This window comes from Dokdonia sinensis (assembly GCF_003688895.1).
In the GTDB taxonomy this organism is placed as follows: domain Bacteria; phylum Bacteroidota; class Bacteroidia; order Flavobacteriales; family Flavobacteriaceae; genus Dokdonia; species Dokdonia sinensis.
Genome location: NZ_REFV01000001.1, coordinates 57672 through 115342, shown reverse-complemented (window position 1 = coordinate 115342; position 57671 = coordinate 57672). Strand labels below are relative to the sequence as shown.

Here is a 57671-nt window from a genome sequence, read left to right as displayed (position 1 = left end):
TTTGCTGGTCAGTTAATAAACATGTACACCACAAGTTTAGGAGGTTGGGCTACCATATTTATTGGTATTGCAGCGTTTACAACGATGTTTAGCACAACCCTAACAACGCTGGATGGGTCTCCTATGGCACTTACTAGAGCAAGTCAAATATTAAAAATAGGATCTGGTAAATTTACGTATTTGTTTTGGCTCGTCTCTTTAGTCGTAGGCACTTGTGTGATTTTATTTTTCTTTATGAGTGATATGGGATTTCTAGTTGCGGTTGCTACTATTGTGTCTTTTATTACAGCGCCATTTTACGCGATCTGTAATTATCTAGCTTTCGCAAAAGCTGATATCCCTGAAGAAGCAAAGCTCTCGAATGCAATGAAGATACTTAGCTTATTGAGTATCGTATTGCTCATAGGCTTTAGCGTTTGGTATCTAATTACATTATTTTAATGTCAATTTACAAGCTCCTTTTTTCGTGTCGTAACTAGAACAACTATCTTTGCGGCTTATGCAATTTGACTTACTTACAACAGATGCTGCTTCTCAAGCGAGGGCAGGAAAATTAATTACAGACCACGGTGTAATTGAAACACCTATTTTTATGCCTGTGGGCACGGTGGCTTCTGTAAAAGGTGTGCATCAGAGAGAGTTGAGGGAGGATATCAATCCCGACATTATTTTGGGAAATACCTATCATCTATACTTAAGACCAGGAACAGATATTTTACAGAAAGCTGGCGGGCTGCATAAATTTATGAATTGGGATCGCCCTATTCTCACAGATAGTGGAGGTTTTCAAGTGTATTCCTTATCTGGTCGTCGCAAGATTAGAGAAGAGGGTGTAAAATTTAAATCTCACGTAGATGGGTCTATGCATCTTTTTACGCCAGAAAATGTAATGGAAATCCAGCGACAGATTGGAGCAGATATCATAATGGCCTTTGATGAGTGTACGCCATATCCTTGTGATTATAAGTATGCAAAAAGGTCTATGCATATGACACACCGCTGGCTAGATCGTTGTATCGCTCATTTTGAAAAGACTCCAGCTTTATATGGTTATGATCAAGCATTATTCCCAATTATTCAAGGAAGTACCTATAAAGATTTAAGAAAACAGTCTGCCGAATATATTGCTGAGTCTAATGCTTTTGGAAACGCTATAGGAGGTCTTTCTGTAGGAGAGCCAGCAGAGGAAATGTATGCGATGACTGAAGTTGTTACCGCAGTACTTCCACAAGAGAAACCAAGATATCTTATGGGAGTAGGAACACCTATCAATATATTAGAGAATATCGCGTTAGGTATTGATATGTTTGACTGCGTGATGCCTACACGTAACGCCCGTAATGGGATGCTCTTTACAGCTCACGGCTCTATTAATATTAAGAATAAAAAATGGGAAGATGATTTTTCTCCTATTGATGAGATGGGAATCACGTGGGTAGATACAGAATATAGTAAAGCTTATTTAAGACACTTATTTAAATGTAGTGAGCTTTTAGGGATGCAAATTGCTACAATACATAATCTAGGCTTTTATATGTGGCTAGTACGTGAAGCGCGCAAGCAAATACTTGCGGGAACATTCACAGCTTGGAAAAATATAATGGTAAAACAAATGGACAACCGCCTCTAGTGAAAATTCTCGATTGGTACATATTAAAACGTTACCTCATCACCTTTACGATGATGCTTGTCTTGTTTATCCCTATTATGATTACGGTGAACCTTGCCGAAAAGATTGACAAGATTCTTGAGAATGACGTTCCATTTTTTGAGGTAGCCCGATATTATGGCAATTTTACCATAGTCTTTGCAAATATGCTATTTCCATTTTTCCTTTTTCTTTCGGTCATTTGGTTTACGTCTAAGCTGGCAAATAATACAGAGGTCATCGCCTTTTTAAGTAGTGGTGTGTCTTTTACGCGTTTCTTACGTCCTTATATCATAGGAGCGACAATTGTTTGTGCAGGTGCATTTATTTTGGGAACGTATCTTGCTCCTGGGGCAAACCGGGGTTTTAATGAGTTTAGTTACGAGTATCTCAAGAAGGGTAAAAAGGATAGAGAGACACAAGAAGTCTTCAGGAAAATAAATGATAATGATATTATTTACGTGAGTAGTTTTAGTACCCGTAATAAGACTGGACGTAATTTTACACTAGAACACGTTGAGAATAATGAGCTTATTTATAAAATCTCAGCTAGTAGAATTAAATTCAATCCAGAAGACACTACATATACTCTTAATGGATACGAGAAGCGAGTTATCACGCCAAATGAAGATATACTGATAAGCCAGCGCAAGCTGGATACAACTTTTGCATTTGATATTGAAGACTTAGTACCACTTGCTTACATTGCTGAGACACTAACTACACCAGAATTAAAGGAGTTTATTGCAAAGGAGTCTGCGCGCGGTTCATCTAATATAAACACTTACGAAGTGACTCTCCAAAAGCGGTTTGGACTACCCGTTGCTGCATACATACTTACGATCATAGCAGTTGCTGTTTCCTCTATGAAGCGACGAGGTGGGATGGGTGTAAACCTAGCATTTGGTATATTGATAGCCTGCTCCTTTTTGTTTTTTGATCGTATATTTAGTACAATGGCAGAACAATCTGATTTTAGTCCATTAGTAGCTGTTTGGGCTCCTAATGTATTTTTTGCCATTCTAGCCGCTTATCTGTTGTATCGTGCGAGACGCTAAGCTACAGAGCTACCTTCATTTTCATCTCATTGTTTTTATTTGGGGTTTTACTGCTGTTCTCGGTGCACTTATAAGCATAGATGCAGTTCCTTTGGTATGGTTTAGAATGGGGCTCGCAAGTATTTTTATACTCATATATATAAAATGGAAGGGAATTGAGATTACGCTTTCGCGAAAGGCGTTCTACGGTTTTTCCATAGCAGGAATTGTCATTGCTGTGCACTGGCTCACATTTTTCGGAGCAATAAAAGTTTCTAATGTATCCATAACATTAGCAATGATGAGTACAGGTGCATTTTTTACAGCTTTGCTAGAGCCTATATTTTACAACCGGAAGATAATTTGGTATGAGTTACTTTTTGGACTGATTGTCATCGGGGCGTTGTATATGATTTTCGAAGTAGAACCAGAGTATCGCTTAGGAATTGGACTTGCATTGTTTTCAGCATTTCTGTCAGCAGTATTTACATTGATAAACGGGAAATTTGTTCACAAACATAATCCAACCAAAATATCCTTTTATGAATTGCTTATAGGAACCCTATTTATAACTGGGTATCTCCTTGTAGCGAGTATTACAGGTAGTGCTTTCGCAAAAGCGGACACCACATTCTTGTCAGCGACATTTTTTGATTTATCAAGTAAAGACTGGATGTTTTTAGGTTTACTCGCATCAGTTTGTACAGCGTATGCATTTATTGCATCTGTAAAAGTAATGCGTCACCTTAGTCCTTACACAATTATGCTTACCATAAACCTTGAGCCTGTATATGGCATCGTGCTGGCATTTGTCATTTTGGGCGATAGTGAAAAAATGAGCCCAGAATTTTATTATGGAGCTTTGGTGATTCTAAGTGTTGTGATTGCTAATGGAATTTTAAAGAATAGGCGCAAAGCAAAGCAAAAAAATGCGCTTCAATCCTAATATAAAACCATTATATTTGTAGGCTGAATCCTAACTAACCCTCTTGAAAAGGAAACAAACCGATGGAATATTTAGACTTTGAATTACCCATTAAGGAACTGGAAGAACAACTTGAGAAGTGCGCACTTATAGGCACAGAGAGCGATGTAGACGTAACGCAAACTTGTAAGCAAATCGAGAAAAAACTTGCAGCTACTAAAAAAGATATTTATAAAAACTTAACGGCTTGGCAACGTGTGCAATTATCACGTCACCCTAACCGTCCATATACTCTGGATTACATTAATGCTATTTGTGGAGACACTTTTCTAGAACTTCACGGCGACCGAAATGTAAAAGACGATAAGGCCATGATAGGTGGGCTTGGAAAAATAGATGACCAGTCATTTATGTTCATAGGCCAGCAAAAGGGGTATAATACAAAAACTCGCCAGTACCGTAACTTTGGTATGGCAAATCCAGAAGGATACCGCAAGGCATTGCGTCTAATGAAAAGTGCAGAGAAATTTGGAGTTCCTGTGGTGACTATAATAGATACTCCAGGTGCCTACCCAGGACTAGAAGCAGAGGAGCGTGGTCAGGGAGAAGCCATTGCTCGCAATATTCTTGAGATGACACGCCTTAAAGTACCTATTATAGTTGTGATTATAGGAGAAGGAGCAAGTGGCGGAGCTCTAGGAATAGGTGTGGGAGATAAAGTATTAATGCTAGAAAATACTTGGTATTCTGTAATTTCTCCAGAGTCTTGTTCTTCTATATTATGGAGAAGTTGGGAGTTTAAGGAGCAAGCGGCAGATGCATTAAAGCTTACGGCTAACGATATGAAAAAACAAAAGCTCATAGATGAGATTGTAAAAGAACCATTAGGAGGTGCTCACGCAAACCGCGAAGAGACGTTCCTTACGGTAAAAAAATCAATTCAAAAGGCTTACCAAGAATTTAAAAACTTATCCCCAAAAGATTTAGTAGAAAAAAGGATGGACAAATATTCCCAGATGGGAGTCTTCAAAGGTTAACAAGTGTAAAATCACTTGATACCAAAATCCGAAGTATTTCACTTCGGATTTTTTTACGACTATTAACAATATTCAAGACTTATCCGCTGTTTATTAACAGTGGGTTGTTAAGTATTACGCTTTCGCGAAAGCGTAATAAAAACCAACAATTATATACTTTAGCTCCTCAATGGAACAGACTAAACCAACACCAGCATACAACATCGCCAAAGGGCAAATCATCTCCTTAGAGAAGGGTAAAATACCACCACAAGCACTTGATTTAGAGGTTGTTGTGCTTGGGGCTTTGATGATTGATAAGAAGGGTGTGGATGAGGTAATTGATATTTTGAGCAGTGAGGTTTTCTACAAAGAATCTCATAAACATATCTTTGAGGCCATTAGAATTCTCTTTGAAGAAGGTCAGCCGGTCGACTTATTAACCGTTTCTGAGCAGCTCAAAAAGATGGCAAAGCTAGAGCAAGCGGGAGGTGACTACTATTTGATTCAATTAACACAAAAGGTAGCCTCATCTGCACACATTGAGTACCACGCACGTATCATTTTACAAAAACACATACAGCGCTCGCTCATTAAAATCTCAAATGAAATTATAGAAGAGGCCTATGATGATACGACAGATGTTTTTGACCTGCTCGATAATGCAGAATCAAAGTTGTATGAAGTAACTCAAGGAAACGTAAAACGTTCTTCTGAGAGTGCACAGAGTCTTGTGATACAGGCAAAAAAGAAGATAGAGGAAATTTCAAATAAAGAGGGGCTCTCTGGAATACCAACAGGATTTCACAAAGTAGATGCACTCACCTCTGGATGGCAACCGTCAGATTTAATTATTGTTGCTGCCCGTCCAGGTATGGGTAAAACCGCGATGACACTCACTATGGCACGTAATATGGCGGTAGACCAGAATATTCCCGTTGCGTTTTTCTCTCTGGAGATGTCCTCTGTACAGTTAATTACCCGTTTGATTTCGTCAGAAACGGGCCTTTCGTCTGAAAAGTTACGTACCGGTCAGCTAGAAAAGCACGAGTGGGAACAACTTAATGTGAAAGTGAAGAGCCTGGAGAAAGCACCGCTTTTTATAGACGATACACCGTCGCTATCTATTTTTGACTTACGTGCAAAAGCGCGCAGACTTGCCTCTCAGTTTGGGATCAAGATTATAATGATAGATTACCTGCAACTAATGACTGCTGGAAGCGCTCAAAAAGGTGGCGGAAATCGTGAACAAGAAATCTCGATGATTTCCAGAAACCTTAAAGCGCTGGCAAAAGAACTTGCTGTTCCTGTAATTGCACTTTCACAGCTATCCCGTGCCGTTGAAACCCGTGGAGGAAGCAAACGACCTTTACTTTCGGACCTTCGTGAGTCTGGAGCGATAGAGCAGGATGCAGATATTGTATCGTTCATTTACCGTCCAGAATATTACAAAATAGAGGAGTGGGATGATGAGGAACGCAGCCCAACCGAAGGACAAGGGGAATTTATCGTAGCAAAGCACCGTAATGGTGGTCTCGACAATATCCGACTAAAGTTCGTAGGACACTTAGGTAAATTTGATAACCTCGATGATTTCCATACACCATACGAGTTTCAGAGTTCTCTCAACGCGGCCGCAAACGATGATACCTTTGCACCAGACAGCTTACCTAAAAATCCATTCCCAAGTGCAGATGATGCCTTTGGAGGGCCACAATCGCCATTGCCTCCAGATGATGAGGATGAGGTGCCGTTCTAAATAAGTTTCTTTATAATTAATTAGATATTTTCAACCGCTCTTGCATTTTCAATTTCGATCTCATCTTCCAGGGTGGCACTACTTTTGTCATAACAAATCCGTAATTTACACGTTATAAAAACGCCCGCTTTGGGTTTGGATTTGACTATGAAGAAAATACTATTATTTACGATGTTTGTTTTGGCGTGCGCTTTCGCGAAAGCGTCCTACATCCTCATTCCTATGGATGTCGAGAGTCAAAAGGAACACCTCAAGGCTTATGGAATCACCTACTGGTCACTCGACCAAAACCTTAAAGTAAAGTGGCTTCTTAATTATAGAGGGGGCTCTTTTTTACTTCCAGATACAGAAGACATACGTAGAGAATGCACCATACGCGGTGTTTCCTATGAAGTCTTGTCTGACAATGCCACCGAGCAAATCCTTACCGAAATAAGTAGTCCTTCCCAAAATATGGAGGCAGTTATTTTAGAAAAGGCTCCCAAGATTGCGGTTTACACACCAGACAGTAAAGTGCCCTGGGATGATGCCGTAACTATGGTTCTTACATACGCAGAGATTCCATACACCACCATTTATGATGAAGCAGTACTAGACGACCAGTTGATTTTATACGATTGGCTACACCTGCATCACGAGGATTTTACAGGACAGTATGGTAAATTTTATGCAAACTATCGAGCGGCGCCGTGGTATATTGAAGAAAAGAAAAATGCCGAGGCGCTCGCTAGTAAATTAGGATACAGTAAAGTGTCCGAAGAAAAACGAGATGTATCCTTAAAAATAAGAGACTATGTCGTGGGAGGTGGTTTTATGTTTGCAATGTGTAGTGCCACAGACAGTTTTGATATTGCCCTTGCAGCCGAAGGTGTAGACATTTGTGAGCCTATGTTTGATGGTGATGCTTCAGATCCAGATTATCAGTCGCGTATTGATTTTGGAAAAACATTTGCTTTTAAGGATTTTGTTCTGGAGCGCTCACCTATGGTGTATGAGTTTTCGTCCATTGATATGACGCGCAAGCGCCGCATTCCTTTTGAGACGGATTATTTTACACTAAAGGATTACAGTGCAAAATGGGATCCTATCCCAACGATGCTGTGTCAAAACCACACAGCCCTAGTAAAAGGTTTTATGGGACAAACAACATCCTATGATGCTGAGAGTATCAAATCAAATGTGCTTATAATGGGTGAGAATAAAACAAATGGTGAAGCACGCTACATTCACGGGATTAAAGGAAAAGGTTTCTTTACCTTTTACGGAGGTCACGACCCAGAAGATTATCAACATAGGGTAGGAGACCCAAAAACGGAGTTGGAGTTGCATCCTAATTCGCCAGGATATAGGCTAATCCTAAACAATGTTTTGTTTCCTGCGGCTAGAAAGAAAAAGCAGAAAACGTGATTCGGAGCTTCTCATATATCTTAGGAATTTTATGCTCCTTTTTATGTGTTTCGGCGGGCGCACCTCCAGAACGATTAGCTTGGGACGAAGATCGTATATTGACTTGGAATGATTTTAAGGGAGCGCCTCAAACGGTAGATGGTTTTGCTGCGAGCAGCAGTACTGGAATATCGCAGGCTTATGAAATAGATAGTGAAGGGTATCTGAATAAACCTGGAACAAAAGTTACCGCACATTTCTATCCAGAATTTTCGTGGTACCAGACTAAGGATACTTCAGACCACTTACTTAACCACGAGCGCGCTCATTTTGATATTACAGAGATATACGCCCGCAAACTCAGAGAGCGTATCTTAGAATTTAAGTTTACATCAAACTCTAAAGCTGAAATACAAGCCCTGTACAATCAGGTAGAAAAAGAGCGGCAGGCGATGCAACAGCAGTTTGACCTAGAAACCAATCACTCGCGAAATCATAGTCAGGAGCTCGCTTGGCACAAGGAAATCTACAAGATGCTGGAAGAGTACTGGGTATATACGGAGTAAAAGATTTAATCCAAAAAAAAGTCCCAAATTGCGCAAGGCAATTTGGGACTTTTAATTTTCGTCTAACGTCTAACGTCTAACGTCTAACGTCTAACGTCTAACGTCTAACGTCTAGTGTCTAGTTGTAAAATGGAATCTGTACACGTGCATTTCCCCACGCGCCTACGAGATGAGCACCTTTATCTACTGGCATAAATTCCATACCAAAATATTCTATAGATTCATCGGCTGTTTCTACGGGCACAGTAATACGGGCCACATCGTTCTTTTCATTGTAAAAATATGATCCCCAAACGTTGAGATCTTTGTTAAGAATGATTGTCCATTCCTTGCCCTGCGGAATCGCATACATAGTGTATGTTCCAGCTTGTACAGGTGTTGTTCCAAGCTTCATATCCTTATAAAGAGTAACCTCTACCGCTTCGTTAGCGCCCATTCTCCATACTTTTCCTTCTGGAGCGAGGGTTGCTAGTTCACGTCCTTTTAATTGCGGACGGCTATACGTTACTTTTATGAGCTTGTTGGAATCCTTGTAGTCTTTAGGAAAAGACGCCTGATCCATTGGGCTCTTGTCTACTTTAAAATCTTGTGCGTTCATTGAAGGTGCTGCAAAAAATGCTGCGGCTACTACCGCTAGTGTCAATAATTTTTTCATAATGAGTTTTTAATTTAATCGATTAAAATTAGTGTTATTATGGCGGAATACTGTTAATTAAAATGTAACATTCCACAATGATAGGACGCAACTCTTAATCTAAACTTACAGAGTGGTGGTTTTTTACGCTTTCACGAAAGCGTAACCCTTCATATTTTCTTTATAATTCAAATTTAAGTTTACAAATGAAAGGATATTGAAATAATAGTTGCTCAAATGAAACTATAAATACATCTTTGACCTATAAAACTATTAAAAACTAGAAATTATGTGTGGAATTGTATGTGCTTTTGACCTAAAACAGGAAGCCTCAACCTTACGCCCCCAGCTATTAGAAATGTCTAAAAAAATTCGCCACAGAGGGCCGGATTGGAATGGGGTGTACGATAATGAAAAAGCCATTCTTACCCACGAGCGCCTTGCGATTGTCGATCCAGCTTCTGGTAAACAACCGTTACTGAGTAAAGACGGAAGTCTCGTACTCGCTGCCAATGGCGAAATATACAATCACCTAGAGCTGCGCAAGACACTTAAAGGTGATTATGAATTTCAGACAGAATCTGACTGTGAGATTATACTTGCTTTATACAAGGAAAAGGGTCACAACTTTTGTGATGATTTGAACGGTATTTTTGGATTTGCACTTTATGATGCGGAGAAGGATGAATATTTCGTAGCCCGTGATCATATGGGAATCATTCCCTTATACATAGGGTGGGATCAGCACGGAACATTTTATGTTGCTTCGGAGTTAAAAGCTCTGGAAGGTGTGTGTTCTAAAATCGAACTTTTTCCTCCAGGTCACTATATGTCAAGTGTGGATGGCGAATTTAAACGCTGGTATACCCGCGACTGGATGGAGTATGACAATGTGAAGGATAATGAGACAAGTATAGATGAGTTGCACGATGCACTTGCTGCTTCTGTAAAACGTCAGTTAATGAGTGATGTGCCTTACGGTGTGTTGCTTTCTGGCGGACTGGATTCCTCAATTACCAGTGCACTCGCCAAATTATATGCAGATAAGCGCGTAGAATCTGGAGATACTCAGGCAGCGTGGTGGCCACAGTTGCACTCATTTAGCATAGGTCTAGAAGGATCGCCAGACCTTGCAGCCGCACAAATTGTTGCAAAGGAAATAGGAACGGTACACCACGAAATTAAGTTTACAATACAAGAAGGACTGGACGCAATACGCGATGTGATTTATCACTTAGAGACGTACGATATTACCACGATTAGAGCTAGCACGCCAATGTATCTTATGGCGCGTGTCATCAAATCGATGGGTGTAAAAATGGTGCTCTCTGGAGAAGGGGCAGATGAAATCTTTGGTGGATATCTGTATTTCCACAAGGCACCAAATGCTAAAGAATTTCACGAGGAAACCGTGCGTAAATTGGACAAATTACATATGTACGATTGCTTACGCGCAAATAAATCGCTAGCTGCTTGGGGAATTGAGGGGCGTGTCCCATTTTTAGACAAAGAATTTATGGATGTGGCAATGCGTCTCAACCCACAAGATAAAATGATTACAAAAGAACGTCGTGGGATGGAAAAGTGGGTACTGCGTAAAGCCTTTGAAAAATACTTGCCAGAAAGCGTTGCCTGGAGACAAAAAGAGCAATTTTCAGACGGTGTAGGATACAGCTGGATAGATACACTCAAGGAAGTGGTGGATGCCGCGGTAAGCAATACCCAAATGGAGAATGCACATCATAAATTCCCGATTCACACCCCGCAGAACAAGGAGGAGTTTTATTACAGAAGTATTTTTGAAGAGCATTTCCCAAGTGACGCGGCTGCGCTTTGTGTACCGTCTGTACCTTCGGTAGCGTGCAGTACTCCTATTGCGCTGGAATGGGATGAGGCCTTTAAAAATATGAACGACCCATCCGGAAGAGCCGTTGCGTTTGTGCACGATGATGCATATTAATATATAATCCCCCAGTTTTTATACTGAGCCTGACACGTTTTTAAGATGTGTCAGGCTTCTTGTTTTGGTGTGGTTTTTGACTTAATAGTACGAGGTTTAATTATGGGAGTTACGCTTTCGCGAAAGCGTAAAAAACAACATCCAAAACACTATTTATTTTAGCATTAAAAACGTAGGCACATAGCCCTATACTTTTTCCACAGTTTGTTAATAACTTCAAGGGTTTACGAGGGATTACATCGGCATTCTGGAAGGGCATTGACTATATTTGTTTTTAGACAAAAAAACAGCCATTAACTAAGATTTTTTATATGAGCGAAGAGGCGAATAAGAAACAATATTCTGCAGACAGTATCCAGGCCCTTGAGGGAATGGAACACGTGCGTATGCGTCCATCGATGTATATCGGTGATGTGGGAACACGTGGACTGCACCATTTGGTTTATGAGGTGGTGGATAACTCCATCGACGAGGCGATGGGTGGATATTGTGACACCATAGAAGTAACTATAAATGAAGACAACTCGGTCACGACGCGAGATAATGGTCGTGGTATTCCCGTAGGAATTCATAAAAAAGAAGGCGTTTCTGCACTTCAGGTTGTAATGACCAAGATTGGAGCGGGAGGAAAATTTGATAAAGATTCCTATAAGGTTTCTGGTGGATTACACGGGGTAGGGGTATCGTGTGTAAATGCACTGTCAAACCACCTTACCGCAACGGTTTATAAAGAAGGTAAAATTTACCGACAAGAGTACGAGAGAGGTAAAGCGATGTACCCAGTTAAGGTCATAGGCGATACTGAATTCACGGGTACAGAAGTTACTTTCTTACCGGACGATACTATTTTCCAGCAAACAACAGAGTACAATTACGATACGCTAGCATCTCGTATGCGTGAACTCGCTTATCTTAATAAAGGAATCACGGTAACGCTTACAGACAAGCGTCAGACGGATGAAAAAGGCGAGTTTGTTTCTGAAACTTTCCATAGTGATGAAGGGCTGGCAGAGTTTGTACGTTTTCTGGATGGTAACCGTAACCCAATTATAGGTAGCGTTATCTCTATGGAAGGAGAGAAAAACGGAGTGCCTGTTGAGGTTGCAATGATCTATAATGATAGTTACTCTGAGAATCTACATTCTTATGTGAACAATATCAATACGCACGAGGGAGGAACACATCTTGCAGGTTTCCGCCGTGGTTTGACGGGTTCCCTTAAGAAGTTTGCAGATGCATCGGGAATGCTGGACAAACTCAAGTTTGACATTGCTGGAGATGACTTTAGAGAAGGGCTTACTGCAATTATTTCTGTAAAAGTACAAGAGCCTCAATTTGAAGGGCAGACGAAGACAAAACTGGGTAACCGTGAAGTGACCAGTGCTGTTTCTCAGGCTGTGGCAGAGATGATTGAGATTTACATGGAAGAAAACCCGAACGATGCTAAAACCATTGTTCAGAAGGTGATTCTTGCGGCTCAAGCACGTCACGCAGCAAAGAAAGCCAGGGAGATGGTGCAACGTAAGACGGTAATGAGTATAGGTGGGCTACCTGGAAAATTATCCGACTGTTCTGAAACTGACCCATCTTTATGTGAAGTATTCCTTGTCGAGGGAGATTCGGCAGGGGGAACGGCAAAACAAGGTCGTAATCGTGAGTTTCAAGCAATTTTACCATTACGTGGTAAAATCCTGAACGTAGAAAAAGCAATGGTGCATAAGGTTTTTGAGAATGAAGAAATCAAGAATATCTTTACTGCACTAGGAGTAACGATAGGAACCGAAGAGGACAGTAAAGCACTGAATCTTTCAAAACTACGCTATCACAAAGTAGTCATCATGTGTGATGCCGATGTGGATGGTAGTCACATTTCTACGCTTATCCTGACTTTCTTCTTTAGGTATATGCGTGAGCTTGTTGAGAACGGAAATGTTTACATCGCGACACCGCCATTATATCTCGTTAAAAAAGGACAGAAAAAACAATATGCTTGGAACGATAAAGAACGCGACGCCATTGCAGATAGTTATGCTGGTGGCGTGTCTGTACAACGTTACAAGGGTCTTGGAGAGATGAATGCAGAGCAATTGTGGGATACCACGATGAATCCAGAATTCAGAACATTACGTCAGGTAACCATAGATAATGGTACAGAGGCGGACCGTATTTTCTCAATGCTTATGGGCGATGAGGTACCACCTCGTCGTGAGTTTATCGAGAAGAACGCGATTTATGCAAATATTGATATCTAATTTGAGGATATCTTCTTAATTCTAAAGAAACCACTTTGAGTAATCTAGGTGGTTTTTTTTATGCCTTTCGGCGAAAGGGTTAACAGGAATTTACCACTTCATTTTAACATAAATAGGTTGAGATATCGTATTTTCGCGACAGCGTAAAAGCTATTAAAATCAAACCATAACATTTAAAAATAAATCCAATGAAAGTAACTGTAGTAGGTGCTGGAGCTGTAGGTGCCAGTTGTGCAGAGTATATTGCCATCAAGAATTTTGCGAGTGAAGTAGTATTGTTAGACATAAAAGAAGGCTTTGCCGAAGGTAAGGCGATGGATCTTATGCAAACGGCTTCCTTAAACGGTTTTGACACTAAGATTACAGGAACTACTGGAGATTATTCTAAAACTGCAGGTAGCGATATAGCGGTAATTACCTCTGGAATTCCTAGAAAACCGGGAATGACTCGTGAGGAGCTTATCGGAATCAATGCAGGTATTGTAAAAGAAGTATCATCAAATATTGTAAAGCATTCTCCAGACGTGATTCTTATTGTGGTTTCTAACCCGATGGACACGATGACTTATCTGGCTAGCAAAGTAACTGGACTTCCTAAGCACCGTATCATCGGTATGGGAGGAGCGCTAGACAGTGCACGTTTCAAGTACCGTCTTGCCGAAGCTCTAGAAGCACCTATCTCTGATGTAGATGGAATGGTAATAGGTGGTCACTCTGATAAAGGAATGGTGCCGTTAACTAGGCTTGCGACTCGTAACAGTGTCCCTGCTTCTGAATTTATTTCTGAGGAGCGTCTTATGCAAGTAATGGAAGACACTAAGGTGGGTGGAGCGACACTTACGAAGCTTTTAGGAACTTCGGCTTGGTACGCGCCAGGTGCTGCGGTTTCTGGACTTGTTCAGGCTATCGCTTGTGATCAAAAGAAGATTTTCCCTTGTTCAGTAGTTCTAGACGGAGAATACGGACTTTCTGATCTTTGTATCGGAGTTCCTGTTGTTCTGGGAAGAAACGGAATCGAAAAAATAGTAGAGATTAACCTAGATGCTGTTGAAAAAGCAAAACTTGCCGAGAGTGCAGAAGGTGTAAAAGCTACAAATGCGCTTCTTGATGCGTAATTAATTCTCATAGAAATTTTAAAGGCCACCTTAATCGGTGGCCTTTTCGTTTTATAAAGGTTTCTCGAATTGCTTTTTTTGTAGTGGGTTCTGAGTACGCTTTCGCGAAAGCGTTAAAATTATAAAAATCAGTGAATTAGCCAGTTATGATTTGTTGAATAAGTATAAAAATAATATTGGCTACTATAGTTTGAAATCCTATATTTGCACGTTTTGAACACTAGGCACTTGAAAAATTTGTGGTTTTACAGTGGTTTACTCTTTGTCCTCACCATTCTTGGAATAGGTGGAGAACAAGCCGTTGCACCTAATCAGGTTGTTGTCATTCAATTTGCTGATACTGAGATTTCGGCAGAAGAAACTCAAGAAACGATAGGTAGGATTAAAAGTCAGCTTGAGGGCATTGCAGTTTCAAACATACAGTTGGAAGATCAAGGTAATGGTAGTCTTAAGCTTACCTATTACAGTGATATTCCGGTACCCCAAATACATAAGCTACTTTTACAGGAGCAAGCACTTTCTTGCACACTGACTGCAGATGAAGATCATAATTTCCCGATCGACGAAGAGGAACGCGTTTATCAAATAGGCGTTCAGAAAATACAAGACGTTGAAGGCTTTGCGGGAACAAAAAGTGGTGTTCTTGAATTGAAATCTGAAATAGCCCGTTTCTCTAATCCTAAAATATACGGATCTGTACAGACGCTGTTTGTAACTAAGATTATAGATATTACAAATGAGAACCACATCATTTATCCAGATGTGGCAAGCTGTATTTTAACTACTTCATACAATATTCCAGAAGTAAGGGCTGGTCCACGGGCTTAAAAATAATCTAATTGCAAGTCTCATAAGTAATTTGAGTTGCTCTTTTCTGGAGCAGAAAACCTGCAGTTAGACCACAATCAATAACCAAAACAATTTATTTAATAGTAATTCAGTAATCAGAGTAGGGTTAGGGGAATCAATGTTTCCTTAACAATGTATCTGGTAACTTCTAAAAATCAAAAAATGCAGAATAAAGGACTCATTAGAGTATTTGCAATAGTTTTTGGATTGGTATGTATTTACCAACTTTCATTTACTTATTTCACAAATCAAGCAGAAACAAAGGCAGACGCTTGGGCAGAAACAAAGGCACAAGGAAACTCAGAACTTAAAGAAGTTTTTGAGCGTAATTATCTAGACAGTATCGGTGAAGACCCCATAATGTTAGGAATTACTTACAACGAAGCAAAGAAAAAGGAACTTAATAAAGGTCTTGACCTTAAGGGAGGAATAAACGTAATTCTCCAAATTTCAATACGCGATATCTTAACAGGCCTCGCAAACGATTCTAAAGACCCGGCATTCATTGCTGCACTAGATAGCGCAGATGAACGTCAGAAAGATGGTCAGAACACATACTTAGAAGACTTTGTTGCTGCTTTTGAAGCAAACGGAGGTTCAGATGCTGGTCTCGCGAGTCCTACTATTTTCTCTAATCTAGTGATGGGAGATAAGGTTACAAACACGATGACCAATGATGAGGTGCAAGTAAAGTTAAAGACTGAAATTGACGAGTCTATTGCTTCTGCTTTTGAAACACTTCGTAATCGTATAGATAAATTTGGTGTAACGCAACCTAATATCCAGAGTTTAGGTGAGAATGGACGAATTCTTGTAGAGCTTCCAGGAGCTAAGGATATGGAGCGTATTACGGCATTACTTGAGCGTAAGGCACAACTTGAGTTTTACGACGCAGTAGGTGCAGGCCAGGTTATTCCTTATTTAGTAGATGTAAATGAAATTCTCAAAAAGACCGAAGTAACATCAGAAGAGGAAGAAGCTTTAACTCAAACGGATTCTACTGACAATGCAGTAGATGACCTTCTTGAAGGAGCAGATGAGGAAGAAGAGGTTTCTAACCCACTTTTTGAAATTTTTAGCCCTAATATTTATTACACACAGCAGCCTAGTCTTGCAAATCTCGGTAGTGCGCTTACCAGAGATATCCCTATAATCACAGAATATCTTAACAGAGCAGATATACGTCGTGCACGTCCTAATGCTCTACGTTATGCAAAATTTGTATGGGGTAAGCCAGTAGTAAATAAAGAAACAGGAGATGAGGTGGCTTCACTTTATGCTTTACAATCTAACCGTAGCGGAACTCCAGTAATGAGTGGAGATGTGGTAAGTGGTGCTCGTCAGGATTTCTCTCAAAGTGGAGAAGTGGTAGTAAACGTACAATTTGAAGGTCAAGGCGTAAACCAATGGGCTAAAATAACAAAGCTATCTAGCCAGAACCAAACAGGTATCGCTATTGTATTAGACGACGTAGTATACTCTGCTCCGGTTGCTAGTGAAGAAATAGGTGGCGGTAACACACAGATTTCTGGAAGCTTTAGCGTTTTAGAAGCACAAGATCTTGCAACAGTTCTTAAAGCTGGTAAACTTCCAGCATCTGCAACTATTATTCAAGCAGAGGAAATAGGACCGTCATTAGGGCAGGAAGCTATCGATAGCGGTATCCTTTCTTTCTTGATCGCTCTTGCATTTGTATTATTATGGATGGTTTTCTATTATGGAAAAGCTGGTCTATTTGCAGATATCGCACTTGCAGTAAACATTTTATTCATCTTTGGAGTACTTGCAGGACTTGGTGCTGTATTAACCCTTCCTGGTATTGCGGGTATCGTACTTACCATTGGTATGTCGGTAGATGCAAACGTACTTATCTTTGAACGTATTAAAGAAGAGTTACGTAAAGGGAAGTCTCAGAAAGATGCGATTAAAGATGGTTTTAATAATGCACTATCTTCTATTCTTGATGCAAACATTACTACATTCTTAACAGCATTGATTCTTTTCCTTTTCGGAACAGGACCAGTACAAGGATTTGCAACCACTCTTATGATCGGTATTGCAACCTCATTATTCTGTGCAATTTTTATTACACGTCTATTTATAGATGGATACGGTAAAAATGGAAAGTCATTAGAGTTTGCTACGGGAATGACCAAGAATCTGTTTGTAAACAACAATATCGACTTTTTAGGAAAGCGCAAGATTGCTTATGCAATATCTGGACTTTTAATCTTAGGAGGAATTGCTTCACTTGCAACTTCTGGACTTGATGCAGGTATTGACTTTGTAGGAGGTCGTACATACACGGTACGTTTTGACCAAGCAATGGATGCCTCTCAAGTTGAGAATACGGTTGTTGAGGCTTTTGGTAGTGCAGATGTAAAAACATTTGGGACAGACGATCAACTTAAGATTACTACGAAGTACCGTATCGACGAGACAGGTGCAGATGTAGATAATGAAGTAGAGCGTGAGTTGTTTACTGCGATTAAGACATATTTACCAGCAGATATGACGTACGACCAGTTCAGTAAGTCTACAGATGACAAGACTGTTGGAAAAATGCAATACTATATGGTAGGACCTACGATTGCAGATGATATTAAGACCGGCGCACTTTGGGCTGTAATAGGATCACTCATCGTAGTATTCTTATATATCCTATTACGTTTCCGCAGATGGCAGTTCTCTCTGGGAGCGGTTGCAGCGGTATTCCACGATGTATTGTTAGTATTGGGAGTATTCTCAATCTTCAAAAGCATCATGCCATTTGATATGGAAATTGACCAAAACTTTATCGCAGCGATCTTGACCGTGATTGGTTACTCGCTCAATGATACCGTGGTAGTATTTGACCGTATCCGTGAGTATATCAAGGAACACGGTAGCACAAGAGGTTTCGGTAAATTGATCAATCAGGCATTAAACAGTACGTTAAGTCGTACGCTCAATACTTCGGTAACGACCTTAATCGTACTTCTAGCAATTTTCTTCCTAGGTGCACCATCCATACGCGGGCTTATGTTTGCGTTAATCGTAGGTGTTCTTGTAGGTACGTACTCGTCATTGTTCATCGCAACACCAGTGATGTTTGATACGGTACAGAAGAAAGGATTGAAAGAAGACAAAGAAGAAGAGGAAGAAGCTTAATACTTCTCTAAATTGAATATGGAAAACCCGTTACAGCGATGTTGCGGGTTTTTTGTTTTTACGCTTTCGCGAAAGCGGAATCATCAACTCACATACTGGCTCATCTTAAGAAAGGGCACTCAGTAATTTCCTTCTAAACTAGTAAAGAGACATTCTTTTCTATTTCTTAACACTGCTTTGTGTCGAATATCATTAGAGTAACTTAATTTTAAAATATGAGAATAAAATACCTGTTACTCTTAGTAGGCTGCTTCATTGTACTAGCCTGCAATAACGACGATGACAACCCACAAGAACCTATAGACCAGTTACCACCTATCACACAAACAGGGGAACAGACATTGGGTTGCCTTATAAATGGAGAACCTTTTATCCCTTCTGGTTTTGGAAATAGCGCACCACGCGCTTTTTATCAGTTTGTTGATGGGACATATACATTAGGAATATCTGGAAGAGCAGGGGGGGGGGATAATCTAAGGGGCTTAGGTATTGGAGCAGTCGAAGTTTCCGATATTTTTGAAGGTCAATATGAATTAACAGAAGAGGAAATAGGCAATTTTTTTGGAGATTTAACAATAGGCGGTTTTTTCAATTTTAATGAGGCAACTACTACGGCAAATCCTGGTAAATTGATAATAACGAAACTAGACACATCTAACTTTATAGTGTCTGGAACTTTCGAATTTACTGTGAGTAATGATGAAGGTGAAACATACGAAGTCACAGAGGGTCGTTTTGACTTAAACTACACTAACTAAATTTTAAAATCTTTTCTATGAAAAATTATTACCCGCTATTTCTAGCAGTGCTTTTTATGTCCTTTTGTCATGCGCAAACCGTTAATACTACAGTTAAAGACGAAACCAATGAACGGTTTGAACTTCTTGAAAAGAATCGTATTCCTAATGATATTCTAGTTGAGGTTCTAAATTACCGTGTGTGTGACAATTAAGAGGACTATTAAAATTTATAGCTCATAAATTTTGGAAGAAAACCCTGTGTTAGTTATACAGCAGTTTAAATGTTACGATAACGTTCCCTAAACATCAATTAACATACATTCACAAGCTCTTAACTTTTTATTAAGTTTTTCGTGGCAGCGCTTGAGTTAGCTTTAAAGAAAATTAACTGTATGAAAACAATTTTGCTCTCATTATCATTAGCACTTCTTTTTATGGCACAAAGCTGTAAAGACGACGATGACAGCCCACAAGAATCTATAGACCAGTTACCTCCTATCACACAAACAGGGGAACAGACACTGGGTTGCCTTATAAATGGAGAGCCTTGGGTGCCATCTGGATTTGGTAATAGTGCGCCCCGTGCATTTTATCAGTTTGTCGATGGGGCGTTCACGTTGGGTATATCTGGATCTATGATAACTGATGAAAAATTAGTTGGTTTAAATATTGGCGCACTTGAAATTCAAGAATTGAATGAAGAAGAGTACGCTTTAGTTGAGTTTGAACCAGCAAATTTTTTTGGTAGGATATCAATAGACGGAGGTTTAATATTTACTGCAAGCACTAATTCCTCTCTACCTGGAAAACTTACAATATCTCATTTTGATCAAGAAAATTTCATTATTTCTGGCTCCTTTGAATTTACTGTTCGTGATGAAGAAGGAGAAACATACGAGATTACAGAAGGTCGTTTTGATCTTAACTACACAAATTAATTAATCAATACTTATTCTTATGAAAAACTGTTACCCGCTATTTATAGCAGTACTATTTACGTGCTTCTGTGAGGCGCAAACCGTTAATACTACAGTTAGAGACGAAACCAATGAACGGTTTGCACTTCTTGAAAAAAATCGTATTCCTAATAGTATACTATTTGAGGGTCAAAACTGCCTAGTGTCTTACAATTGAAAGGACAATTATAATTTACAGCACATAAATTTTACGAGAAAACCCGCTATAATGTTGTAGCGGGTTTTTTTACTCTTTCGCGAAAGCGGAATCATCAACTCACTCCATTTAACATTAAGATAACCTAATAACAAATTATTTTTGGCTTCTTTACGATTCTATAAAATCTATACTTATGAAGAAATTTTTACCCTATTCGTTTGTTGTTCATACCTCGCTGGAGCCCAGATTCATTTTGGTCCTAAAGCAGGTGTAAATTTTGCACGACTTGCTGGAGATGATGGAGAATCCATAAAACTGCGCACGTCATTTCACGCAGGTGCTTTTGTAGAATTTGAGGTAAGCGAGCGGTTTTCATTGCAACCAGAGCTTTATTATTCTTCACAAGGAGCCAAACAGGATTTCCGATTTAATCAAGGAGATGTTTCCTCTACGCTGGAAGTGACCCAACAACAGGATTATCTGGTGGAGCCTTTGCTTGCAAAATTTTATGCCACAGATAGGCTCTTTATAGAAGCCGGCCCTCAGATAGGATTCTTGCTCAAGGCAACAGGAGAAACTTCAGGAGTCGTAGAAATTGAAGATGAGGATATCGAAGATTTTACTACAAACACTGACTTTGCATTGAATCTAGGCGTAGGGTATAGGTTTGAAACAAATTTATTTGTGTATGCGAGGTTTATTGCGGGCCTTACAAATGTAAATGATGCCGAAGCTTTTGCAAATGAAAATCCTTCCATAAACGAAGACGACATCGCAAACCAAAAAAATCAAGTCTTCCAAATAGGCTTAGGCTATCGCTTTTAGAGTTTAGCCCTTTGAAAATAATCCATAAAAAATCCCGCAACCGCGGGATTTTTTAATTCATATATTTTCCAATAAAATGCTAAAAACTTCCAGCTTCCAGCACCCCACTTCCAGCTTTATTCCTACAAATGAATCACTTCATCATAAGCATCTGCTACCGCCTCCATTACCGCCTCACTCATCGTAGGGTGTGGGTGAATGGTTTTAAGTACTTCGTGACCTGTGGTTTCCAGTTTGCGTCCTAGCACGGCCTCTGCAATCATATCTGTCACTCCGGCGCCTATCATATGGCAACCCAGCCACTCCCCGTATTTTGCGTCAAAGATAACTTTTACAAAACCATCTTTCGTTCCAGCAGCACTCGCCTTTCCAGATGCTGAGAATGGGAATTTCCCAACTTTGATTTCGTAGCCCGCTTCCTTAGCTTGCTTTTCTGTCATTCCTACACTCGCAATTTCTGGAGTGGCATACGTACATCCTGGAATATTTGCATAATCTATTTTCTCAACGTTCATCCCTGAGATTTTTTCTACGCAAGTTATCCCTTCGGCAGATGCTACGTGTGCAAGTGCTGGTCCAGGCGTTACATCACCTATGGCATAGTAGCCTGGAATGTTAGTTTGGTAAAAATCGTTTACGATGATTTTATCCTTATCGGTTACGATACCAACATCTTCTAGACCGATATTCTCAATATTTGTCTTAATCCCCACTGCCGAAAGTACTAAGTCTGCCTCCAGCGTTTCTTCGCCTTTTTTGGTTTTTACAGTTGCTTTTACGCCGTTTTTCGTTTTTTCAACTTTCTCGACAGAGCTATTGGTCATCACTTTGATTCCCGCTTTTTTCATCGAGCGTTCAAATTGTTTTGACACCTCTTCATCCTCTACAGGAACGACATTAGGCATAAACTCAACGATAGTTACTTCTGTTCCCATTGCGTTGTAAAAACTAGCAAACTCAACACCTATCGCACCAGAACCTACTACAATCATAGATTTAGGTTGCTCCTTAAGCGTCATCGCCTCGCGATATCCTATTACCGTTTCTCCGTCTTGTTTCAGGTTGGGAAGTTCACGAGAACGTGCTCCAGTTGCAATAATGATATGGTCTGCACTATATTCTTTGCCATCGACGTCTATTTTCTTTCCGGTTTTCAGTTTCCCGTAACCTTCTATGACGTCTATTTTATTTTTCTTCATCAAAAATTGAACACCTTTGCTCATCCCTTCGGCGACACCACGGCTACGTTTTACAACTGCTGTAAAATCTTTATCGGCTCCGTCTACTTTGAGGCCATAATCTTCGGCGTGTTTTAGGTATTCGAACACCTGCGCACTTTTAAGAAGTGCCTTTGTCGGGATACATCCCCAGTTCAAACAAACACCTCCTAGGCTCTCTTTCTCGACAACAGCGGTCTTTAAACCTAGCTGTGAAGCGCGTATTGCAGTTACATATCCGCCAGGACCACTCCCTAAAACGATGACATCATATTTGCTCATATCTTGATATTTTTTTGCTGATTAGTTATACGCTTTCGCGAAATTTAACCTGAAGTCATTTCAGGTACGGAAAACGCATCCATTTAAGTGTGCAAAATTACACATTATGACCCGATTCCTAAAATAGCTACTTTGCCCTTTCATAGTCAGGAAGCTCCCTGAGAAAATCATAGCGTTCCTGCTCGTAATCCATTGTGCAGTAATAATGATTTAAGCCATTAGTAACCATTAAAAGCTGTGCCTTGAGCTGAAGGTTATACCGCGCAATCTGGTCAAAAGTCGCTTGGTTAATCCCCACCGAATAGGCTTTACACTCTACAATGAGAAATATAGATCCATCAGGGTTGAAAACGACAATATCGTAGCGTTTTTTTGTATCTAAGAGTTTGATCTCTTTTTCGACCTGAATTAAGGATAGGGGATATTTCTTATCCTCCACTAGAAAATTTACAACGTGCTGGCGTACCCATTCCTCAGGCGTGAGAACAATAAATTTTTTACGGATACGGTCAAAGATAAGCGTATTGTTTTCGCTATTTTTGAGTCGGAAATGGTAGGGTGGAAAGGCTAGTTTTTGCACAGGTCAAAAATAAGAATAGGCACGTTATATTTGTTATTTTAGACCAATTTTATAACATTAGCCATTAGCCAAAAGTCAAAAGCTCACAACAATAGAATTTGAAACACGCAAAAGACATCGTAGCCGACATTAAGAACGGTATCATAAAACCCATTTACTTTTTAAGTGGGGAAGAGCCATATTTTATAGACCAAATTTCAGACTACATAGAAGATAACGTCCTTGATGAAGCCGAAAAAGGGTTTAATCAAGTCGTTCTTTACGGAAGAGATGTCACGGTAGAGGATATTGTAGGTCAAGCAAAACGTTACCCGATGATGTCAGAGCGTCAAGTTGTCATTGTAAAAGAAGCCCAAGAGTTGAGCAGAACGATTGACAAACTGGCTTCCTATGTTCAGAACCCTCAGCCATCTACTGTGCTTGTGATTTGCTATAAATATAAGAAATTGGATGGGCGCAAAGCGTTAGGTAAAGTGCTCAAGAAACACGGAGTACATTACGAAAGCAAGAAATTGTACGACAATCAAGTGGGGGATTGGTTGCGCCGTGTGCTTATAGATGAAGGTTATCACATCAATCCGAAAGCCGCGCACATTCTCGTAGACTTTTTGGGAACAGATTTAGGCAAAGTAAAAAATGAGCTCAATAAATTGATGCTTATTTTGCCGAAAGGAAGTGAAATCACCCCGGAAGCCATTGAAGAAAACATAGGAATAAGTAAAGACTTCAACAACTTTGAGTTACGCAAGGCAGTAGGCGAGCGGGATATTGTAAAGGCACAGCGTATCGCGAATTATTTTGTGCAAAATCCTAAAGATAATCCGCTAGTGCTTTCGGTTTCCTCTTTGTTCGGTTTTTTTTCGAGCCTGCTCAAGTATCACGGACTTCCTCAAAAAGACAAAGGTACGGTAGCAAAAGCATTAGGAATAAACCCTTATTTCGTGGGCGAGTACGTCACTGCGGCCCGCAATTACCCAATGAAAAAAGTAAGTATGGCCATAAACCTCCTACGCGAGGCAGATGTAAAGGGAAAGGGAGTAGGCGCGAGTGCTTTTACGAATACTGGATTGCTCAAGGAGTTATTGGTTAGGGTGATGAATTGATTTATAGAATAGTAGGAAGTGGGGAGTATGGAGTTGGAAGTTTGTCGTAAACATGTGGTTTTTCTAAAAAATAAGTAGAAATTAAAATTCAGAACTCAGAACTATTCTTCAAAGACAACCTTTCCACCCTTAATCACCATCTCAATCTCCTTAGTATTTAGAATATCCTCCAGCGGATTAGCCCGCAACAGAACTAAATCTGCTGGGTTTCCAACTACAATTCCGAAATTATCTTTTTTCAAAAATCGACTTCCATTATGGCCAGAAGTTTGCAAAGCTTCAGCGGGTGTGAGTCCCGCTTTTACCATTTCAGCCAGTTCTTCGTGTAAGGACGAACCGGGATAAATGTAGGAATTATATGCGCCACAGTCAGAACCTGCCAGTAATGAAACTCCTGCCTCATTTAGTTTTAAAGCAAGGATGTTAAAGAATTGTTGTAGTTCTTTTCTATCCTGTTTCGCTTTCGCGGAAGCGTTCAAAGCCCCATTAATTCTACCTTGATATGTTTGGACAAACGCGGCATCAAGCTCTTTTAAATAGGTGTCATTGCTGTGATCTTGCTCGTCCAGATGGCTTAGCACTTCGCCTATGTGAAGCGTGGGAGTTACAAATACATTATTTTCTTTGAGTTTACTAAATGTGCGCTGTGCTGTTTCTTCGTCGTAGGTTTCGATGAGCGCATTCATACTGCCCCAAAAGCTCAATTCGCCAGAAATGACCTTTTCTGTAATTTCATTTTCTTGTGAAGAACATCCTTTAAGGACATAGTATAAGTGCTCAATATTATTCAATCCTTCGTTTACGGCCTCATCCAGCTTTACTGTAAATGGCATATGGCCAGAAGTTATCATTCCCCGAGACTCGGCTTGTTTTATTATTTCTAGATACATTTCTCTAGAAATTGTGCTGTCGTATAGTTTTACGTAATCCACATTTAAGGATTGCAGAGAGTCCAATGCTTTTGAAACCTGTTCCTTTGTTTCGACCTCCAATGAACCCGCCCAACGTGATTTTTCTCCATCCAGTTTTGGGCCAGAAGTGTAAATTGTCGGGCCTTTTTTTGTGTTATTTTCGATCTCATAATTCCAGCTTTGTACTTGTGGTGTCAGGTCACCACCGGCATCGCGTACCGTAGTTACTCCGTATTCTAAATAGCGGTTCAGAAATTTCTCATTTTGAGCAATATGACTTTCGCCCCCGCGAAAATGGACGTGATTGTCCCAGAAGCCTGGAAATACATATAAACCTTGGGCATCAATTGTTTTATGTGCAAATAGATAATATCCAACATCTCTAGGATCAATTACTTCAATTTTTCCATCTCTGATATAGATGTCGTGTACATATTCATTTTCAACGCGACCGTTTCCGTAACTAATAGTTCCATTCTTGATAACGAGATCGTAAGTGTTTTCATCTGTTTGCTGTACACAGCTCAAGGATGCAAATATGATTAAGCAAAATAATAAATAAATGATTTTCATATGTTATTATTGAATGTTATGAGCTCACTACGCATTGCGGGCTACCCACCCCTTTTTTGTCAAAGCCAATTTACACACCTACTTCCAGGGTGGGGAGCCATTTCTGGCATTAGGATTAATAAATATTTACCCTAATTTCTAAACATCTAAACATCTAAACATTTAAACTCACTGCTCACCACTCACAACTCATCTCGTTTCCCTAGACTTCACATTCTCCTCACAAAGCCTCAAAATTTCAGCGATACGTTTGTTTCTGGTTTCCTGTCTTTTGGCACTGTGTAGCCACGAAAGATAGTTCTTCCGATAGCTGGGGGCAAAGGCGTTGTAGTTTTTAAGTGCTGTTTTGTTTTTCGCGAAAGCGGATTTTAAATCCTCGGGCATTACACCATTTTCTACATCATCCATCGCGGTCCAGGTTCCTGTTTTTTTGGCGAGGTCTATCATTTTCTGACCACTCTCGTGTATCAAACCCTGTTTATCTAGCTCTGCCACGTACTTTTTATTGAGTTTGCTCCAAGTGCTCTTTGGATTTCGTGGACAAAAAAACTGCCTTCGCTTCCCGTTCCCCAGACTTTTTACCGTGCTGTCTATCCAGCCGTAGCATATCGCCACGCGTACAGCATCTTCCCATCGCATCGATGGTTGCTTATTTTCAAGTTTGTAAAAGATGAGATAGATTCCGTCTGGATAACGGTTGTAGTTTGCGTCCAGCCACTCGCGCCACTCGACATCTCTGGGAAAATAAAGTTCTGGTTTTTCTACAATCACTATTAACTGTTTAGTAAATGAAAGCTCAATTTTTACAATTATCTGGTAATTTTAGGTGGTTGAGTGATTTTCAAGATGAGCAACGCTCCTATTTAAAATTGTATCGAAACCTCCGATTTCTCAATCCTGAAACCCATCTTCCCATTCACTTCCTTCCAGCGTAGCGCCATAGACGAGTTTGTGTCCAAAGGTCCAAGCGCCCATCATAAAGTCTTCCTTGATGTCCTTCTCACTCATACGCCACTCGCCCTGATGATTTGTTTTTCCTAAAATAGTTTCTGCTAAGGGATGTACGGATTCCATCAATCGATATTCTATGGCGATACTGTAAAGTTGTGGGTTTTCAGTTTTGGTGAGCAGGTAGGTGTAAGCAACAACTTCTGGGGAATTGCTCGTCTCCGTGTATTCTATTTTAAATTCGGATGCCTGTGCGGGAGTTGCTTTTGGGTTGGTCTTTTTGAGTTTCTCTAAGGTCATTCCTAAGTAAATCCCTTTTTTCTTGAGGATTTTAGGAAAGAACTTTTGCTGTTTGGACTTACTGTAGTCTACCGTATTAATCGGCATTACAAAGCTCAAGCAGAAAACGAGAAGAACAGTTTTGAACAGCATATTGTGAGTGATCTATGGTCGTTAAATTACTGTTTTTCTGCGAATTGAGAAACGACTCATTATTGTTTTCTTGTTTGAATGTAGAAATCCTCAGCAACCTCAAGAGTTTTGGCTTTGCGATCTACCTTTATCGTTTGCCAGGCTGTTGTAGGAGTAATCCATTGTTTTTCTTCACCTATGGTTACCCATAATGGCATCGAGAAATTGGGAACAACATTGCCAAATCTATATTTCATCTCACGTTTATCAAAAGCATACTCTAAAATTGGAATTTTGGTCGTGCGTAAATATTGGTCAAAAAACGGAGCGAGTTCTAGGTTAAGCTTTCGCGAAATATATTCCTCCACCTGCTTGCTCGTAACCGTCTGGTGATAGAACTTTTGGTTGAGTCCGCGCAGGGTTTCTCGCCATAATTCATCATCCTGCGCCATTGTCCGAATCATATGCAAGATATTTGCACCCTTGTAGTACATATCGCCACTTCCTTCTTGGTTTACACCATACTTGCCAATGATGGGATCATCATTTCGCACATTTTTTCGTGTACCGAGAACATAAGCACGAGACGCTTCTTTGCCAAAATGATAGTCTAGATATAAATTCTCTGAATAGGCGGTAAACCCTTCGTGTACCCACATATCTGCCACATCCTTGTTTGTAATATTATTTGCAAACCACTCGTGACCAGCTTCGTGTATGATGATAAAGTCAAATTTTAATCCCCATCCCGTTCCAGACAAATCCCGTCCTAAATAACCGTTTTTGTATTTGTTACCGTAGGTCACAGAACTTTGATGCTCCATTCCCAAATAAGGAACCTGCACCAGTTTGAAACTATCTTCATAAAAAGGGTAGGGACCAAACCAATGTTCAAAAGCTTTCATCATCATGGGCGCTTGTTTAAATTGCTCTCGAGCTTTTGCTTCATCTTCTCGCAACACCCAATATTCCATATCGAGTTTTCCTTTCTCACCGTCGTAAGTTTCGCCAAAACGCACATAATCTCCCACATTAATGTTTACTCCGTAATTATTAATTGGGTTCTTCACGGTCCAGTGATAGGTTTTTGTGGTGGCCGTACTATCTATTCCTACTAATCGACCATTTGAAACGTCTACCAATTCTTTAGGCACTGTTACGTGCATATCCAGACTGTCTACCTCGTCTGCCGGGTGGTCGCGATTGGGCCACCAGACGCTGGCACCTATGCCTTGATTTGCGGTGGCAATAAAATGCTTCCCGTTGCTGTCTGTTGTCCAAGTCCAACCACCGTCCCAAGGAGCATTTTTTGCAATCCTAGGTTTACCTTCGAAGCCTAGTGTGATGGATTTTAAATCACCTTTGTTTTGCGGTGTTTCCATTTCAATAAAATGTGCGCTTCCCTCGGAGCGAACTTCTAGTGGCGTGCCATCTTGCATTACCGTCGTGAGTTCCATCGGGGCTTGTAGGTCTATCTGTAGTTCGCTGGCGCCTTCTTCCAGCACGCGGTAGGTCATCACATTGGTGCCAATGATGGTTTTTGACGCTGGCAGTACTTCGACAGATAGGTCGTAGTGTACTAAATCCCACCACGCTCGTTGAGGCGTAATGCTTCCGCGAAGGGTATCTTGTCTCGTGGTGTTTTGGGCACAAGAAATGAGTGAGATAAACAGTAGGAGTACTGAAAGTGGTAAAGTAATTGGTCTTATAGAGATGTTGCGCATTGCTAAAAATAAGTTTATGAGTAAAAGTATCAATTTTATAAAGATGTTGTTTCAAATAGGGTGCCGCTTCTGAAACAAGTTCAGGATAAATTTCGCGATACGCTAAAGACGTATTTATAAAAAGCGTAAATCAAATTAATTACCATCTTCTAACCAAATTCCCAATGAAAAGTCCTCTAACTCCCATCATAAATCTGTAATTTTGCATCCCGTAGACGAAAAATAATAAAGGTCAATATGGCATCCACTAAATACATCTTCGTAACGGGCGGAGTATCATCTTCTTTAGGAAAGGGCATCATCGCCGCTTCCCTTGCAAAACTCCTTCAAGCACGCGGATATCGTGTGACCATCCAGAAACTTGACCCATATATAAATATAGACCCAGGTACGCTTAATCCCTATGAGCACGGGGAATGTTATGTTACAGACGATGGTGCTGAGACTGACCTTGACCTTGGTCATTATGAGCGTTTTTTAAACGTAGCAACTTCTCAGGCAAACAATGTTACCACAGGAAGAATTTACCAAAGCGTTATCGATAAAGAGCGTCGTGGTGAGTTTTTAGGGAAAACCGTACAGGTCATCCCGCACATCACAAACGAAATTAAGGAGCGCATCCAGATCCTAGGAAATAATGGCGATTATGATATCGTAATTACTGAAATAGGAGGAACCGTGGGAGATATTGAGTCGCTACCCTATATAGAAAGCATACGCCAACTCAAATGGGAACTAGGTAAACAGAATTCACTCGTGATTCATCTCACGCTTGTTCCTTATCTCGCGGCCGCAGGAGAATTAAAGACAAAACCTACTCAGCACAGTGTAAAAACGTTAATGGAGAGTGGGATACAGGCAGATATCCTTGTACTTCGTACGGAGCACGAACTGAGCGAAGATCTCAGAGCAAAACTTGCCCGTTTTTGTAACGTAGAGCAAGAGGCGGTTATCGAATCTATTGATGCATCAACTATTTATGATGTGCCTAACTTGATGCTGGATGAAGGACTGGATACCATAACCTTAAGCAAATTAGATTTGTCTGATGATGTTTCGCCAGATTTGGACCGTTGGCAAGAATTTTTAAAACGCCATAAGAATCCAAAGTCAGAAGTTACCATTGGACTTATTGGTAAATATGTAGAGCTTCAGGATTCATACAAGTCTATATTGGAATCCTTCATTCACGCAGGGGCAGAGAATGAGGTAAAAGTAAAGGTTGAGAGCATCCATAGTGAGTTTATTACTGATGATGTTATAAAGAATAAAATTTCAACACTAGATGGACTGCTCGTTGCTCCAGGTTTTGGGGAACGCGGTATAGAGGGGAAAATCAAAGCGGTGCAATATGCGCGCGAAAACAATATTCCATTTTTAGGAATTTGCCTCGGGATGCAAATGGCTGTGATAGAATACGGTCGCAACGTGTGCGGACTTCAAGACGCAAACTCCACCGAAATGAACCCAGACACACCCCATCCCGTGATTGACATTATGGAGGAGCAAAAAACCGTGACAGATATGGGCGGTACAATGCGTCTGGGCGCTTGGGAATGTGAACTTAGCGACGACTCTATCGTACGCGAGGTTTATGAGGCAAAAACAATTATGGAGCGCCATCGCCACAGGTATGAATTTAACGATGTGTACCGTGAGCAATTGGAAAAGGCTGGGCTCAAGATTACTGGGACAAATCCTAAAACGGGACTTGTAGAGATTATTGAGCTTCCAGAACACCCTTGGTTTGTGGGTGTACAGTACCATCCAGAATATAAGAGCACGGTGGCAAGTCCGCACCCATTGTTTGTGGCGTTTGTAAAGGCGGCGCTGGATAAATCAAACCGCTAGACGTGCCAGTATGGCATAATTTTCCTTTTTGGATAACTAATTGACAACGATAATTAAAATTATTTTTACGCTCCTGCCTGCCGGCAGGCAGGTTCGCAAAATTTAGAATAGACTTTAATTACGCTTTCGCGAAAGCGTACTCACAATATCACAAATGGCAGAAAAACAACAATTTGATAGAAATTCTTTTATAGGAATTCTCCTCATCGCGCTTATTTTAATTTATATGTTCTTCATAAATAAGCCAACAGCTGAAGAACTCGAAGCACAAAAGAAAGAAGCCGAAATAGAGCAAGTCGCCCAAGAATCCGCACCATCTGAAACTGAAATGCCCGAAGAGACATTTGTAACTAGTGCAACAGATTCTCTTGGTCAAGTAAAACTTCAAAATAGGCTGGGAGCATTTGCATATTCTGGAGCGTTACCCTCTGCCAGAGAAGAAGTTACAACGATAAAAAACAATGTTCTTGAGCTTGAGGTAAGTAATAAAGGTGGGTATATCACAAAAGCAACTTTGCTCAAACATAAAACCTTTGACTCAATTCCTGTGTATCTAATTAAGGACGGGAATAGCGTCTTTAATGTTTCCTTCAGTACGACAGATAACCGAAATTTAAATACGAAAGATTTATTTTTTGAACCAAAGCTTACTCAGAATGGTGAAAACCAAGTGCTCACGATGCGTTTAAAAACAAGTCCTAATGAGTTTATGGAGTATCGCTATGAGTTAAAGCCAGATGATTATATGCTCGATTTTGGCTTACGCTCACAAGGACTTTCTGATGTTCTCAATACAGGCTCTCCTATGCGTATGCAGTGGGATTTTAAAGGAATGCGCCACGCAAAAAGTCAAGAGTATGAAAACCGCTATACGCGTCTTACTTATGAGTATGAAGGAGATAAAACTGATAAATTAAGCCCATCTGGGGACGATGAAGAGATAGAGCAGGATTTGAGTTGGATGAACTATCGTCAGCATTTCTTTAGCTCAATGTTGCTCACGGATACTCCTTTTAAGGAGGCAAGACTATCATCACGTGACCTATTCAAAGCAGCCGATGATAATGATCAAAAATCAGAATTTACAAAACAGTATACTGCAGATTTATTGTTGGAGCCTACAAACGGAGAACTCAACTATGCAATGAATATGTATTATGGGCCTACGGACTATCAAATTTTTAATGATTACGATCGTAACCTCGATGAGGCGATGCCAGTAGGTTGGGGAATTTTTGGATTACTAAACAAATACCTCGTAATACCATTCTTCGGATTCTTGAGTGGTTTCTTACCAGCAGGTATTGCTATTATTGTGATGACAGTTCTTATTAAGTTGATTTTGTCTCCTGTACAGTACAAACAGTACTTATCACAGGCTAAGATGAAAGTGCTTAAGCCAGAAATTGCTGAGATTACTGCGAAGCATAAGGACAACCCAATGAAGAAGCAACAAGAAACGATGGCCCTGTACAGTAAGGCTGGTGCGAGTCCCGCCGCAGGTTGTTTGCCCGCATTGTTGCAAATTCCTGTCTTCTACGCGCTGTTTACGTTTTTTCCATCTGCATTTGATTTGAGAGGAAAAAGCTTCCTGTGGGCGGATGATTTGTCGAGTTATGATGAGATTGCAAAACTTCCGTTTGAGATTCCTTTTTATGGAGATCACGTGAGTTTATTCCCGATACTCGCTGCGGTGACGATTTTCTTCTCTATGCGCTTAACAACAGGAAACCAAATGTCTCAAGCGCCCACCCAGGAGGGAATGCCAGATATGCAGAAGATGATGAAGTATATGATGTACTTCTCACCACTCCTGATGTTGATTTTCTTTAACAACTACGCCAGCGGATTGAGTTTGTATTATTTCATTTCTAACTTGATTACTATCGGGATTATCCTAGTCATTAAAGGATACATTATCGATGAAGATAAAGTAAGAGCAAAAATTGAAGTAAAGAAAGCTAAGCCTAAGAAACAGGGCAAATTCCAACGCAAGATGCAACAGATGATGGAGCAGGCAGAAGCGCAGAAGAATGCTAAGAAATAGAAATTAGATTTCTGATTTAAACAAAAAATGGTGGATATAATATTCACCATTTTTTGTTTTTGGTTCTTAGAGAAAAGAGAAATGTAATTTTGGATCCAGACTCACGACTTACGACTAAAATTTTATAATGCGCAATTCCTTTAAACTTATTATTGGTGCCTTAATGTTTATGCTCGCTGCTTTGCGCCCAGATTTTGCGTCATTTATCCCGCTTTGGATTAAGGCTGGTGGTGCCGGTATATTATTGGTATTGGGCTTGTATCAACTTTGGAAAGAGCGAGAGTGGAGAGGGTGATTTTTTTTTAGATTAAGCATCCAGCATCCAGCATCCAGCATCCAGCATCCAGCATCCAGCATCCAGCATCCAGCAATTTTATCTTATCACCACCTTCTGAACAAACATTCCACCATTTGACCCAGTAATCCTGGCAATATAAACACCCCCAGAAATACTTCCGTAGGAAATTGTGTTTGTACCCGTGGTAAGCGAGGCACTCTGAACTTCTTTTCCTGTAATATCAAAAAGGTTGAAGTTCGCGTTTGCAACACTTTCATTTGTAATTATAAATTGTCGTGAACTGCTAGTTGTATACAGGCTAAAATCCTCTTGCTCGTTTTCCGAAAGGCTTAATTGCGAATCAAGAGTAATCGTCATCGTTCCTATCTTTTCAGAAGAAAACGGCGTTGTCCCTTGTAAACTAGCAATCGGTTGGGCAGGGTTGGTGTCTGCATTTGCGCTTGTGTAGTCTGTCCCGCTGTCCGTTCCTGCATCATAAGGAAAAACATCAAAACTTATCGTTTCTTTCCAAGCAGTACCTTCATCGTTAAGCAATGAGAAACTATCAACCATAATTAACCAATCAGGACTCGGTGCGATCATACTTACTAATGTGAGTAGCGGATGTTCTTCAGAAACCGTAAAACTCCCCGTAATCGTTCCTGATGCACTTCCCAATGCCCCAAAATCAAGAATTTCTTGGGCGTTTCCGTTTGAAATTTCTGTATTAATTTCTGAGAAAAAGGCATTATTGTTTCCAGTTTCGGCGACGTTTTCTATGCCCGGGGTTGCCGTTTCTCCGGCTTCTATAAAGTCTGCATCGCTATTGTGAAGGGTTCCTACAAGTTTGGACCAATGTGCGCTACCAGGAAGACTTCCGCTAGAATGTGGGTGTGTAGACTGGCTCCACGTGCTTTCGAAGACTACTTCAAATTGAGCATCGTCTAGTTGTGAGTGCGCTTTTGCGAAAGCAAAAACCAAACAAAGGGCTGTGAGTGTGTATTTTAATTTCATAGGATTTAATTTATGGTTACAAGTTTGCAAAAACCAATCACTTTTCCAAGCTTTACAAGATGTTTGAAACGTTACTTGCATTTTTAGGAGCGACGGCTATTCTAGCTTTGTCGCCAGGACCGGACAATATTTACGTTTTGGCGCAAAGTATTTCTAACGGACCCAAAGCTGGCCTCGCCACAACGGCCGGATTAATCTCTGGTTGTATAGTACATACGACCTTAATCGCGTTTGGGATTTCGGCAGTGATCGCTTCTTCACCAGAAATATTTTGGGGAATCAAGATTTTTGGAGCAACATACCTGTTATATCTCGCCTATAAAGTGTGGAAAAGTAGTGCGAACGTAGCTTTAGAAGATAGCGCGCCAAAAAAATCTGGATGGCAACTCTTTAGGCAGGGTGTGATTATGAATGTGTTAAATCCTAAGGTGACGATTTTCTTTCTCGCTTTTTTTCCTGCGTTTTTATGGGAGCCAGAGGGAAATACGGTGGTTCAGTTTTACGTCCTTGGCGGATTGTTTATGCTATTGTCGTTCTTGATCTTTGGTAGTTTTGCGCTTCTCGCGGGAGCGATTTCAAAATATTTAAAACGTCAACAAAATGCAGGACTTATTCTCAAATGGTTGCAAATAGTCGTTTTTGTGGGGATTGCGGTGTTTATTCTTATTCCTTAACTATCAAGTGCGGAACATCCTCTAGCCTCCAGTCGATAACTAATCCTCCTGCAAGTGACCTTGCGATTTCTGCTCCGTAAAGATGTTCGGCAAGGTAGAGAGAAGCTTCGAAGCTTTTGGCGCCTCCTGCTGAGGTGATGTATTTTCCATCGTGCACAAAAAGTACATCCTTTCTAATGTCCAAATTTGGAAAGGCCTCCCGCATCTTATCAATATCGCTTGGGAAGGTTGTCGAGACTTTACCATCCAGAAGACCAGCCTTAGCCAGCACAAAAGCACCGTCACAATGAGAGGTCATAAACAGCGCTTCCTTATCTACTTCTTGTACAAATGAAATCATAGCTTCGTCCTCTAGGTCAGTATCTAGATGATGTTCGGCGCTGGGGATTACCAGGATATCAATTTTCGGCAAGTCGTCCTTTGTATAATCAAAATCTGGCAAGATGTACATTCCTTCAAAAGTCCGAATGGGCTCGAGCGTGTTTGCCACCATAAAGACATTCATTGCCTTGATATTCTCTCTAAAGATGGTGTGTTGAAAAATATCAAAAGGCGCCGTGAGCTCTGTATTATAGGTGCCGTCCATAATTAAAAATGCCACATTGTATCGGGTGGAATCTAGGACTGGTTTTGCTTTCGCGAAACCTGTACTGAGCGAAGCCGAAGTAGCGTTATCAACTTTCGTATCATCTTTTTTATGGTTCGAATTTTCACAACTTACCGCAAAGACAAGAAGTGCCAGAAGTATATTTAGGAATCTCATTTATCTAATTTAGGCGTTAAAGATAGTGCTTCTGTTGTTTTTTCAGCCTCCAGCATACGGCGTACGAGGAATAATAGGAACCAAGCGATAAGTGTCAGTCCCATCAGGAAAATCCACGTAGCCTTAAAACCGTAGGCCTCTATGATTTGCATCCCGCTGTTGTGACCGAAGATGTGCGCGATGGAAAATGACATACTATAAATGCCCATATAGGCGCCCTGACGTCCTAATTTTGAGCGGTCCAACGCAAACTTATTACTAAAAGGAAACGAAATCATCTCGCCAAACGTAGCAATCACCATCCCAATCACTACAACGCCCACCCAAGTTTCCCAGAGTAGTAATAAGAAACTCACCCCAGTCATTAAGAGACCTAAGATTGTATTCTGAATATTCGTAAACTTCTTTTTGTCCATCCACGCGATGAGGGGCATTTCAAAAACCACGATCAGCACCCCGTTGAGCGCGAGAATTAAACCGATGTTATCCTCACTCAACTCGTACACATCTTTGTAAAATAGCGGAACCGTCGAGAAGTACTGTATGAAGATAATCCCAAAAAGTGCCAAAGCAACCAAGAATAACATATAAGGCGTATCCATTAACGGCCGTCTAGGGTTTGCTACCACAACTTCTGTATCTAGCTCTTTTACCTTTTTAGGATTAAGTACTTGCGTCATCAATAATCCTGCGAGGATACACGTTATCCCGTCCACGTAAAACAAGGCGTCATATCCTGCACTCGCAATTAAAAAACCACCTACGGCAGGTCCAGCCGAAAATCCTAGATTTATAGCCAGCCTCAATAAGGTGAGAGAGCGCGTTTTGTTTTCGGGTTTTGAGTATGCGCTGAGAGCTACAAAGAATGCGGGCCGACCCATATCTGCAATCGCGATAAGGATAAAAAATGACCCACACATCGCCCAGAAGGTCTCAATGTGCATCACCCACATAAAATTTACTCCCGTAAGCAGTAGGCTAAAAAGTATCACTTTATAGTACCCGATGATATCAGATAATTTCCCGCCGAGCCAAGCACCAAAAAATGACCCTAGTCCATAAGCGGTCATAATCCAACCTACATCACCCACGGTAAAATTCAGGCTTTTGTTTAGATAGATTGATAAAAATGGAATGACCATCGCACCCGCTCGATTTATGAGCGTGATGAGCGACAGCCACCAGATTTCCCGTGACAAACCGTCAAAAGTCTTAAAGTAATTGCGCAGTAATGTTTTCATAATGGGTTGGTGTTTATTAGTTTATATACCTGCGCCGGCCTTATAAAAGTAAAAAGTCCGACGCTAGGGCCGGACTTTTAAATATCGTTACTTCTTATATTAAGATAGTCACAACACATCTGTCCGACTCGCACGAGTGCAAGAAATCGAGGTGTATGTGGTGACTTGTTTCATCATTTTCTCCGCTCTTGGCGGTTTTTGTTTACAGCGTAAATCTATTAAAAAAATGGGTTGGTTTTACGCTTCCGCGAAAATTTCCTCACCCTAATTATCAATTCTGAAATAGATGTCCTCCCTTTTTCCGAAAACGTTATCGTGCAACAACTCCAGATTTCTAGGAATACGAAGTTTTAAACCGTAATTTGTAATGCTATTTTAAACACCAAGTCGGTATGAAAATCAAAGCCATTCTCCCCGTAATTTTTTTCGCAAGTGTCCTTTTTTTAACATTTGAAAGCTTCCAAACAGTTCAAAATGCGTCAAAAATCAATCAAACTGACCCTAAAAAAGAAGCGATTGCTCGAAAAGTGGACAGCCTTCTAGCCATTATGACGCTTGAAGAGAAGATAGGGCAGATGAATCAGTACAACGGATTTACAGATTTTACAGGTCCAGCGCCTAAAGGTGGAGATGCAGAACGTAAATATGAATACCTGCGCAAGGGGTATGTAGGTTCAATGCTCAACGTGCGTGGTGTAAAAAATGTACGTGCGGTACAAAAAATAGCCGTAGAAGAAAGCCGGCTGGGAATCCCACTTATCATAGGTTTTGACGTCATACACGGATATAAGACAATGGCACCCATCCCACTCGCCGAAGCTGCCAGTTGGGATATGGAAGCAATACAACGTAGCGCTGAAGTTGCGGCTGCAGAGGCCGCCGCCTCTGGAATAAACTGGACATTTGCTCCTATGGTTGATATTTCGCGGGATGCCCGTTGGGGACGCGTTATGGAAGGAGCAGGAGAGGATCCGTTTTTAGGTAGCGATATTGCAGCTGCACGAGTTCGCGGTTTTCAAGGAGATGATTTAAGTGACCCACTAACCATCGCTGCCTGCGCAAAACACTGGGCAGCCTACGGATTTGCCGAAGGCGGTAGAGATTACAATACGTCAGATATAGGAACTTCTACCTTATATAACGTGGTTTTTCCACCGTTTAAAGCAGCGGCAGATGCTGGCGTAAAAACGTTTATGAATTCTTTCAATACACTTAACGGAATTCCTGCAACCGGAGACAAGTTTTTGCAACGAGAGATTTTAAAAGGCAAGTGGGATTTTGAAGGATTTGTAATTTCAGATTGGGGGTCCATTAAGGAAATGGTAGATCACGGTTTTGCTAAGGATGGAAAAGAAGCCGCTCGCCTCGCTGTAACTGCTGGGTCAGATATGGATATGGAATCGGACTTATATGTGACTGAACTTGCTGGACTTGTAAAAGCGGGAAAAGTAGATGAAGCGATGATAACAGACGCCGCAAGACGTATTCTTACGGTAAAATTTGAACTAGGACTTTTTGAAGACCCGTATCGCTATTGCGATGAAGCTCGAGAGAAAGAGGTTGTTTACAACGAAAAATATCAAGAAGATGTGCTAGATATGGCACGCAAGTCTATCGTCTTATTGAAGAATAAAGGAAATCTCCTTCCGCTTAAAAAACAAGGACAAAAGATTGCGCTCATCGGTGCGCTGGCAGACGATAAGAGTAGTCCGCTGGGGAGCTGGAGAATTGCTTCAGATGATGGGACGGCAGTTTCGGTGAAGGAGGGAATGGAAAAATATGAGGGGAACACCTTAACCTACGCCAAAGGAGCAGACGTGGTGACTGGCGATGCTACATTTTATAGAGAATTAAATATTAATGAGACGGATACCTCCGCTTTCGCGAAAGCGGTCTCCACAGCAAGAGATGCAGACGTCGTGGTGATGGTCCTCGGAGAGCACGGCTTTATGTCTGGAGAGGGCAGAAGCCGTACAACGCTCAATATGCCTGGCGTACAGCAAGAATTACTAGAAGCGGTGTATGCCGTAAATAAAAACATTGTCCTAGTCTTAAATAACGGACGACCATTAGTAATCGACTGGGCAGCCGAAAATATCCCCACTATTGTGGAAGGGTGGCATCTAGGAAGCCAAGCGGGAAATGCCATTGCTCACGTGCTGTACGGAGATTACAATCCATCAGGTAAATTACCGATGTCTTTTCCTAGAAATGTGGGACAGGTGCCTATTTACTATAATCCAAAGAGTACGGGTCGTCCAAATAATGCTGGAGATAATCTCGTGTTTTGGTCACACTATGGAGATTCAGAAAACACACCATTGTATCCTTTTGGTCACGGACTGAGTTATACGACTTTCAAATATTCAAATATGGCCGTTACCCCAAAAGCATCTGGAGCTACAGTTAAAGTGACTGTGACTAATACTGGAACTGTGGAAGGAAAAGAAATCGTACAATTGTACCTGCAAGATCCCTTTGCTAGTGTAACGCGTCCCACACGGGAATTGAAAGGATATGAGGCCGTGATGCTAGTACCGGGAGCTTCAAAAGAAATTACTTTTGAACTAACAGGGGAAGAGCTAGGATTTTACAATAATCAAGGAGAATGGATTGTCGAATCTGGCGATTTTAATGTTTGGGTGGGCGGAAGCTCTGATGCAAAGCTTATGAAGTCTTTTGAACTCGAATAATATAGAGTTATGAAATCAATTATATACGTCTACCTAGTATTGGTAACTGCCAGCGTTTTCGGCCAGTCACCTGCTGGGTTTATAGAGGAGGCCAAAACTTTCCAAGAGGAATTGAATGCAACATATATGAACCCTGATTCCACAATTCTCTCTAAAAGGCAATTGAAGAAGTTTAGTGGACTTAAATTTTACCCAATAGATTTAAAATTTCGCGTAAGCGCAACTTTTAAAAGAACCCAAAACGCTATTCCTTTCCAAATGGAATTATCTTCTGGACGTACCAGAGAATATGTGCAATATGGATTGCTCACGTTTGAACTCGAAGAACAACAATTTGAACTGCCTATTTATCAAAATACCTATTACCGTGATCATCCTGAGGAGGAATACGGAAACAGTCTGTTCTTACCATTTACAGACTATACTAGTGGCGACGGCTCTTATGGTGGCGGTAGGTATATCGATTTTGTTATCGAAGATATAGAGGATAATCATCTACTAATTGATTTTAATAGGGCCTACAATCCTTATTGCGCATACACCACGGGATACAATTGCCCCATCCCTCCAGAAGCAAATGATTTGAAATTTAGAATAGAAGCTGGAGTAAAGGATTTTGATGGAAAATACTAAGCTAGTTTTCCCAATTCCATCCCGCCAAAAACTGCAAGAATCCCCACGGCAAAGCTTACTATTGCATACAATGCAAACGTCATAAAATCTCCAGATTTAAGGAGCACGTGATTTTCATAAGCAAAGGTAGAGAAGGTAGTAAATCCTCCACAAAAACCTGTGGCAAGAAGCAAGGTCGTATTACTGTTTAACGCATTGTTTTTTAACGCCCAGCCCAATATTATTCCTATAATCAAGCTACCTATAATATTTGCCGCAAAGGTGCCATAAGGAATTCCAGAAGCTGGACTATTCCATAGCTTTCCTAGAAGGTATCGCGCAATACTCCCTGCGCCGCCTCCTATAAATACAATGAGTAACTGTTTCAACTGTGTTTAATTATAAATTAGAAATGCCGCTCAATGGCGGCATTCATATTACTGTATATCTACGATAGGAATGTAAATTTCGGTCACCCAGTCTGCAGGGCTAGGGAATTCTCCAGGATCGTTTGTGTAGATTTCAAAAGGTGGCTGGTCGCTCTGTTCGTATCCTTTTTCTGCTAGTGCAGCATAAGCTCTTGCCCAAGCTTCACTTAAATTTTTGTAATCCCCACGCAATGTTACTTTTAGGGCAGCTGTTCTAGGCATAAAACCACTTAAAACATTTGTTTCTCCAGCGACAACAATCTTTTCTTTTACCGGGATTGCATTTGTCATAATCACAGCGCCGTTCTCCAACATCTGATTATAAATGGTAAAAGGCATTCCAGATTGTTTTATATTATTAGCGTTCATAAATGCCATAATGCCTCCATAGTTTTCTCCCATTATTTGTGAGATGGAAGCCGCATTTGCACTTGTTGTGCGGTATAAGTAAAAACCGCCACCGTGCTCTGCAAGACCGTCTACATTAATTTCGTATGCGGTGATGGCTTCTTCTGCCATTTTTTTGAGTCCGTCCAGTCCTTTAGCGTACATCTCGCGTTGCTCTGCTTCAAAATCCATTCCTGAGAGCGCAAAGTAAGCCTTATCCATTATGGTGTGCTCACCTGTCATTCCCCAAGTTGCTTTTGTTGCACCATCTTCTGTGTCTTCAAAGTTCCAGTATACCTTAGGAAAACGCTCGCCTCCCGGAGTTACTATGGTAAGGTCTTGTTCTAGGGTTGTGTGTGGGACGGCTTTAGTTGTGGTCATAGAACCATCATATTCTCCTTGCCAGCTGTAGGAAGCCCCTTCGCCAGATGTCTTATCTGCATAGGTCCATACCATTGTCGGGTCTTCGGCTTTCCACGGGCCCCAACTCTCCCAAGTTTTGTAATCGTTTGCTATATCGTAAACAACACTCTTAGGAGCTTCGATTACGGTAGACTCTTCTATTTGATACGTACCATCTTGGGTAGCAAAATAAATCGCTCCACCTATTAATACAATGAGTACGAGGAAAAGAAGGAATTTTAAGAATTTCATAGTCTGTTTTTGATAATAGACTGTAAAGATAGCGAATTATAAGATTTGTAATTTTAGTATCTTTCGGCACTAACCTAATATATTTTCGATGAAATTTAAATTGATATACGGAGCAGCTCTGGCTGCAGTTATGATAACTGGATGTGGAGAAAAAACGGGAAATGATGAAAAGGACGCTTTCGCGAAAGCGGAATCCCCAAAACCTCTATCTACAGAGGTAGAACAGGTAGCAGACCTGAAGATTTTACGTTATGATATCCCAGGATTTGAGAATCTTACTCTCAAGGAGCAGAAACTTGTATACTATCTTACCCAAGCTGGTCTCGCTGGAAGAGATATTATGTGGGCGCAGAACTACAGACATAATCTAGAGATAAGAAAAGCGCTAGAAACCGTTTATACAAATTATAAGGGAGATAAGAACAATGAGTCGTGGGGCCAATTTGAAACCTACCTAAAAAGGGTTTGGTTTGCAAATGGGATTCATCATCACTATAGTAATGATAAGATGAAACCTGAGTTTAACGCAGATTACCTTAAACAGTTACTGGCAGATAGTGGGGCTTCGTTAGAAGGAGAAGCATTTGATGTTTTATTTAATGACAAAGACAGTAAGAAAGTAAACCTCTCAAAAGATGCAGATATTGTAAAGGAGAGTGCTATTAATTTTTATGGTCCTGACGTTACCACAGCAGATGTTGAGCAATTTTACGGGGCCATAAAAGTAGATAATAAGGAACCTATAGAAGTTGGTCTCAATACGCGTCTTGTAAAAGAGAACGGTAAGTTAGTTGAGCAGGTTTACAAAAGCGGTGGTCTTTATGGAGCAGCTATAGACCGTATTATATTTTGGCTAGAAAAAGCGCAATCTGTAGCCGAAAGTGAGCAACAAGGAAAGGCACTAGGTCTTCTTATAGAATATTACAAGACAGGAAGTCTAGATACCTGGGATGATTATGCTATTGCTTGGGTAAACTCTACAGAGGGAAATATAGACTGGATAAATGGGTTTATTGAGGTATATAATGATCCCAAAGGCTATAAAGGGTCGTATGAAACAATCGTTCAGATCAAGGATTTTGATATGTCTAAGAAAATGGCGGCGCTCTCTAAAGATGCACAATGGTTTGAAGATAATTCTCCGCTAATGCCCGAGCATAAAAAGGATACTGTAAAAGGTGTTTCTTATAAAACCGTTATAGTAGCAGGAGAAGCTGGAGATGCATCACCTAGCACACCTATCGGGGTAAACTTACCGAACAATAATTGGATACGACAAGCCCAGGGAAGTAAGTCTGTGTCTTTAGGGAATATTATTAACGCTTATAACAATGCTGGAGGCTCAGGTAGACTCAAAGAATTTGCACACGATGAAGAAGAAATTGCTTTAGAGGAGGAATATGGAAAACTGGGTGATAAGCTACACACTGCTTTGCACGAAGTGGTAGGTCACGCCTCGGGTCAAATAAATGAAGGTGTAGGAACTCCTAAGGAAACTTTAAAGAGTTATAAATCTACTATAGAAGAAGGGCGAGCAGATTTGTTTGGTTTATATTATTTAATGGATCCAAAATTACAAGAAATCGGTCTTGTGCAGGATTGGGAGAAAACCGGGAAAGCTGCATACGATGGCTACATCCGTAATGGTCTCATCACACAGTTAGTGAGGTTAAACTTAGGTGATGAGGTAGAAGAGGCGCACATGCGCAATCGCCAATGGGTGAGTGCTTGGGCCTTTGAGCGTGGTCAAGCAGATAATGTGATTGAGAAAGTGACTCGTGACGGGAAGACTTATTATAACATCACAGATTACAAGAAGTTGCGTACAATCTTTGGAGAATTGCTACGCGAGACACAGCGTATCACTTCTGAAGGTGATTATGAAGCTGCAAAGGCGCTCGTAGAAGATTACGGAGTAAAAGTAGACCAGCAAATACACGCAGAGGTTTTAGAACGTAACAAGCAATTTAAGAGTGCTCCATATAGCGGTTTTGTAAATCCGATGATTGTTCCTATCATAGAAGGAGATGAGATTACTGGATTTACTATTGAGCAACCAGAAACTTTTGAAGGACAAATGCTGGAATACTCAAAGACGTATGGACATTTAAAATAATTTTATTGTTTCGCTTTCGCGAAAGCGAAACAAGACATTTTTTTAAGCCCGCTAGGAGATAATAAACTTTAGCGGGTTTATTATTTTAATAGGGCATACTTGGAGCAAGTAAATTTATGGAGTGAGTATTCTCAGATGCTTTTGTAAAAGCAAAAAAGCCCCCCAAATTGGGAGGCTTAGATTGACTAGAAAATATACGTTTACTTTATAACCAGTTTGTGTCCGTATATCCCTTCCGGGGTCGTGACATTAATTAGATAGACTCCCGTACTAAAATCGTGTATAGGTATTCTAAGACTAGGTAAATTAGTTTGTGGAGATAATTTGATTACGAGTTGGCCAGCTATATTGTAAAGCGCTATGCGCTCGATGGTAAGCTGATCTTTATTCTCGATGTGTACAGCATTATCGTTGGGAGAAAAATAAGCAGTAATACCAGAAGTGTCATTTAAATTATCTTCTAAGCTTAATGTTTCGTCGTCTTCTGAAGTTTCTTCATTGTCATCTTCTATCTCTGTCTCATCATCTTGATCAGACTCCTCATCCTCATCCTCATTGTCCTGATCTGACTCGTTTTCTTCATCTTCTCCCTCTTCTGTTTCTTCCTCTTCTGTTTCTTCCTCTTCCTCTGAAGTATCATCTTTTGTTTCAAAAACAATGGCAAAGCGATCGCTATAAACCCCAGATTCTAAGTGAATAACAAATTCTCCTGTCCTTAGGTTTGTGTAATGATCTGTTAATTGGTCCCAAAGAAATATCGTTTGATTCTCTGGAGCTTCTGCGAAGTCTACACTTTTTAAACGTATAATTCGTTTACCAGAAGCTGCTACTTTTACGTAAAGAGGAAAAATTGTTTGGTCAATAACATTTGGAGCACCTTGAATAACCGCGTTTCTATCGGCTACCGTCCAAGTCATATCGTCATCCTGCATATCGCTTATAACGCCGTCGTAACCATTATCATAATCGAATGTTGTATTGTTATCTAGCGTTAACAAAAGCTCTCTTCTTATGCCTTCGGGCACATCATACACAAATCGAAACTTCGTCCTTACATCTTCGGCATCAAATATTGTATCGTCATTTTGGTAGGTGCTATCATCGCTAGCGGCTTTATTTTCTGCATTTAAAAATATAGAGGACGCTCCTTCTTTTACAAAGTTACGTTGGGTGTTACTTAAGTTTATGGTTCCCGTAGATTGTGCTTTTACAAAGAAGCCTTGCCCTACTGGTACATAGCGTTCTGGTACTTTTGTTCCTGAACCTGTAGAACTTACCTCAGGGTGACTTACCGCCGGTGTACCTCCAGATAGATTATACATAGCGTAACCACCTTGATATTGCTGTAGGTAATGTGATCCGCCTCCCCAATGTTCCCAGAAATACAAAGTACCATCTAGATGCGGATTATCGTTTATGAAATCATTTGCATCTAGAGCAGAAGCAAATGGATTTCCGATTAGGTAATCATTATCTGCATTTACATGTAATGCTATTTCTTGCGCTGTGGTACTGTTGTTTGGTTTTCCCACAAACGTATAGTTCTGCGGATCGGTTATGGTCCCAGTACCAGGTCCTTTCATTGTCCAGCCCTCTCCAGCTTTCATAGTTCCGTATGGACCCACATATTGCCAGTTTGCATAAGTACTAGAGGGTTGGTTTGCGTACTTAAAGAACCAATATGCGCTAAGAGTTATCGGTGTTCCAGGACTTCCATCATAACCTCCTGTATAAGAAATGGCCATCGGGTTATTTACATCAGAACCATCACGCATTAAGCTACCTATGGAGAAGTCCTGATTTAAAGCACTAGCGTTAATAGTACTTACAGGCGAGCACCAGTAGTTATAAGTAAACTTGTCTGCAGTTCCCTGTTGATCCCTCTCTAGACTACCTGAACTTGTTAATTCTAAATCAGAGTTGAGTGTTTGAACCAGTTGAGACTCTCCCACAAGATCCATAAGGCCATTGAGACGTAGATAATGAGAAACTTCAATTTTGCTATCATTCTCTACAGAGAGTTCATTTGCCAGCACTTCTAAGCTTAGCACCGTATTATTAGTCTGTGTGTTCACATTATGAGATGTCTGGACAATATTCCAATCTACAGTTTGAGTATTATCGACAATGGATACTGCTGCGGGATGTTGAAAATTACTACCATTTTCCCAAGTTGCGTCTGCTGTCCATATACCATCTGCAGTAGATACGTAAGGTAATGGTGCTGTTTGCTCGTCTACAGTATCTAAGTTCTTAATCGCTGCTACGAGTCCATTTCCAGATTCATCTTTTACGTTTGTAAAAGTGTAACGATTCATCGGGAAATACCCAGCGAGGTTAGTCCAAGAAATAGTACTTACGTTATTTTTAGAGATTCCTTGAGGTACAATTTTACCATCTACTGTACCATCTCCGTGTTGCTGGATCTCTTGGTTCATAATATAACGAAGCTGGTCTACGGTTAAGGACTGATTCCAAACGCGCACTTCATCTACCGTCCCTTCAAAGAAATCAGAAGGATTTGCACCGTCAGCTGCGCCTATAGTAAAAGATTGATTATTTGCAGTTGGGTTTCCGAGTGCTGCAGCGGTATCTAAAATACCGTCTATATATAAATTTGCTAGGCCACCTCCGTAGGTAACTGCTACGTGATGCCATTCTCCCACAGGAATTACGGTCGTTGAGTTTACAACTTGAGGCCCACCGTTTCTCCACTCCATAGCAACAGTTCCATCTAAATTTGAACGTAATTCATATCCTTCTGTAAATGAAGCATTTCTTTTGGCCATTATAGCTCCTCCATTAGAGTCTGTTTTTAACCAAGCAGATATAGTAAACTGAGAATTATTTAGGTTGAGATTGTTCCCAGCATCCATATAATCCTGCGCTCCATCAAAGGTGACTGCACGCTCGTAATAGTACTCCGGAGCATAACCGAAAGTGATGTACTTTGTACCGTTAAAATCATAATAAGTCTCGAGATTTGATCCGTTAGGTTCTAGTATCGTATATTCTGAAGTAGGATTAAAACTAGGAGTATCAGAAATAAACATCAAGAATTTACCGGGTGGTGTAATGGTAGCACTTAAGGCAATTTCTGGAATAGAAATCTTAGTCATTCCTACGTTACCAGTTTCTTGGACTTTCCAGCTTCTTTGGACGGCAATAAAATCTACCACACTATTTACTCCTGGTACCCCGAAACTCATATCGACCACTATTGGAGCAGAAGCTCCTAGATCACCATTATCGTGAGCCCAAAGTAGGTAGTTCTTATTATTTGCAAAAGCATTAGGATTTGTGCTGTTTGTAGGATGTATATCGTTAAGACCAAAAGTCAACAACGAAGTGGGGTTTACACTTTTTGATTGTTTTTGATGCAAAGAAGAGCAATCATCTCTTCCTATTCCCGCGATATCATAATTAAATGAAGCACCATCAGAAGATGCATCCCAGATAACATTTCCATCAGAGTCTACATAATCAAGAGCAGCTCCGTTTGTGCCTAGAGTGATACCATATTTGATTGCAAGATAGGATTGAATTTTTTGTTGATCTGCGTCAGAATTACGACTTGAGTAGGATATGACTTCCATTATGTCTCCATCATAACTTGCTCCAAAAACTTCACTTCGACCCAGCCAATATCTAGAATTTTCAATTCTTGTAAATGAGCCAGCGTTTACTTCGGTATTTCCTATATTATTCCCATCACAGTAAAGTTGGGCGCCATTATTTGCAGCCTTAGCTCGACCATTAAAGATATTTGCATTCTGAAAACTCTGTGTAGTACTTACATTTGCAACACCGTATTTAGTTTGAGGCCCTTGATTAAATGCTACTACGTCGTTTGAAAATCTAATTGAAGTATCTCCCATTTCAAAGCCGGTAACATCCTCAGAAGGAGCAGAGTCTCTGTAATCATCTCCACAAAAGATATCATTTGGGGCGCTAGAATATGTTATCGGCGTATTAGGCTTTACTACAATGTAAAACTCATCAGAATAATAACCCTTCTTACCATACATAGAAGATGATGTTGGGTCAAATTTTAATACTGGATTAAAATTCACATTGTTGGTAGGATTATCATAATAGGTAGGCTCTTCTCCAGATGGAGACGTAGCATTGGTAAATGAGGTTGTAAAAGCTTGGTCTTCCCAATTGTTAATTAAATTACCATCTACTGTAGCCCCTGTACCAGCATCTGCACGTAGCCATAGTGCTAGATTAGAGCCTATACCAGCGGGACCACAGGAGGGGTCTACAATAGTTGCAGCTGCGTAACCAGTTATACAAAAATTATCTAAGGCAACGCCTACATCTCTTGTACCACCATCACTTCTAAAATCTACTCTAAACTGAACGTTAGGATTATTATCAAAACCTTGAGATTGTAAATCAATAGAAGCATTAATCCAGCCGCCACTATTACCTGTCCAACCATTTATATAAACGTAGTTTCCTCCAGTAATCTGGTCAAAATTATAAACGACCTTACTCGTATACCAGTTAGTGCCTTCTCCTACGCCACCTAGGGCATACCATGTTGTCCCCCCGTCGTCTGAAAATTGAATCTGAAATCCATCCGGTGTTGGGTTAGTGAGGCTGCCGTCGTTACTCATATCGTACCACAGGTCAACACTTAGATTTAATTTTTCATATCCACTAAGATCTATTGTTGGGCTTGTAAACACGTGATGTGCATTGTTGTTATACTGACCGCTAGCTCTGTCTGTGTATATGTATTCACCAGATGCTCCTGCAGATGCTGTAGCTTCTGTACCTCTGTTCCAATCTCCATTAGTAGATGTAGTATTATTCCAATTGTGGGCCGCCGTACTAAAATCCTCACAATAGACAGAAAATTGCGAAGAGGAATCAATTCCGCTCCCTCTTAAGCTAAACGTATAGGGATTCTCATCACTATCATTATTTGGGATGGTAACAGTCGCGCTGTCTGTTGTGAGTGCAGTAGGATTATAGGTAATAGTAAAAGATGAACTAGTACTACTGCCTATAGTCGTGGCAGGTGCTGTATCAAGTGTAAAATTAGCACTACCTGTTATGATCGGGGTTGTGGTTGTCAGGTTGAGCGTACCAGTATTTTGAATTGTAAAAGTGTGCGTTACGGGAGATCCTACATTGCTGCTCCCAAAGTCAGTATGGTCTGCTGTGGTAGGTGTGGTGTCACCATTTGCAATTTCAATACTGTTACCGTACACGTCCATTTCTGGAGCGGGAACTCCTGCACTTATAAGTAGTGAATAGTCTTCTACCTCACCGTCAAATCCAGTACCACAAGAACTAGGATAGAAATTATACCGCGTTGAGACTCGCATTCTAGTCACTCCTATACTAGCCGTAATAGGAACGGTAATCGGTAATGGAGACAGGGTAGTGGCACCATTTGTTACATTATAAGCAGAACCTAAGGTATATTCTTCTCCAGCGTCGGTAAAATCATCATCTCGGTTCCAGTCTATCCACACTCTAGTACCCACAGTATAGGCTCCGTCAGTATTTACCTGAACGGTGAGGTTGTGAGTATCACCAGGAATTACTGTGGTAACAATAGATGTAAAATCACTATACGCGTTATCCTCTAAAGGTGTTGGGTTGTCTATTGTATTAAAAATAACACGTCTCGTACCAGTCGTATAACCATCGTTTCCGTTTCCGTTTGAGGTACAGTATTGAGCAGTAACGTTGTCTTGAAAAAGAACTAAGAAAAAAAATAGGGCACAAACTTGGGGTAGGGTTGAGCGAAGCGTAATTTGTTTCATAATCAAGCAGGTTAATAGAAATAGTTTGGGGCTATTTCGTATGATTTGGGACCACTAAATTACAAAATTGTGTAAGCTAAAATAATTTTCAGTGTTAAAATTGTGTATTTAAACCTATTTATATGTATTTCGTCGATAAAACAAACATCTGTTAGTTTAAAAATGTTAATTTTAGGTAAATTATAAGGGTTACGCTTTCGCGAAAGCGTAAAAAAAAATCACCGTCGTAAAGAAGGATTTTTACACAAAAAAAATGGCCATATTAAAATGGCCATTTTTCTGTCTCATATTCTTTTAGTTTAATAAATAATAACTTTAGCAGTGACTACGTATTGCTGATCACCAAAAGAGAGTATATACGTACCCTTACTTACGTTCGGTAATGGTAAAATGAGTTTTTCATAATTACTCTGTAGCGGCCATTCTTCGATTTGTTGTCCTAATATGTTGTATAGTCTTGCACTTTCAACAGAATGTTGGGAAGGATTGTTAATTATGAGTTCATTATTATCCTTACTGTAGTGTACTATAAATGACTGTATCGTAAGGTTCTCGTCTTGTATATTTAATGTTTCTTCATCATCAGACTCATCTTCTTCTGATTCTTCATCAGTACTATCATCTTCCGTTTCTTCATTATCCGTTTGATCATTATCATTCTGACCTCTAAATACGATGGAAAAACGATCATTGTAAGTACCTGCAGGAAGACTTATCGTAAAATTTTCTTCTCTGAGGTTTGTCCGACTATTCTGTAACTTATCCCAAATGAATACATACTCAATGTCTTCCGAGTTTACAAATTCTTCACTTTCTATTGAAATGATAATTGTCTCATCATCTTGTAACTGTAAGAATAAGGGAAATTCACTATTGTCATTTGTATTCGGAGCTCCTTGGATAATCGTTTTGCGATCTGAGACAAGCCAGGTCATATCACTATTCTGTAAATCGGTTACCTCGCCATCATATCCTCTGTCATATCCGTATGTTGTATTTTCATCTAGGGTGAGCAGTAAAAATCTCTTAATACCCTCAACAATATCAAGGCTAAATTTGAATTTTGTTCTGGTATCTTCCTCATCAAAGATGGTATCGTCATCTTGTTCTGGGACAGATGCTGGAGCACTCCTGCCACCTTCTGGGTCTAGAAAAATTGAGTTTGCTGGATTTTCTTTTACAAAATTACGTTGAGTGTTTGAGAATGTAATGTCGCCATCACTAACTGCTTTTACAAAAAATGCTTGCCCAACAGGAACATACCGCTGTGGTTTTTTGGTTCCAGTACCACTCTGAGAAACGAGAGGATGACTCATTGCCTCGATACCTCCTGATAAATTATACATGGCATACCCACCTTGATATTGCTGAAGATAATGTGATCCTCCTCCCCAATGCTCCCAAAAATATAGCGTTCCATCAAGTTGTGGGTTGTCTGTTATAAAGTCACGGGCGTCCAGGGCAGAGGGGAAAGGGTTACCCACGAGATAATCATTGCCTCCATTTACTGGAAGAGCAATTGTTTCTAAATTTGTTGCATTATTGGGCAAACCTAGAAAGGTATAGTTCTGTGGCGTAGTGACGCCTCCAGTTCCTGGTCCTTTCATAGTCCAGCCTTCTCCAGGAAGCATTGTGCCACCAGATCCAACGTGTTGCCAGGCAGAATAGGTGCTGGATATCTGGTTTGCATATTTGAAGAACCAAAAGTTACTAAGTGTTATTGGAGGTCCAGGACTTCCATCATATCCCCCTGTAAAGTTTATAAATAAAGGATTATCCTCATCAGAGCCATCCAGCATAATGCTTGCAACGGTGTAGGGTTGATTTATTGCTCCTGTATTCATAGTGCTTACAGGTGATGACCAGAAATTATAGGTAAATGTATCTGCAGTTCCTTGTTGGTCCCTTTCTATATTCCCAGAACTTGTTGGGTCTAAATCACTATTTTCTGTTTGAACAAGTTGTGACTCTCCTACGAGGTCTAAAACCCCATCAAGATTAAGATAATGACTTACCTCAATCTTACTATCGTTTTCTATTAAAACCTTAGAAGACTTTACATCTAGTGCTAATAGATTTGTGTTAATTTGACTAGTTACTTCGTGATTTGTTTGGACAATATTCCAATCTACATTTGTTCCCAGAGTGGGGTTTGCTATTGAACCTGGAGTATATAACGTGCTTCCATTTTTCCAAGTACCAGCTGTATTCCATTGCCCGTCTGATGTCGATACATATGGTAAAGGTGCAGTTTGGGCACTTACTGTATTTAGATTTCTAATGGCTGCTATATGACCATTGCTGGATTCATCCTTGATATTCGTATAAGCAAATAAATTCATTGGGAAATAACCATCCAGAGAAGTCCAAGGAATCGTTTTTATATCATTTTTAGTAATATCTTGAGGAACGATTTTTCCATTTACAGAACCATCAGAATGCTCAATAATTTCCTGATTCATTATATAACGCAGCTGATTTTCTGATAAGGCAGCTTGCCAGACGCGTACCTCGTCTAGGATACCGTCAAAGAAATTAGTAGGGTTATTACTATCTACCGCTCCAATGGTAAAGTGTTGTGCTGTAGGAGCTGGAGCTGGAGCGCTAAATGACGTGTCTTCCACACCATTAATATAAAAAGTTGCAGTACCTCCCGAATAAACAACGGCAATGTGATGCCATTGATTCTGCGGTATTACTACCGAAGAATTAAAGTTCCTGTTAGTTCCTGCAGAATCTCTCCATACCATCCTAGGCTCTCCGCTACTTGTTAAACGTAGTGAATAACCTTCGTTCCAAGGGCCATCATTTCTTTTGGCAATAAGCTCTTTATTCCCAGAATTAGGACCTCTATTTACCCATACAGAGATCGTAAACTCTGAAGCGAGATCTAGTACATCTCCGGCATCTAGATAATCTCCCACTCCTCCAAAAGTTACGGAGCGCTCAAACCGATATTCTGGAGCATAGCCGAAGGTAATATATTTTGTCCCATCAAAATCAAATGTAGTCTCAAGGTTTGAACCGTTAAGTTGCATAACCCTATAATCTGAAGTTGGATTAAAGTTAGGTGTGTCAGATATGAACATTAAGAAGTTACCTGGAGGAGTAATCACGGCCGTAAGAGCAGATTCTGGAATAGATATTTTTGTAGATCCTATAGAGCCGCTCTCTACCACTTTCCAAACTCTATTAATAGCTATAAAGTCTACAGGCGTACTAGTTCCAGCTATGCCATCGCTTAAATCTACCCCTATAGGAGATGCACTTGTCAAGTCACCATTGTCATTGCCCCACATAAGGAAGTCCTTGTCATTTGGGAATGTGTTCGTATTTGCGGCATTTGTTGTAAAGATATCGCCAAGTCCGAAGGTGAGTAAAGCATCAGAGTTTATACTCTTAGATTGTTTTTGATTGAGTTCAGAACAGTCGTCTCTACCTATACCAGCGATATCATAATTAAACGCACCACTATCTTCAGAAATATCCCATATGATATTGGCATCTGTATCTACATAATTTAGACTAGTACCATTTGTTCCTAAAGTAATACCATATTTAGTGGCCAGATACGATTGGATTTTCTGTTGATCAATGTCAGAATTGCTCTGAGAATAGGAGATAACTTCAACAATATCGCCCGCATACTGAGGCCCAAAAAATTCACTTCGTCCTAAAAAATACCTTGAGTTCTGGACTTTAGAAAATTTTGAAGTATTTGCAATGCTGTTCCCTATGTTAAGTCCGTTTTGAAATAATTCTAGACCATCATTCGAATTGTTTGTTCTTCCATTAAAAATATTCCCACCTTCAATGATTTTAGTTGTGCTTATCTCGGCAACACCGTAGTCCAGCTGTGTCCCAAGATTGAATGCCGCAACATCATTGTTAAAGCGAGCCGAGGTGTTGCCCAACTCAAAGCCCGTTACATCTTCAGAAGGAGCAACATTCACATAGTCATCCCCACAAAAAATATCATTAGGAGAAGATGCCGCAGATATTGCTGAATCCGGTTTTATTACGATATAAAATTCATCAGAGTAAAAACCGTCTTTACCTGTCATATAGGTGTTTAAACCATCAAATTTAACAACGGGATGGAAATTGAGGTTATCTGTAGTGTTATTTCTGTAAGAGGGCTCTGAGCCAGAAGATGCAGTCGCATTTCTGTAATCATCATTAAGCACTTGGTCCTCCCATATATTCAGGTTATTACCATCTACCACACCAGAAATAGCATCTGCGCGAAGCCATAATTTAAGATTAGCACCTATTCCCGCAGGACCACAGGTAGGATCAGTAATCGTTTCTATAGCCTTACCCGTAACACAAATATTATCAAAAGCCATCCCTATATCTGTAGTGCCCGAGTCAGACCTAAAATCAACTCTAAATTTTACGTTAGGATTGTTATCAAATGCCTGGCTATGTAGGTCAATGGATACATTTACCCATCCACCACTATTTCCAGTCCAGCCATTTATGTAAGTAAACGTACCGCCTACGATGTTTCCAAAATTATAAACTACGTCACTATTATACCAATTTGACCCTTCATCTTTTGCTCCTAAAGCGTACCAAGTAACCCCGTCGTTATCTGAAAATTGAATTTGAAAACCGTCAGGGGTCGGGTTGACGGGATCACCATCATTACTAAAGTCGTACCATATATCTGCATTAAAAACAAGTCGCTCATATCCTGTAAAATCTAGTGTAGGACTCTCGATGACAAGAGACGAATTATTAGAATACCCACCAGAAACCCTATCCGAATAGAAATAGCCGCCATCTGCACCTGAAGAGGCTGTTCCTTCAGTACCTCTAGAGAAATCTCCATTTGTATTATCAGTCACACTCCAAGAATGAGAGCCAGTCTCAAAATCTTCACAGTAAACATCTACTATTGCTGTAGGGTCTATACCGCTACCTTGAATAGCATAGGTAAAAATGGCTTCATCTGAGTCGTTACTTAAAATTCTGACCGTTGTCCCATCTGTACCTAGTACTGTAGGGGTGTATCGTATGGTAAATGTACTTGATGTACCCGGGGCAATGGTCGTAGCTGGAGAGGTTATAAAATTAAAACGAGCTGCATCACCTCCTGTTAAGGTGGCAGAACTTATAGTAAGATTTAAATTTCCAGCATTTGTTATGGTAAACACGCGGTCAATGGTAGCTCCTACTGCTGTTCCTCCAAAATTAGTTGCGTTTGCTGTACTTACCCCAGTATCTCCGTCATTTATACTATTCCCGTTTCCTGTTATTTCAATTTCTGGAGCAGGAATGTTATTAGTAACATTTATAGTATAATCCTCGGTTTCTCCATAGAAGTTAGTACTACAAGAAGTAGGAGTTCCATTCCAATAACTCACAACTCTCATCCTAGTATTTCCGAGTGTTGCTCCTAATGGAACAGTTATCGATAGAGGAGAATTAGATGTTGCCCCATTTGTGACATTTGTAGCTGTACCTAAATTATATTCTTCGCCGGCATCATCAAAATCATAATCTTGATTCCAATCAATCCAAGCTTTTATTTCAAAATAATTGTTGCCATTAGTATTAACTTGAGCAATAAGATTATGTGTGCTTCCTTGTTGCAAATTGGTCGATAGATTTGTAAAATCCGAATAACCTATGTTTTCAATAGGCGTATTGTTATCTATTGTGTTTATCGCAACTCTTCTAATAACTGAAGGGTTTATAAACCCTCCAGATGTGCAATAAGAGGGAACATAGGTGTCTCCAGTAATTCTGAAATTATCAAATCGTACATCGTTACCTTGTATACTACCATCAGAAGCAAACAGAAATCTAAACCTTACATCACTTTCATTATCAAATGAGGCGTCAAAGGCACTAAGGTCTATAGATTTACTAAAATCACCCTGATTACCAGACCATCCGTCTGCACCAAAGCCTATAGCATCTACTCCAGTATCATTATAGAAACCAGAGGCTTGAGTTCCTAGGGGAGTCCAAGCACCACCTGCGATCGAGTACTCGATACGCATACCGTCATATCCAAATTCTGTGTCACAATACAAGTCTACGTCAAGCACTAAATCGCCATATCCAGTAAAATCGATAGTGCGGCTTATATAATCTGAAAATGAACTGTTATCGTAAACATTTCTGGGATTTATCCTTACATTCTGAGAAGCTCCTACGCGTTCCCAGGTACTACCAACATTAGTAGACGAGCTCCATGCATTATCACCACCCCCATTTGCAAAGTCTGCATTAAATAGAGTAGTCTGAGCTATTGTATTTCCGAAAACGAAAAAAAGAGCTGATAAAAGGCCAACAAGGCGCAAGACATCCTTGAGTAAAGTTGTTTTCATAATGAGTAGGTTTCAAATGCCATTTGGGATAGACATTTTGCATATTTGGTATGAACAAATTACAAACTTTCTTAATGTAAACGAACAAAAAACCATAAAAATGCGTATTTAGACCTATAATTGTGTATTTCATCGATGTTTTTAAAATCGTGTGCTATATCTCAAAAAACTTATGAAAGAGTGTTTGATGGCTAAATACGCTTTCGCGAAAGCAAAAAAAAACATCTAAATTTCTTTAGATGCTCCTTATTAATTTTTGAATAATTATTGTTTTAGAATACGTTTTACAACCACCCCTGCGGATGACTGAATTTGCACAAAATAGATTCCTGTAGCGTAGTTAGCTAAATCAAAAGATTTAAGAGACTTAAAGTTTGATAGGTCAAATTCTTGAATCATCTTCCCTTGAACATCGGTTACTATAGCCTTCAAAAGGATGCTTCTGCCATCATAAGATATTGTAAAACGTTCTTTGACTGGATTTGGGTAAATGGCAATACTATCAGAGAGTACAGATTCCTGATTAATACCTAGTGTTTCATTCTTATTGAATGCTAGGTAAAATCGATTTCCGTCATTAGCGGTTGTTGCCGTAAACACGTGAGGTTTTTCTCTAAGGTTTGTATACGTTTCAAACGTGGTGTCTATTAGATATACTTCGGTATTTTGTAACGAGGGTCCTGTTATATCATCTAGCGATATACTATATGTAGTTACCTGTTCAATCGCTGTGGCAAAGCCTATTGGGATCACCTTAGTGTTGTCAAATTCTCCTAAACCCTGAATACCCAGCTGTGTTCCATCTTTCAGTAAAGAGAATATGGAAAGGGGAGTACCTAGACGCTTACTATCATATCCTTTATCAAGTTTTTCTGTCGCTTGAGGTAAAAAGCCTATTGCTGTTTTACTTTCAAGCTCAAATAATTCATTAGATATTTTGAGCCATATCAAATCTTTTTCTTCGGCGGTATTCTTAAACTGGTCATTGTTTCCTGTACTACGCATCTCATTTGTAAACGTTACAACAGGATCTGTGGTGGAGTAGGCTTGGTCTGCTTTTATGGCAAACCCCTGTCCAGATGCAATAAACTGACTAGGCGTACTTCCTGGATTATTTACGGCAGGCATACCTGTAGTAAGGTTGCGCATAGAAAAATCTTGCATCGATGGATTCTCTCCTAAATAACCTGGGAGGCTATTGTTAGGAGTAGTCACATGTTCCCAGAAGTAAACTTCGTTAATCATAGGATTTGCCGCAATAAGTTTATTGATATCTATAGCGCTAGCATATGGATTACCTATAAGATTGAAGTTATCTATGGTAGTTCCGTTATATTGAATAGGGTAATTTACAATCCCATTATTAAGTGTTCCTTTATTGAAGTTAAAATCGTAGGTCGTTGTAATTCCATTTGCTAGATAAGAATCTTGAGGATAAATAATGTATCCTTCTCCAGGAATGATTGCTTCACTAGCATTGTGATTACCTAAAAAGGTGTTGTCAACACTTAAAAAAGTTTCTGCACCAGCATAGGGTCCGTAACCTGTTACTACAGGATCTGCTTGAAAATTCTCAGGGTTTAGATAAATAACTCTAAAGGCTTGATCAAGGGTGCTTGTTGCCGCATCGATAACATTGCCAAATACGCCATCGCGCGTTTCGGCGGTCATAGGGCTACTCATAAACATAAAATCACGGGGTTTCATATCCAGAGAAGTCTTGTGAACTTCTATCACTCCTCCAGCGTTTTTAGTTACGTTAGCATTATTATCTACTTGGACTAAGCTTCCTTCGTGTGCGATAATTAATGTACCATTTACAACAATATCCCCTTGAATACGGGCATAGTGGCCAGCATTTATAGTTAAGGTTGCACCAGCTTCTATAGTAAGTGAGCAGGATTCTAAATCTAACGTATTAAGTGTAAGGCTTGAATTTATAATAGCTTCCTTTGCACTATCGGGAAAACCATTATTCCAGCTCCCATTATAGATTGTTGTCATTTCGCATGTAGGTCCTTCTACAATGTTTACAGTATAATCTTCTGTTTCTCCAA

Annotated in this window: 41 protein-coding genes (2 of these 41 cut by a window edge); 25 read left to right on the top strand and 16 right to left on the bottom strand. The window is 40.2% G+C overall.

Annotated elements, in window-relative coordinates:
- From EAX61_RS00420 to EAX61_RS00385, 8 genes are all read left to right on the top strand, one after another.
- Positions 1-441 carry the 3' end of an Nramp family divalent metal transporter gene (locus EAX61_RS00420; protein WP_121915681.1) on the top strand. Its footprint begins 795 nt before the window's first position, so only the last 441 of its 1236 coding nucleotides appear in the window; its start codon lies off the left edge, out of view; its stop codon occupies positions 439-441.
- A 58-nt stretch (positions 442-499) separates the two neighbouring features.
- Positions 500-1630 carry a tRNA guanosine(34) transglycosylase Tgt gene (gene tgt, locus EAX61_RS00415; RefSeq protein ID WP_121915680.1) on the top strand — a complete coding sequence of 377 codons (1131 nt, stop codon included), beginning with the start codon at positions 500-502 and terminating at the stop codon, positions 1628-1630.
- Positions 1630-2706: an LptF/LptG family permease gene (locus EAX61_RS00410; protein WP_121915981.1), complete on the top strand. Its 1077-nt coding sequence runs from the start codon at positions 1630-1632 to the stop codon at positions 2704-2706. The genes tgt and EAX61_RS00410 overlap by 1 nt, the downstream gene beginning before the upstream one ends.
- A complete protein-coding gene (locus tag EAX61_RS00405; protein ID WP_121915679.1) occupies positions 2693-3631 on the top strand; it encodes a DMT family transporter in 939 nt (312 codons plus the stop codon). Before EAX61_RS00410 ends, EAX61_RS00405 begins: the two co-directional genes overlap by 14 nt.
- Positions 3632-3693: 62 nt before the next feature.
- The gene (locus tag EAX61_RS00400) at positions 3694-4647 is read left to right on the top strand and encodes an acetyl-CoA carboxylase carboxyltransferase subunit alpha (RefSeq protein WP_121915678.1); all 954 of its coding nucleotides are present in this window, start codon (positions 3694-3696) and stop codon (positions 4645-4647) included.
- 169 nt (positions 4648-4816) lie between these two features.
- Positions 4817-6385, top strand: coding sequence for a replicative DNA helicase (gene dnaB / locus EAX61_RS00395; RefSeq protein WP_121915677.1), 1569 nt, complete (start codon positions 4817-4819; stop codon positions 6383-6385).
- A gap of 147 nt (positions 6386-6532) precedes the next feature.
- Positions 6533-7792, top strand: coding sequence for an asparagine synthetase B (locus EAX61_RS00390; protein WP_236641958.1), 1260 nt, complete (start codon positions 6533-6535; stop codon positions 7790-7792).
- Positions 7789-8337, top strand: coding sequence for a DUF922 domain-containing protein (locus EAX61_RS00385; RefSeq protein ID WP_121915675.1), 549 nt, complete (start codon positions 7789-7791; stop codon positions 8335-8337). Before EAX61_RS00390 ends, EAX61_RS00385 begins: the two co-directional genes overlap by 4 nt.
- A 118-nt stretch (positions 8338-8455) precedes the next feature.
- Here the strand turns inward: EAX61_RS00385 and EAX61_RS00380 are convergent, their stop codons facing one another.
- Positions 8456-8992: a DUF2911 domain-containing protein gene (locus tag EAX61_RS00380; RefSeq protein WP_121915674.1), complete on the bottom strand. Its 537-nt coding sequence runs from the start codon at positions 8990-8992 to the stop codon at positions 8456-8458.
- A 268-nt stretch (positions 8993-9260) separates the two neighbouring features.
- On the opposite strand from EAX61_RS00380, the gene asnB reads away from it, so the two are divergent.
- The gene (gene asnB, locus EAX61_RS00375) at positions 9261-10931 is read left to right on the top strand and encodes an asparagine synthase B (protein ID WP_121915673.1); all 1671 of its coding nucleotides are present in this window, start codon (positions 9261-9263) and stop codon (positions 10929-10931) included.
- 109 nt (positions 10932-11040) lie between these two features.
- Here the strand turns inward: asnB and EAX61_RS16375 are convergent, their stop codons facing one another.
- Positions 11041-11190 carry a hypothetical protein gene (locus tag EAX61_RS16375; protein WP_161555141.1) on the bottom strand — a complete coding sequence of 50 codons (150 nt, stop codon included), beginning with the start codon at positions 11188-11190 and terminating at the stop codon, positions 11041-11043.
- 52 nt (positions 11191-11242) lie between these two features.
- Between EAX61_RS16375 and gyrB the strand changes: the two genes are divergently transcribed.
- From gyrB to EAX61_RS00340, 8 genes are all read left to right on the top strand, one after another.
- Positions 11243-13183, top strand: a complete 1941-nt coding sequence (gene gyrB / locus EAX61_RS00370) for a DNA topoisomerase (ATP-hydrolyzing) subunit B (RefSeq protein ID WP_121915672.1) — start codon at positions 11243-11245, stop codon at positions 13181-13183.
- 188 nt (positions 13184-13371) lie between these two features.
- Positions 13372-14298, top strand: a complete 927-nt coding sequence (mdh, locus tag EAX61_RS00365) for a malate dehydrogenase (protein WP_121915671.1) — start codon at positions 13372-13374, stop codon at positions 14296-14298.
- A gap of 228 nt (positions 14299-14526) precedes the next feature.
- On the top strand, positions 14527-15126 hold the full coding sequence (locus EAX61_RS00360) for a hypothetical protein (protein ID WP_121915670.1): 600 nt from the start codon (positions 14527-14529) through the stop codon (positions 15124-15126).
- A gap of 183 nt (positions 15127-15309) precedes the next feature.
- A complete protein-coding gene (secDF, locus tag EAX61_RS00355; protein WP_121915669.1) occupies positions 15310-18297 on the top strand; it encodes a protein translocase subunit SecDF in 2988 nt (995 codons plus the stop codon).
- Between the two features lie 215 nt (positions 18298-18512).
- Positions 18513-19055: a Riean_0653 family protein gene (locus EAX61_RS00350; protein ID WP_121915668.1), complete on the top strand. Its 543-nt coding sequence runs from the start codon at positions 18513-18515 to the stop codon at positions 19053-19055.
- Between the two features lie 17 nt (positions 19056-19072).
- The gene (locus tag EAX61_RS16370) at positions 19073-19249 is read left to right on the top strand and encodes a hypothetical protein (protein ID WP_161555139.1); all 177 of its coding nucleotides are present in this window, start codon (positions 19073-19075) and stop codon (positions 19247-19249) included.
- 180 nt (positions 19250-19429) lie between these two features.
- On the top strand, positions 19430-19975 hold the full coding sequence (locus tag EAX61_RS00345; protein WP_147448312.1) for a Riean_0653 family protein: 546 nt from the start codon (positions 19430-19432) through the stop codon (positions 19973-19975).
- A 337-nt stretch (positions 19976-20312) separates the two neighbouring features.
- Positions 20313-20978 (top strand): porin family protein, encoded by a 666-nt coding sequence (locus tag EAX61_RS00340; RefSeq protein WP_121915666.1) that lies wholly within the window; start codon positions 20313-20315, stop codon positions 20976-20978.
- Positions 20979-21100: 122 nt separating this feature from the next.
- On the opposite strand, the gene lpdA is transcribed toward EAX61_RS00340, so the two are convergent.
- Together lpdA and EAX61_RS00330 are read right to left on the bottom strand one after the other, a co-directional pair.
- Complete coding sequence (gene lpdA / locus EAX61_RS00335; protein ID WP_121915665.1) at positions 21101-22477, bottom strand: dihydrolipoyl dehydrogenase; 1377 nt, start codon at positions 22475-22477, stop codon at positions 21101-21103.
- A 127-nt stretch (positions 22478-22604) separates the two neighbouring features.
- Positions 22605-23057, bottom strand: coding sequence for a type I restriction enzyme HsdR N-terminal domain-containing protein (locus EAX61_RS00330; protein ID WP_121915664.1), 453 nt, complete (start codon positions 23055-23057; stop codon positions 22605-22607).
- Between the two features lie 98 nt (positions 23058-23155).
- Between EAX61_RS00330 and holA the strand changes: the two genes are divergently transcribed.
- Positions 23156-24160: a DNA polymerase III subunit delta gene (gene holA, locus EAX61_RS00325; RefSeq protein WP_121915663.1), complete on the top strand. Its 1005-nt coding sequence runs from the start codon at positions 23156-23158 to the stop codon at positions 24158-24160.
- Between the two features lie 101 nt (positions 24161-24261).
- Here the strand turns inward: holA and EAX61_RS00320 are convergent, their stop codons facing one another.
- From EAX61_RS00320 to EAX61_RS00305, 4 genes are all read right to left on the bottom strand, one after another.
- Positions 24262-25644, bottom strand: coding sequence for an amidohydrolase family protein (locus EAX61_RS00320; protein ID WP_121915662.1), 1383 nt, complete (start codon positions 25642-25644; stop codon positions 24262-24264).
- A gap of 189 nt (positions 25645-25833) precedes the next feature.
- Positions 25834-26415 carry a YdeI/OmpD-associated family protein gene (locus EAX61_RS00315; RefSeq protein WP_347337914.1) on the bottom strand — a complete coding sequence of 194 codons (582 nt, stop codon included), beginning with the start codon at positions 26413-26415 and terminating at the stop codon, positions 25834-25836.
- Between the two features lie 120 nt (positions 26416-26535).
- Positions 26536-27024, bottom strand: a complete 489-nt coding sequence (locus EAX61_RS00310) for a hypothetical protein (protein ID WP_147448311.1) — start codon at positions 27022-27024, stop codon at positions 26536-26538.
- Between the two features lie 59 nt (positions 27025-27083).
- The gene (locus tag EAX61_RS00305) at positions 27084-28727 is read right to left on the bottom strand and encodes a M1 family metallopeptidase (protein ID WP_121915979.1); all 1644 of its coding nucleotides are present in this window, start codon (positions 28725-28727) and stop codon (positions 27084-27086) included.
- A gap of 237 nt (positions 28728-28964) precedes the next feature.
- On the opposite strand from EAX61_RS00305, the gene pyrG reads away from it, so the two are divergent.
- The 3 genes from pyrG to EAX61_RS16365 all read left to right on the top strand — a co-directional run bounded on the left by pyrG (position 28965) and on the right by EAX61_RS16365 (position 32920).
- The gene (gene pyrG, locus EAX61_RS00300) at positions 28965-30578 is read left to right on the top strand and encodes a CTP synthase (protein WP_121915660.1); all 1614 of its coding nucleotides are present in this window, start codon (positions 28965-28967) and stop codon (positions 30576-30578) included.
- 154 nt (positions 30579-30732) lie between these two features.
- Positions 30733-32625 carry a membrane protein insertase YidC gene (gene yidC, locus EAX61_RS00295; RefSeq protein ID WP_121915659.1) on the top strand — a complete coding sequence of 631 codons (1893 nt, stop codon included), beginning with the start codon at positions 30733-30735 and terminating at the stop codon, positions 32623-32625.
- 127 nt (positions 32626-32752) lie between these two features.
- Entirely contained in the window at positions 32753-32920 is a 168-nt protein-coding gene (locus EAX61_RS16365) for a hypothetical protein (RefSeq protein WP_161555137.1), read from the top strand.
- Between the two features lie 78 nt (positions 32921-32998).
- Here the strand turns inward: EAX61_RS16365 and EAX61_RS00285 are convergent, their stop codons facing one another.
- A complete protein-coding gene (locus EAX61_RS00285) occupies positions 32999-33916 on the bottom strand; it encodes a spondin domain-containing protein (protein WP_201739394.1) in 918 nt (305 codons plus the stop codon).
- Between the two features lie 59 nt (positions 33917-33975).
- Here EAX61_RS00285 and EAX61_RS00280 point away from each other — a divergent pair, with 59 nt between their 5' ends.
- The gene (locus tag EAX61_RS00280) at positions 33976-34590 is read left to right on the top strand and encodes a LysE family translocator (protein ID WP_121915658.1); all 615 of its coding nucleotides are present in this window, start codon (positions 33976-33978) and stop codon (positions 34588-34590) included.
- Here EAX61_RS00280 and EAX61_RS00275 read toward each other — a convergent pair.
- Entirely contained in the window at positions 34580-35353 is a 774-nt protein-coding gene (locus EAX61_RS00275; RefSeq protein WP_121915657.1) for a DJ-1/PfpI family protein, read from the bottom strand. The two genes, EAX61_RS00280 and EAX61_RS00275, sit on opposite strands and share 11 nt — an antisense overlap.
- Positions 35350-36594: an MFS transporter gene (locus EAX61_RS00270; RefSeq protein WP_121915656.1), complete on the bottom strand. Its 1245-nt coding sequence runs from the start codon at positions 36592-36594 to the stop codon at positions 35350-35352. The genes EAX61_RS00275 and EAX61_RS00270 overlap by 4 nt, the downstream gene beginning before the upstream one ends.
- Before the next feature lie 392 nt (positions 36595-36986).
- On the opposite strand from EAX61_RS00270, the gene bglX reads away from it, so the two are divergent.
- Both bglX and EAX61_RS00260 read left to right on the top strand, forming a co-directional pair.
- A complete protein-coding gene (gene bglX, locus EAX61_RS00265; protein WP_121915655.1) occupies positions 36987-39287 on the top strand; it encodes a beta-glucosidase BglX in 2301 nt (766 codons plus the stop codon).
- A 9-nt stretch (positions 39288-39296) separates the two neighbouring features.
- Positions 39297-39920 (top strand): DUF1684 domain-containing protein, encoded by a 624-nt coding sequence (locus tag EAX61_RS00260; RefSeq protein WP_121915654.1) that lies wholly within the window; start codon positions 39297-39299, stop codon positions 39918-39920.
- Here EAX61_RS00260 and crcB read toward each other — a convergent pair.
- Both crcB and EAX61_RS00250 read right to left on the bottom strand, forming a co-directional pair.
- A complete protein-coding gene (gene crcB / locus EAX61_RS00255; RefSeq protein WP_121915653.1) occupies positions 39917-40288 on the bottom strand; it encodes a fluoride efflux transporter CrcB in 372 nt (123 codons plus the stop codon). The two genes, EAX61_RS00260 and crcB, sit on opposite strands and share 4 nt — an antisense overlap.
- Positions 40289-40336: 48 nt before the next feature.
- Positions 40337-41368: an SRPBCC family protein gene (locus EAX61_RS00250; protein WP_121915652.1), complete on the bottom strand. Its 1032-nt coding sequence runs from the start codon at positions 41366-41368 to the stop codon at positions 40337-40339.
- A gap of 88 nt (positions 41369-41456) precedes the next feature.
- On the opposite strand from EAX61_RS00250, the gene EAX61_RS00245 reads away from it, so the two are divergent.
- Positions 41457-43484: a dipeptidyl-peptidase 3 family protein gene (locus tag EAX61_RS00245; RefSeq protein ID WP_121915651.1), complete on the top strand. Its 2028-nt coding sequence runs from the start codon at positions 41457-41459 to the stop codon at positions 43482-43484.
- Positions 43485-43684: 200 nt separating this feature from the next.
- Here EAX61_RS00245 and EAX61_RS00240 read toward each other — a convergent pair whose 3' ends face one another.
- The 3 genes from EAX61_RS00240 to EAX61_RS00230 all read right to left on the bottom strand — a co-directional run.
- On the bottom strand, positions 43685-49270 hold the full coding sequence (locus EAX61_RS00240; RefSeq protein ID WP_121915650.1) for a DUF8202 domain-containing protein: 5586 nt from the start codon (positions 49268-49270) through the stop codon (positions 43685-43687).
- Positions 49271-49569: 299 nt separating this feature from the next.
- Positions 49570-55614 (bottom strand): DUF8202 domain-containing protein, encoded by a 6045-nt coding sequence (locus EAX61_RS00235; RefSeq protein WP_121915649.1) that lies wholly within the window; start codon positions 55612-55614, stop codon positions 49570-49572.
- Between the two features lie 264 nt (positions 55615-55878).
- Positions 55879-57671 carry the final stretch of a M14 family zinc carboxypeptidase gene (locus EAX61_RS00230; protein ID WP_121915648.1) on the bottom strand. It continues 3052 nt past the right edge of the window, so only the last 1793 of its 4845 coding nucleotides appear in the window; its start codon lies beyond the right edge, outside the window — the gene reads right to left on this strand; the stop codon is at positions 55879-55881.

Excerpts from the sequence above, each read along its gene's own strand:
- EAX61_RS00390 (WP_236641958.1), top strand. The coding sequence starts at position 6,533 with ATGAAGAAAATACTATTATTTACGATGTTTGTTTTGGCGTGCGCTTTC.
- EAX61_RS00250 (WP_121915652.1), bottom strand. The coding sequence starts at position 41,368 with ATGAAATTCTTAAAATTCCTTCTTTTCCTCGTACTCATTGTATTAATA.
- dnaB (WP_121915677.1), top strand. The coding sequence starts at position 4,817 with ATGGAACAGACTAAACCAACACCAGCATACAACATCGCCAAAGGGCAA.
- gyrB (WP_121915672.1), top strand. The coding sequence starts at position 11,243 with ATGAGCGAAGAGGCGAATAAGAAACAATATTCTGCAGACAGTATCCAG.
- pyrG (WP_121915660.1), top strand. The coding sequence starts at position 28,965 with ATGGCATCCACTAAATACATCTTCGTAACGGGCGGAGTATCATCTTCT.
- tgt (WP_121915680.1), top strand. The coding sequence starts at position 500 with ATGCAATTTGACTTACTTACAACAGATGCTGCTTCTCAAGCGAGGGCA.
- mdh (WP_121915671.1), top strand. The coding sequence starts at position 13,372 with ATGAAAGTAACTGTAGTAGGTGCTGGAGCTGTAGGTGCCAGTTGTGCA.
- EAX61_RS00285 (WP_201739394.1), bottom strand. The coding sequence starts at position 33,916 with ATGAAATTAAAATACACACTCACAGCCCTTTGTTTGGTTTTTGCTTTC.
- EAX61_RS16365 (WP_161555137.1), top strand. The coding sequence starts at position 32,753 with ATGCGCAATTCCTTTAAACTTATTATTGGTGCCTTAATGTTTATGCTC.
- bglX (WP_121915655.1), top strand. The coding sequence starts at position 36,987 with ATGAAAATCAAAGCCATTCTCCCCGTAATTTTTTTCGCAAGTGTCCTT.
- EAX61_RS00345 (WP_147448312.1), top strand. The coding sequence starts at position 19,430 with ATGAAAACAATTTTGCTCTCATTATCATTAGCACTTCTTTTTATGGCA.
- yidC (WP_121915659.1), top strand. The coding sequence starts at position 30,733 with ATGGCAGAAAAACAACAATTTGATAGAAATTCTTTTATAGGAATTCTC.
- EAX61_RS00245 (WP_121915651.1), top strand. The coding sequence starts at position 41,457 with ATGAAATTTAAATTGATATACGGAGCAGCTCTGGCTGCAGTTATGATA.
- EAX61_RS16375 (WP_161555141.1), bottom strand. The coding sequence starts at position 11,190 with ATGCCCTTCCAGAATGCCGATGTAATCCCTCGTAAACCCTTGAAGTTA.
- EAX61_RS00240 (WP_121915650.1), bottom strand. The coding sequence starts at position 49,270 with ATGAAACAAATTACGCTTCGCTCAACCCTACCCCAAGTTTGTGCCCTA.
- EAX61_RS00310 (WP_147448311.1), bottom strand. The coding sequence starts at position 27,024 with ATGCTGTTCAAAACTGTTCTTCTCGTTTTCTGCTTGAGCTTTGTAATG.
- EAX61_RS00235 (WP_121915649.1), bottom strand. The coding sequence starts at position 55,614 with ATGAAAACAACTTTACTCAAGGATGTCTTGCGCCTTGTTGGCCTTTTA.
- EAX61_RS00400 (WP_121915678.1), top strand. The coding sequence starts at position 3,694 with ATGGAATATTTAGACTTTGAATTACCCATTAAGGAACTGGAAGAACAA.
- EAX61_RS00305 (WP_121915979.1), bottom strand. The coding sequence starts at position 28,727 with ATGCGCAACATCTCTATAAGACCAATTACTTTACCACTTTCAGTACTC.
- EAX61_RS00260 (WP_121915654.1), top strand. The coding sequence starts at position 39,297 with ATGAAATCAATTATATACGTCTACCTAGTATTGGTAACTGCCAGCGTT.
- EAX61_RS00280 (WP_121915658.1), top strand. The coding sequence starts at position 33,976 with ATGTTTGAAACGTTACTTGCATTTTTAGGAGCGACGGCTATTCTAGCT.
- lpdA (WP_121915665.1), bottom strand. The coding sequence starts at position 22,477 with ATGAGCAAATATGATGTCATCGTTTTAGGGAGTGGTCCTGGCGGATAT.
- EAX61_RS00380 (WP_121915674.1), bottom strand. The coding sequence starts at position 8,992 with ATGAAAAAATTATTGACACTAGCGGTAGTAGCCGCAGCATTTTTTGCA.
- secDF (WP_121915669.1), top strand. The coding sequence starts at position 15,310 with ATGCAGAATAAAGGACTCATTAGAGTATTTGCAATAGTTTTTGGATTG.
- EAX61_RS00270 (WP_121915656.1), bottom strand. The coding sequence starts at position 36,594 with ATGAAAACATTACTGCGCAATTACTTTAAGACTTTTGACGGTTTGTCA.
- EAX61_RS00320 (WP_121915662.1), bottom strand. The coding sequence starts at position 25,644 with ATGAAAATCATTTATTTATTATTTTGCTTAATCATATTTGCATCCTTG.
- EAX61_RS00275 (WP_121915657.1), bottom strand. The coding sequence starts at position 35,353 with ATGAGATTCCTAAATATACTTCTGGCACTTCTTGTCTTTGCGGTAAGT.
- asnB (WP_121915673.1), top strand. The coding sequence starts at position 9,261 with ATGTGTGGAATTGTATGTGCTTTTGACCTAAAACAGGAAGCCTCAACC.
- EAX61_RS00350 (WP_121915668.1), top strand. The coding sequence starts at position 18,513 with ATGAGAATAAAATACCTGTTACTCTTAGTAGGCTGCTTCATTGTACTA.
- EAX61_RS16370 (WP_161555139.1), top strand. The coding sequence starts at position 19,073 with ATGAAAAATTATTACCCGCTATTTCTAGCAGTGCTTTTTATGTCCTTT.